This window comes from Rhizobium redzepovicii, assembly GCF_019793435.1.
In the GTDB taxonomy this organism is placed as follows: domain Bacteria; phylum Pseudomonadota; class Alphaproteobacteria; order Rhizobiales; family Rhizobiaceae; genus Rhizobium; species Rhizobium redzepovicii.
Genome location: NZ_JAILYH010000011.1, coordinates 115344 through 172713 on the forward strand (window position 1 = coordinate 115344; position 57370 = coordinate 172713).

General features: G+C 62.2%; 50 protein-coding genes and 1 other RNA gene (2 of these 51 only partly in view). 14 read left to right on the forward strand and 37 right to left on the reverse strand.

From position 1 onward, the window contains the following. The 7 genes from K6N12_RS18865 to aqpZ form a co-directional block, all read right to left on the reverse strand. Positions 1-629 carry the 5' portion of an outer membrane protein assembly factor BamD gene (locus K6N12_RS18865; RefSeq protein ID WP_172643284.1) on the reverse strand. Its footprint begins 241 nt before the window's first position, so the window shows 629 of its 870 coding nt (coding positions 1-629); it begins with the start codon at positions 627-629; its stop codon lies beyond the left edge, outside the window. A gap of 244 nt (positions 630-873) precedes the next feature. After that, the gene (lpxC, locus tag K6N12_RS18870; RefSeq protein ID WP_097628252.1) at positions 874-1830 is read right to left on the reverse strand and encodes a UDP-3-O-acyl-N-acetylglucosamine deacetylase; all 957 of its coding nucleotides are present in this window, start codon (positions 1828-1830) and stop codon (positions 874-876) included. 261 nt (positions 1831-2091) lie between these two features. Further along, positions 2092-3807 carry a cell division protein FtsZ gene (gene ftsZ, locus K6N12_RS18875; protein WP_097628251.1) on the reverse strand — a complete coding sequence of 572 codons (1716 nt, stop codon included), beginning with the start codon at positions 3805-3807 and terminating at the stop codon, positions 2092-2094. A gap of 55 nt (positions 3808-3862) precedes the next feature. After that, a complete protein-coding gene (gene ftsA, locus K6N12_RS18880; RefSeq protein WP_003565034.1) occupies positions 3863-5194 on the reverse strand; it encodes a cell division protein FtsA in 1332 nt (443 codons plus the stop codon). Beyond that, positions 5191-6123, reverse strand: a complete 933-nt coding sequence (locus K6N12_RS18885) for a cell division protein FtsQ/DivIB (RefSeq protein WP_097628250.1) — start codon at positions 6121-6123, stop codon at positions 5191-5193. Before K6N12_RS18885 ends, ftsA begins: the two co-directional genes overlap by 4 nt. After that, a complete protein-coding gene (locus tag K6N12_RS18890; RefSeq protein ID WP_097628249.1) occupies positions 6111-7037 on the reverse strand; it encodes a D-alanine--D-alanine ligase in 927 nt (308 codons plus the stop codon). Before K6N12_RS18890 ends, K6N12_RS18885 begins: the two co-directional genes overlap by 13 nt. Positions 7038-7333: 296 nt before the next feature. Next, positions 7334-8020, reverse strand: coding sequence for an aquaporin Z (gene aqpZ / locus K6N12_RS18895; protein ID WP_097628248.1), 687 nt, complete (start codon positions 8018-8020; stop codon positions 7334-7336). A gap of 206 nt (positions 8021-8226) precedes the next feature. Here aqpZ and K6N12_RS18900 point away from each other — a divergent pair, with 206 nt between their 5' ends. After that, positions 8227-9156 carry a UDP-glucose 4-epimerase family protein gene (locus K6N12_RS18900; protein WP_097628247.1) on the forward strand — a complete coding sequence of 310 codons (930 nt, stop codon included), beginning with the start codon at positions 8227-8229 and terminating at the stop codon, positions 9154-9156. A gap of 4 nt (positions 9157-9160) precedes the next feature. On the opposite strand, the gene murB is transcribed toward K6N12_RS18900, so the two are convergent. The 18 genes from murB to K6N12_RS18990 form a co-directional block, all read right to left on the reverse strand. After that, the gene (gene murB, locus K6N12_RS18905) at positions 9161-10135 is read right to left on the reverse strand and encodes a UDP-N-acetylmuramate dehydrogenase (protein ID WP_097628246.1); all 975 of its coding nucleotides are present in this window, start codon (positions 10133-10135) and stop codon (positions 9161-9163) included. Continuing rightward, positions 10132-11547, reverse strand: coding sequence for a UDP-N-acetylmuramate--L-alanine ligase (murC, locus tag K6N12_RS18910; protein WP_003593362.1), 1416 nt, complete (start codon positions 11545-11547; stop codon positions 10132-10134). Before murC ends, murB begins: the two co-directional genes overlap by 4 nt. Next, on the reverse strand, positions 11544-12668 hold the full coding sequence (murG, locus tag K6N12_RS18915; RefSeq protein ID WP_097628245.1) for an undecaprenyldiphospho-muramoylpentapeptide beta-N-acetylglucosaminyltransferase: 1125 nt from the start codon (positions 12666-12668) through the stop codon (positions 11544-11546). Before murG ends, murC begins: the two co-directional genes overlap by 4 nt. Positions 12669-12674: 6 nt before the next feature. After that, a complete protein-coding gene (gene ftsW, locus K6N12_RS18920; RefSeq protein WP_003565051.1) occupies positions 12675-13829 on the reverse strand; it encodes a putative lipid II flippase FtsW in 1155 nt (384 codons plus the stop codon). A 1-nt stretch (position 13830) separates the two neighbouring features. Beyond that, positions 13831-15243: a UDP-N-acetylmuramoyl-L-alanine--D-glutamate ligase gene (murD, locus tag K6N12_RS18925; RefSeq protein WP_097628244.1), complete on the reverse strand. Its 1413-nt coding sequence runs from the start codon at positions 15241-15243 to the stop codon at positions 13831-13833. Between the two features lie 7 nt (positions 15244-15250). Continuing rightward, positions 15251-16351 (reverse strand): phospho-N-acetylmuramoyl-pentapeptide-transferase, encoded by a 1101-nt coding sequence (gene mraY / locus K6N12_RS18930; protein WP_003593357.1) that lies wholly within the window; start codon positions 16349-16351, stop codon positions 15251-15253. Positions 16352-16373: 22 nt separating this feature from the next. Beyond that, the gene (locus K6N12_RS18935) at positions 16374-17807 is read right to left on the reverse strand and encodes a UDP-N-acetylmuramoylalanyl-D-glutamyl-2,6-diaminopimelate--D-alanyl-D-alanine ligase (protein WP_097628243.1); all 1434 of its coding nucleotides are present in this window, start codon (positions 17805-17807) and stop codon (positions 16374-16376) included. Then, the gene (locus K6N12_RS18940) at positions 17804-19324 is read right to left on the reverse strand and encodes a UDP-N-acetylmuramoyl-L-alanyl-D-glutamate--2,6-diaminopimelate ligase (protein WP_097628242.1); all 1521 of its coding nucleotides are present in this window, start codon (positions 19322-19324) and stop codon (positions 17804-17806) included. Before K6N12_RS18940 ends, K6N12_RS18935 begins: the two co-directional genes overlap by 4 nt. Before the next feature lie 6 nt (positions 19325-19330). Continuing rightward, positions 19331-21091 carry a peptidoglycan D,D-transpeptidase FtsI family protein gene (locus K6N12_RS18945; RefSeq protein WP_003593354.1) on the reverse strand — a complete coding sequence of 587 codons (1761 nt, stop codon included), beginning with the start codon at positions 21089-21091 and terminating at the stop codon, positions 19331-19333. Continuing rightward, on the reverse strand, positions 21091-21573 hold the full coding sequence (gene ftsL, locus K6N12_RS18950; RefSeq protein WP_097628241.1) for a cell division protein FtsL: 483 nt from the start codon (positions 21571-21573) through the stop codon (positions 21091-21093). The genes K6N12_RS18945 and ftsL overlap by 1 nt, the downstream gene beginning before the upstream one ends. 1 nt (position 21574) lies before the next feature. After that, on the reverse strand, positions 21575-22600 hold the full coding sequence (rsmH, locus tag K6N12_RS18955; RefSeq protein ID WP_097628240.1) for a 16S rRNA (cytosine(1402)-N(4))-methyltransferase RsmH: 1026 nt from the start codon (positions 22598-22600) through the stop codon (positions 21575-21577). 17 nt (positions 22601-22617) lie between these two features. Continuing rightward, positions 22618-23055: a division/cell wall cluster transcriptional repressor MraZ gene (gene mraZ, locus K6N12_RS18960; RefSeq protein ID WP_024320776.1), complete on the reverse strand. Its 438-nt coding sequence runs from the start codon at positions 23053-23055 to the stop codon at positions 22618-22620. Positions 23056-23482: 427 nt separating this feature from the next. Beyond that, positions 23483-23880: RNase P RNA component class A (rnpB, locus tag K6N12_RS18965), an RNA gene on the reverse strand. A 53-nt stretch (positions 23881-23933) separates the two neighbouring features. Further along, positions 23934-25109, reverse strand: a complete 1176-nt coding sequence (locus K6N12_RS18970) for an NAD(P)/FAD-dependent oxidoreductase (protein ID WP_097628239.1) — start codon at positions 25107-25109, stop codon at positions 23934-23936. Positions 25110-25120: 11 nt separating this feature from the next. Then, positions 25121-26308, reverse strand: coding sequence for an NAD(P)/FAD-dependent oxidoreductase (locus K6N12_RS18975; protein WP_097628238.1), 1188 nt, complete (start codon positions 26306-26308; stop codon positions 25121-25123). Positions 26309-26464: 156 nt separating this feature from the next. Beyond that, the gene (locus K6N12_RS18980; protein ID WP_097628237.1) at positions 26465-26992 is read right to left on the reverse strand and encodes a lytic transglycosylase domain-containing protein; all 528 of its coding nucleotides are present in this window, start codon (positions 26990-26992) and stop codon (positions 26465-26467) included. Between the two features lie 261 nt (positions 26993-27253). Further along, positions 27254-28015, reverse strand: a complete 762-nt coding sequence (locus tag K6N12_RS18985) for an N-acetylmuramoyl-L-alanine amidase (protein ID WP_097628236.1) — start codon at positions 28013-28015, stop codon at positions 27254-27256. Continuing rightward, positions 28012-28719 carry a J domain-containing protein gene (locus K6N12_RS18990; RefSeq protein ID WP_097628235.1) on the reverse strand — a complete coding sequence of 236 codons (708 nt, stop codon included), beginning with the start codon at positions 28717-28719 and terminating at the stop codon, positions 28012-28014. The genes K6N12_RS18985 and K6N12_RS18990 overlap by 4 nt, the downstream gene beginning before the upstream one ends. A gap of 459 nt (positions 28720-29178) precedes the next feature. Here K6N12_RS18990 and K6N12_RS18995 point away from each other — a divergent pair, with 459 nt between their 5' ends. From K6N12_RS18995 to K6N12_RS19005, 3 genes are all read left to right on the forward strand, one after another. Continuing rightward, positions 29179-30390 carry a pyrophosphate--fructose-6-phosphate 1-phosphotransferase gene (locus K6N12_RS18995; protein ID WP_131711341.1) on the forward strand — a complete coding sequence of 404 codons (1212 nt, stop codon included), beginning with the start codon at positions 29179-29181 and terminating at the stop codon, positions 30388-30390. 57 nt (positions 30391-30447) lie between these two features. Continuing rightward, on the forward strand, positions 30448-31083 hold the full coding sequence (locus K6N12_RS19000; RefSeq protein ID WP_003593341.1) for a LysE family translocator: 636 nt from the start codon (positions 30448-30450) through the stop codon (positions 31081-31083). A gap of 115 nt (positions 31084-31198) precedes the next feature. After that, the gene (locus K6N12_RS19005) at positions 31199-32131 is read left to right on the forward strand and encodes a lytic transglycosylase domain-containing protein (RefSeq protein WP_097628234.1); all 933 of its coding nucleotides are present in this window, start codon (positions 31199-31201) and stop codon (positions 32129-32131) included. 26 nt (positions 32132-32157) lie between these two features. Here the strand turns inward: K6N12_RS19005 and K6N12_RS19010 are convergent, their stop codons facing one another. Beyond that, positions 32158-33582, reverse strand: coding sequence for a serine hydrolase domain-containing protein (locus K6N12_RS19010; RefSeq protein ID WP_097628233.1), 1425 nt, complete (start codon positions 33580-33582; stop codon positions 32158-32160). A gap of 191 nt (positions 33583-33773) precedes the next feature. Here K6N12_RS19010 and K6N12_RS19015 point away from each other — a divergent pair, with 191 nt between their 5' ends. The 5 genes from K6N12_RS19015 (at position 33774) to K6N12_RS19035 (ending at position 38958) form a co-directional block, all read left to right on the forward strand. After that, complete coding sequence (locus K6N12_RS19015) at positions 33774-35018, forward strand: BtaA family protein (RefSeq protein ID WP_097628232.1); 1245 nt, start codon at positions 33774-33776, stop codon at positions 35016-35018. Beyond that, positions 35015-35689, forward strand: a complete 675-nt coding sequence (locus tag K6N12_RS19020; protein WP_097628231.1) for a class I SAM-dependent methyltransferase — start codon at positions 35015-35017, stop codon at positions 35687-35689. The genes K6N12_RS19015 and K6N12_RS19020 overlap by 4 nt, the downstream gene beginning before the upstream one ends. 125 nt (positions 35690-35814) lie before the next feature. Next, a complete protein-coding gene (locus K6N12_RS19025; protein WP_097628230.1) occupies positions 35815-36612 on the forward strand; it encodes a glycoside hydrolase family 25 protein in 798 nt (265 codons plus the stop codon). An 81-nt stretch (positions 36613-36693) separates the two neighbouring features. After that, positions 36694-37920 (forward strand): lytic murein transglycosylase, encoded by a 1227-nt coding sequence (locus tag K6N12_RS19030; RefSeq protein WP_097628229.1) that lies wholly within the window; start codon positions 36694-36696, stop codon positions 37918-37920. A gap of 132 nt (positions 37921-38052) precedes the next feature. Beyond that, entirely contained in the window at positions 38053-38958 is a 906-nt protein-coding gene (locus K6N12_RS19035) for a DMT family transporter (RefSeq protein WP_097628228.1), read from the forward strand. Between the two features lie 457 nt (positions 38959-39415). On the opposite strand, the gene metF is transcribed toward K6N12_RS19035, so the two are convergent. From metF to K6N12_RS19055, 4 genes are all read right to left on the reverse strand, one after another. After that, entirely contained in the window at positions 39416-40318 is a 903-nt protein-coding gene (metF, locus tag K6N12_RS19040; RefSeq protein WP_097628227.1) for a methylenetetrahydrofolate reductase [NAD(P)H], read from the reverse strand. A 1-nt stretch (position 40319) separates the two neighbouring features. Next, on the reverse strand, positions 40320-41345 hold the full coding sequence (locus K6N12_RS19045) for an ArsR/SmtB family transcription factor (protein WP_097628226.1): 1026 nt from the start codon (positions 41343-41345) through the stop codon (positions 40320-40322). A gap of 162 nt (positions 41346-41507) precedes the next feature. Next, on the reverse strand, positions 41508-43157 hold the full coding sequence (ettA, locus tag K6N12_RS19050) for an energy-dependent translational throttle protein EttA (protein WP_097628225.1): 1650 nt from the start codon (positions 43155-43157) through the stop codon (positions 41508-41510). 98 nt (positions 43158-43255) lie between these two features. Continuing rightward, a complete protein-coding gene (locus tag K6N12_RS19055; RefSeq protein ID WP_097628224.1) occupies positions 43256-43996 on the reverse strand; it encodes a ribonuclease T2 family protein in 741 nt (246 codons plus the stop codon). A gap of 159 nt (positions 43997-44155) precedes the next feature. Here K6N12_RS19055 and K6N12_RS19060 point away from each other — a divergent pair, with 159 nt between their 5' ends. The 4 genes from K6N12_RS19060 to K6N12_RS19075 are packed head-to-tail and all read left to right on the forward strand — an operon-like array spanning position 44156 to position 48965. Further along, positions 44156-45100 carry an alpha/beta fold hydrolase gene (locus K6N12_RS19060; RefSeq protein ID WP_222148939.1) on the forward strand — a complete coding sequence of 315 codons (945 nt, stop codon included), beginning with the start codon at positions 44156-44158 and terminating at the stop codon, positions 45098-45100. A 17-nt stretch (positions 45101-45117) separates the two neighbouring features. After that, positions 45118-46074: a DMT family transporter gene (locus tag K6N12_RS19065; RefSeq protein ID WP_097628222.1), complete on the forward strand. Its 957-nt coding sequence runs from the start codon at positions 45118-45120 to the stop codon at positions 46072-46074. 16 nt (positions 46075-46090) lie between these two features. Continuing rightward, on the forward strand, positions 46091-47290 hold the full coding sequence (gene caiB, locus K6N12_RS19070) for a succinate--glutarate CoA-transferase (protein ID WP_097628221.1): 1200 nt from the start codon (positions 46091-46093) through the stop codon (positions 47288-47290). Between the two features lie 16 nt (positions 47291-47306). Beyond that, positions 47307-48965 (forward strand): thiamine pyrophosphate-binding protein, encoded by a 1659-nt coding sequence (locus tag K6N12_RS19075; RefSeq protein WP_097628220.1) that lies wholly within the window; start codon positions 47307-47309, stop codon positions 48963-48965. 50 nt (positions 48966-49015) lie between these two features. Here the strand turns inward: K6N12_RS19075 and K6N12_RS19080 are convergent, their stop codons facing one another. From K6N12_RS19080 to K6N12_RS19090, 3 genes are all read right to left on the reverse strand, one after another. Then, positions 49016-49360: a RidA family protein gene (locus K6N12_RS19080; RefSeq protein ID WP_097628219.1), complete on the reverse strand. Its 345-nt coding sequence runs from the start codon at positions 49358-49360 to the stop codon at positions 49016-49018. 78 nt (positions 49361-49438) lie between these two features. Beyond that, positions 49439-49777, reverse strand: a complete 339-nt coding sequence (locus K6N12_RS19085) for a protein tyrosine phosphatase family protein (protein ID WP_097628218.1) — start codon at positions 49775-49777, stop codon at positions 49439-49441. Between the two features lie 71 nt (positions 49778-49848). Continuing rightward, complete coding sequence (locus K6N12_RS19090) at positions 49849-50688, reverse strand: DUF4432 family protein (protein ID WP_097628217.1); 840 nt, start codon at positions 50686-50688, stop codon at positions 49849-49851. A 255-nt stretch (positions 50689-50943) separates the two neighbouring features. Between K6N12_RS19090 and K6N12_RS19095 the strand changes: the two genes are divergently transcribed. Continuing rightward, the gene (locus K6N12_RS19095) at positions 50944-52335 is read left to right on the forward strand and encodes a L,D-transpeptidase (RefSeq protein ID WP_097628216.1); all 1392 of its coding nucleotides are present in this window, start codon (positions 50944-50946) and stop codon (positions 52333-52335) included. Between the two features lie 73 nt (positions 52336-52408). Here K6N12_RS19095 and K6N12_RS19100 read toward each other — a convergent pair whose 3' ends face one another. The 4 genes from K6N12_RS19100 to K6N12_RS19115 form a co-directional block, all read right to left on the reverse strand. Next, complete coding sequence (locus K6N12_RS19100) at positions 52409-53107, reverse strand: ParA family protein (RefSeq protein WP_097628215.1); 699 nt, start codon at positions 53105-53107, stop codon at positions 52409-52411. Between the two features lie 229 nt (positions 53108-53336). Further along, positions 53337-54488 carry an iron-containing alcohol dehydrogenase gene (locus tag K6N12_RS19105; RefSeq protein ID WP_097628214.1) on the reverse strand — a complete coding sequence of 384 codons (1152 nt, stop codon included), beginning with the start codon at positions 54486-54488 and terminating at the stop codon, positions 53337-53339. Continuing rightward, positions 54485-55870: an aldehyde dehydrogenase family protein gene (locus K6N12_RS19110; RefSeq protein ID WP_097628213.1), complete on the reverse strand. Its 1386-nt coding sequence runs from the start codon at positions 55868-55870 to the stop codon at positions 54485-54487. Before K6N12_RS19110 ends, K6N12_RS19105 begins: the two co-directional genes overlap by 4 nt. A 203-nt stretch (positions 55871-56073) precedes the next feature. Further along, positions 56074-57370 carry the 3' portion of a glutamine synthetase family protein gene (locus tag K6N12_RS19115; RefSeq protein WP_097628212.1) on the reverse strand. It continues 68 nt past the right edge of the window, so the window shows 1297 of its 1365 coding nt (coding positions 69-1365); its start codon lies off the right edge, out of view; it ends in the stop codon at positions 56074-56076.

Below are 57370 nucleotides of genomic sequence, written 5' to 3' on the forward strand. Positions count from 1 at the left end.
ACGACGATGCGGAAGCGCGAGATCGCGGCGAGATATTCCTTCCGCTCCATGTAGTAGCGGCCGATCTGCATTTCCTTGCCGGCGAGCTGGTCCCGCGCAAAGCGGATCTTGGCCTGGGCGTCGTCGACATATTCGGAGTTCGGATAATTGTCGATGACGGCCTGCATCGCTTCGATCGTCTTGGCCGAGGCGCGCTGATCCTGGGTCACGTCGACGATCTGCTTGGAATAGGTGAGACCGATGAGATACTGCACATAGGCCGCATCCTGTGATTTCGGATATTGCGACATGTAGCGGTTGCCGGATGTAAGCGCATCGTCCAGGCGGCCCTGGCGGTATTTGACGAAAGTGCTCATGACAAGCGCCTTGCGCGCCCATTCGGAGAACGGGTTCTCGCGGTCGATGGCGTCGAACTTGCGCGCCGCTTCCGCCATGTTGCCGGCCTTCATGTTGGCAAGGCCCTGTGTGTAGAGCACATCCGGCGGATCGGTTTCGAGGCCGAGCTTGGTGATGTCGATATCGGGATCCGACTGGCAGCCGGATATCGAGGCGCCCGCGCTGAGCACCAGAAGCGATGCGAACAAAGCACGCGCTGTCTTCATCATACCGTCAGATCCTGCATAACCCATTCGAAAGAACCCCACTGCCGCCGCTCGCTCCACGGCAGCCACGCCTCGCTGGCGTTTCTAGCCATAAATGTGCATCAAGAGCAACGCAATGATAAGGCATTAACGCATTTTTGTGGCAGCAGCCGGGGAATGCCCGGCTTTTCCTCTTCTTCCCCGACCTGTGGCAGTAAAGCATCTGACCCGGCGGACATAAAAAAACCGCCTCCGGGAAAGAGGCGGCCTGGTCTTGAGAATATGCTGGAGGTCATGCCGACCAGGGAGCGAATCCGGAAGCGCTGACCGCGATCAGTTCGCGGGCGGCGACACGCTGGCGCGGCGTCGACGTCTCCACAACCTCATAGGCGGAGGGATCGGCGAGCAGCGCCTTCAGCGCATTGGCATTCATCTTATGGCCACCGCGGTAGGACCGGTAGCAGCCGATGAACGGCGCGCCGGCAAGCGATAGATCACCGACGGCATCAAGCGTCTTGTGGCGGACGAATTCGTCCTTGGCGTAACGCAGCCCTTCGACGTTGATGACGGTATTGTCGTCCGAGATGACGACGGAATTTTCGAGCGAGGAGCCGAGCGCGTGGCCCGAAGCCCAGAGACGCTCGACATCGCGCATGAAGCCGAAGGTGCGGGCGCGGGAAAGCTCGGCCTTGAAGACGGCCGCGGTCATGTCGCCGGCCCACTTCTGCCGGCCGATCAGCGGGCAGTCGAAATCGATCTCGACCTCGAAGCGCGTGCCGTCATAGGGACGGAATTCGCTCCAGGAGCCGCCATGCTCGATTCGCACCGGCTTGGTAATGCGGATATAGCGGCGCTTGACGCCAAGCGAGACCAGGCCGACCTGCTCGATCGCCTCGACGAAGGGCAGCGAACTGCCGTCCATGATCGGCATTTCGGAGCCCTGCACCTCGATCACCACATTGTCGAGGCCGAGCGCATAGATCGCCGCCATCACATGCTCGATCGTCGCGACCGAATGGGCGGGCGAGAAGCCGAGTACGGTGCAGAGGTCGGTATTGCCGACCTGCGAGGAGACGGCCTTGAGTTCGGTGATATCGCCATTGGCATGCATGCGCTGGAAAATGACGCCGGTATCCGATTCGGCCGGGTTCAGCGTGATCGAGACATTAGCACCCGAATGGACCCCGATGCCCGAAAGCGTCACGGGACGCGATACCGTCGTTTGAAAACCCAGCAAGCCAATTGCCATAAATTCTGCCTTTATTCTTCCGCACCGGCAGTCTGCCCAATCGGCGCGGTCATCGTTCATTCTGTACAACGAGCCTGTCAAAAGGACTCGTGGGGCAGTTTCCTTGCACCATACTTACGTGCCCCGGCGCTCCAATCCAAATCACTGTTTCTTTCGCTTTGTAACGAAGTCACACGATTGAAATCGCTAGCGAATCACGGACTGAAAAACAGCAATGCCCGGGACCTTGATCCCGGGCATGAACGGTGCAGAGTTAGCCGCTCAATTCGACTGGCGACGCAGGAATGCCGGGATTTCCAGCTGGTCGTCTTCCTGCATCATCCGCGCCTGCGGAACCGCCCTGCCCTGATCATCGAGATTGCCGCGACGCGGTGCGTAGAGGCTTGCTTCAGGCGACAGCGGACGGCGCTGCTGCGAAGCGGCCGGCGGTGCGGCGGTCATGTCGGCGGCCACGGCTTCGTCGTCGCGACGGCCGAGCGAATTGGTGATTCGCTTGAGCAGGCCCATCGGACCGCGCTCTTCCGCTGCATGCGCGGAAGCCGGCTGCGTGCGGTGGTCGAGTTCGGCCTGGACGACCGGCGGGAAATCCTCGACCTTCGGCATGCGCATCGGTTCGGGCGCCTGGCGGATGATCGGCTCCTGCCGGACCGGCTGCTGCTGGACGGGCTGGCTCACGATCGGCTGGCTCATGACGGGCGCTGGAGCCTGCTGCTGCACCTGGGGACGCGTGACGGGAGCTTCCGGAGCAGGCGCGAAAATCTTGCTCTGCGGACGGAAGGTTTCCTGCTGTACCACTGGCTGCTGTACCGGGGCGCTGGCACGCGGGGCCGGGAATTCGAGTTCGCGTTCCATCTCGGCTTCGCGGATGGTCTGCGCGATCGGATCCACCACCTTCGGTGCCTGCATCACGGGGGCAGGCTGAACTGCGGCCGCTGCCGGAGCAACAGCCGCGGAGGGACGGATAGCAGGCCTTGCGACCGGCTGAACGTTGCGCTCGGCGGCTTCGCTGATCGCCCGATCGATGCCGGTTGCGACGACCGAGACGCGGATGATGCCCTCAAGCGATTCGTCGAAGGTGGCGCCGAGAATGATGTTGGCGTCGGGATCGACTTCCTCGCGGATGCGGGTCGCGGCTTCGTCGACTTCGAAGAGGGTGAGGTCGCGACCGCCGGTAATGGAGATCAGCAGGCCCTGGGCGCCCTTCATCGAGGTTTCGTCGAGCAGCGGGTTGGCGATCGCGGCCTCGGCGGCCTGCAGCGCGCGGCCGGAGCCGGAAGCTTCGCCGGTACCCATCATCGCGCGGCCCATTTCGCGCATGACCGAGCGGACGTCGGCGAAGTCGAGGTTGATGAGACCTTCCTTCACCATCAGGTCGGTGATGCAGGCAACGCCCGAATAGAGAACCTGGTCGGCCATCGCGAAAGCGTCGGCGAAGGTGGTCTTGTCGTTGGCAATGCGGAAGAGGTTCTGGTTCGGAATGACGATCAGCGTGTCGACAGACTTCTGCAGTTCCTGGATGCCCATCTCCGCCAGGCGCATGCGGCGCCCGCCTTCGAAATGGAACGGCTTGGTGACGACGCCGACCGTCAGGATGCCCTTGTTGCGGGCGGCCTGGGCGACGACGGGCGCTGCGCCCGTGCCGGTGCCGCCGCCCATGCCGGCGGTGACGAAGCACATATGCGTGCCGTTCAGGTGATCGATGATCTCGTCGATGCACTCTTCGGCGGCCGCGCGGCCGACTTCCGGCTGCGAACCGGCGCCGAGGCCTTCAGTGACGTTGGCGCCGAGCTGGATGACCCGCTCCGCCTTCGTCATCGTCAGCGCCTGGGCATCCGTGTTGGCGACGACGAAGTCGACGCCCTGGAGACCGGCGGTGATCATGTTGTTGACGGCGTTGCCGCCACCGCCGCCAACGCCGAATACGGTGATGCGCGGCTTCAGCTCTGTGATGTCAGGCTTTTGCAGCTTGATGGTCATGGTACCTGTTCCTTCTCTCTCTGGCCGCATCGCCACGCCGGCCAATCACTCAATTTCAGAAGCTTTCCTTCAGCCACTGGCCCATCCGGGCTATGCGGCTGTTATTTCCACCAAGCGACATGAGCAGACCGCTCTGTGACGCATGTGTCTCCATGTCCGCGACCTGCGGATAGATCATCAGGCCGACGGCCGTCGAAAAAGCCGGGCCCTTTGCCGCCGTCGGCAGTCCCGAGACGCCCATCGGGCGGCCGATGCGGACGTTGCGGGCAAGAATGCGCCGCGCCACATCGGCAAGGCCGGTCAGCTGGCTCGCGCCGCCGGTCAGGACGACGCGCTTGCCGACGATCGGGCTGAAGCCGGAGCGCTGGATGCGGTCGCGGATCAGTTCCATCGTTTCTTCGATTCGGGCCGAAACGATGCGCGAAACCAGCGCCCGCGGCACCTGCGACGGCTGGTCGCGATCATCCTCGCCGATCGGCGGAATCGAGATCAGCTCGCGCTCGTCGGAGGAATTCGAAAGGGCCGTGGCATGCACGACCTTCAGCCGCTCCGCATCCTCGATACGGGTCGAAAGGCCTCGCGCGAGATCGGTGGTCACGTGATGGCCGCCGAGGCCGACGGCATCCGTATGAACGAGCTTGCCTTCGGCAAAGACCGAGATCGTCGTCGTGCCGCCACCCATGTCGATCGCAGCGCAGCCGAGCTCGACTTCGTCATCGACGAGAGCCGCCAGGCCGGATGCATAGGGCGTCGCGACGATGCCCTCGACCGACAGATGCGCGCGGTTGACGCTGAGCTCGAGGTTCTTCAGCGCCGAGCGCTCTGCGGTGACCACATGCATATCGACGCCAAGCGCATCGCCATACATTGCCAGCGGATCGCGAATACCGCGCTCGCCGTCGAGCGAAAAGCCGGTTGCTAGCGAATGCAGCACCGAACGATCCTGGCGCAGCGACTGCTGGCAGGCGGCCGACAGTACCTTCTTCAGATCGTTGAGTTCGACTTCCTGGCCGCCGAGATCGATCGTGGCCGTGTAAATGTCACTGCCGAGGCGGCCGGCCGTCAAATTGACGATCAGGCTCTCGACAGTCAGCCCGGCCATGCGCTCCGCCGCGTCGACGGCGAGGCGAATGACGCCTTCCAGCGCGTCGAGATCAGCGATGACGCCGGTCTTGATGCCGCGGGAACGCTGGTGCCCGATGCCGATGATCTCGATATTGTGCGTGCGGCCCGGCAGGATCTGGCTTTCCTCGCGCGGCGTCAGCCGGCCGATCATGCAGACGACCTTGGTCGAGCCGATGTCGAGCACCGAAACGACATGCGACCGCTTCGACGAAAGCGGCTTCAGGCGCGGCAATCCGAAATGGGATGAACCGAACAAGCTCATATATTCTGCCCCGCCTTCTTCAATTCCTTGGTGCGCTCTGTCACAGCCGTCTGACGGCGGACTGCCGCCTCCGGCGTCAGCTGGATTGCGGTTCTATCGGACAGCCTGAGATCGACCGCGGCAATGTCCCGCTCCAGGAGCTGATGCTCCTTGTCGAACTTCGAAAGCGTCGCCAGCGCCTGGTCGATACCGTCTTCCGGCAGCTTGACGACGACGCCGTTATCCATGTGCAGATCCCAGCGACGGCCTGATATCCAGACATAGGCCTTCACGCGGGCCTTGACGTCGGGCCACTTCGAGAAGGCGTCGTCGAGCGACGCCGCCGCCGTCTCCGCATCGCGGCCGACGACGAGCGGCAGCGACGAAAACTTGTTGTCGCGCAGCGGCGCAATGACGCTGCCGTTCTTTTCGATCAGCGAAAGCTCCTGCCCGTGCTGCCAGATCGCATAGGCCTGACGCTCCTTGAGCTTCACCTCGATCGTCTTCGGATAGATCTTGCGAACCTCGACACTTTCGACCCACGGAAGATGCGCGATCTTCCGGCGGGCGGCATCGACGTCGAGGGCGACCAGCGAGGTCGTGCCGTCGAGGCCGATCAGTTGCAGGATCTCGATTTCGGACGTCTCCGAATTGCCGGAAACCTTCACGTCCTCGATCGCAAAACCCGCCGCCGTCGTCGTCGCCTGCGCAACGGCTTCGGTGTGGCCGCCGAGCGACATGCCGTAAAGCCCGGTCGCAGCCAGGAAAGCCAGCGCCGAGATCGTGCCGGTATGGGCCGGGATGTAGATGCGGCCGCTGCCGAGGCTGATCAGGAAACGGGTAACGCGGCGCAGCGGACGCGGCAGGACGAATCGCTCTTCGGCTTCCATGACCGGAAGCACGGCATGATGGCTGGGGCGCCCTATCCTCTTTACTGTCAACGCAAACAAGACGCGTCCTCCACCATCCACCGGAGAAACTCACCAAAGGAATAACCGGCATGACCGGCCATTTCGGGCACAAGCGAGGTTGGAGTCATGCCTGGCTGGGTATTGACTTCCAGCCAGATGATTTCGCCGTCTTCGGAGAAACGATCGTCGTAACGAAAGTCGGACCGACTGACGCCGCGACAACCGATTGCCTGATGCGCCCTTAGGGCCAATCTTTGTATTTTTTGGTAAATATTCGGTGAAATTTTTGCCGGGATGACGTGTTTTGAACCGCCGGCTGCGTACTTGGAATCGTAATCATAGAAATTGTGTCCCTGCGGCACCACCTCGGTGACGCCGAGCGCAGTCTCGCCCATGACGCCGCAGGTGAGTTCGCGGCCATAGACATAGCGCTCGACAAGCACATCCTCGCCGTAGCGCCACTCGGTGGAGCTGACGACTTGCGGCGGATGCGCCTGATCTTCCGTGACGATGACGACGCCGAAGCTCGACCCTTCCCGCACCGGCTTCACCACATAGGGCGGCTTCATCGGATGCGTCGAGGGAAAGGCGAAACGGTTGATCACCTGCGATTCGGCGACCGGAATGCCGGCAGCGGCGGCAACAAGCTTCGCCTTGTCCTTGTCCATTGCCAGCGCCGAGGCAAGCACGCCCGAATGCGTATAGGGGATCTCGAGATATTCGAGGATGCCCTGAATGGTGCCGTCCTCGCCGAAGGGGCCATGCAGCGCATTGAAGACCACATCGGGTTTCAACGCGGCAAGCTTTTCGGAAACGTCGCGCGCCACATCGATGCGTGTCACTTCGAAGCCTTCCGATTCGAGGGCTTCTGCGCAAGCCTTTCCCGAGGAAAGGCTGACAGGCCGTTCCGAGGAAAATCCGCCCATCAGGACAGCGACATGCTTGCGACTCATCAACACCCCCAAAAAATAACTTTCATTCTCGAAATCGACGCTTGCGCGAAGCTGTCTGCGCCGTTTCGGGCCTTTGTCCGACCTGCATGCATTAGAGCATCATTATGGTTAATGAAGTGTTTACTTTCGTTAACTTCTTCTTCCCAGGCGCAGCATTTGTCCGTGCCGCGCACTTCATTTTTCGAAGCTTCACGTCTTCGAAGTTTCAGGGTGGACATCTCAGCCGATCTGTCAAAACGGAAAAGCCCGCATGGAAAAACCACGCGGGCTCAACGGGATAGCCTCCTGCCTTGTGGTCAGTCGGCGTCGTCGAGAAACTTCCACACGAGCCCCCCGAGCACCCCGCCCGCAAGCGGTGCAATCCAGAACAGCCAGAGCTGCTGCAATGCCCAGCCGCCGACGAAAAGCGCCTGGCCGGTGGAACGCGCCGGGTTGACCGAGGTATTTGTCACCGGGATAGACACGAGATGGATCAGCGTTAGCGCGAGGCCGATCGCAAGTGGCGCGAAGCCTGCAGGCACGCGGCTGCTGGTCGATCCCAGGATGATGATCAGGAAGAACATGGTCAGCAGCACTTCGATCAGCAGTGCCGAAAGCAGCGAATAACCGCCCGGCGAATGATCGCCATAGCCGTTGGCGGCAAAGCCGCCAAGTTCGAAACCCGCCTTGCCGCTGGCAATGAGATAAAGCAGTGCGGCCGCAGCAACAGCGCCAACAACCTGGACGACGATATAGGGAAGCAGGCGTGCCGCGGGAAACCGCCCGGCGACCGTCAGGCCGAGGGAGACGGCGGGGTTGAAATGACCGCCCGAAATACCGCCCACGGCATAGGCCATGGTGAGCACGGTCAGGCCGAATGCAAAGGCCACCCCGACAAAACCGATGCCCAATTCGGGATAGGCCGCGGCAAGGACGGCGCTGCCGCATCCACCAAAGACAAGCCAGAACGTGCCGAGAAACTCCGCAACAAGACTCTTTCGCATGCGCACCTCCTAAATCTCAACCAGAGAGTTTATAGGGAATCTGCTACAATTCGAGTCCGGTCAAGCTGGTGAGAAATGCTGCGGCAAGCTTCGCGCAAGGATCGAGAAACTGTGCATCCGAGGAAAACAGCCAGCGCGGCTTTTTTATTGATGCGGTCGGCACTTCCGGCTAACCCGAGCACTCAAGGTCAAGCGGGGAACAGATCATGCGATGCCTCATCACCGGCGCGGCCGGCTTTGTCGGCGGGCCTCTCGTCGAAAGACTGCATGGCGAGCGGCTGTGGGAGCTTCAGGTGACGACGCGCTCCGCAGCCGCCGGCTTTCCGGCAGAGGTGCGGCATTTCCCCATCGAAATATCCAGCGAAACAGACTGGACGGCCGCTCTCGACGGTGTTGACGTCGTCGTCCATCTCGCCGCCCGGGTGCACATCATGAATGACCGCGCGGCCGATCCTCTGACGGAATTCCGCCGGATCAACACCGCCGCCACGCTCAATCTCGCCGAGCAGGCCGCACACGCCGGGGTAAAAAGGTTCGTTTTCATCAGCAGCATCAAAGTCAATGGTGAAGAAAACGACCGGCCCTTCCGCCACGACGATACGCCGATGCCGCTTGATCCCTATGGCGTTTCGAAGTTGGAAAGCGAAATCGGCCTGCATGAAATCTCAGCCCGAACAGACATGGAAGTCGTCGTCATTCGCCCGCCCCTCGTCTATGGGCCTGGCGCCAGGGGCAACTTCGCCCTGCTCGTCGGACTTGTCCGGAAGAAGATACCGCTCCCCTTCGCATCGCTGAAGAACCACCGGACACTGGTTGCGCTTCCAAATCTCGTCGACCTGATCGTCACGGCCATGACGCATCGGGATGCGACCGGCCAGACCTTTCTCGCCGGTGATGGAGAAGATCTCTCCACACCCGGGCTCATCGAAGGCATTGCCGCGGGCTTGGGCGTCAAACCGATGCTGCTTCCCTTCCCTCCCGCCTTGCTGCAGTTGGGTGCGAAATTGACGGGAAAAGACGCGGTCTACCAGCGTCTTTGCGGTTCCCTGCAGGTCGACATATCCCACGCCCGCGACGTGCTCGGCTGGTCGCCCATCGTCACGCCGCGCGAAGGTTTGAAGCTCGCCGTGCAGTAAAAAGCTATTCGCTGGTGACACCGTGGAACGGGCGCACTTCGCGGCCGGGCATGAAGACGCCGAGGCGCTTGATTTCCCATTCGAGCTTGATGCCCTCTTTCTCGAAGACCTCGCGGCGCACCTGTTCGCCGAGATATTCGAGATCGTAGCCGGTCGCCTGCCCCATGTTGATCATGAAGTTGCAGTGAAGCGACGACATCTGCGCTCCGCCGATGACGAGACCGCGGCAGCCTGCCTCGTCGATCAGTTTCCAGGCCGAATGGCCGGCAGGGTTCTTGAAGGTCGAGCCGCCGGTCTTTTCGCGCACCGGCTGCACCGTCTCGCGATGATTGCGCACGGCGTCCATCTCGGCGCGGATCTGGGCGCGCTCCTCCGGATAGCCCTCGAACAGCACGGAGGTGAAGATCAGCTCGCTGGATGCGGTCGAATGACGATAGGAATAGCCCATCTCGGCATTGGACAGCACGTGCCTGTTGCCCTTGCGGTCGACCGCGTTGACCTCGATTAGCCGCTCGCGCGTCTCCACGCCATTGGCCCCGGCATTCATGCGCGCTGCGCCGCCGATGCTGCCCGGAATACCGTAGAAGAAATGAAAGCCGCCGATGCCGTTATCCATCGCCATCGCCGCCACATGCTTATCGGGGCAGATGCTGCCGGCCAGAATGCGGTTTTCGCCGGCAAGCTCGACAAAGCCGAAGCCCTTGGCGGACAGGCGCAGCACGACGCCGGGAATGCCGCCGTCGCGCACCAGGATGTTGGAGCCGACGCCGATCACGGTCAGCGGCACCTCTTCCGGCAAGATTTTCAGGAAGGCGACGAGATCGTCGATATCATGCGGCTGGAACATCAGCTCGGCGAGGCCGCCTGCCCTGAACCAAGTGACGCGGTCCATGGGGGCATCCGGCGTGATGCGACCGCGGATATCCTTTACACCGTCTCCGAGAGACGCGAGAAGCTTTTCCCCATTCACCTGTTTCATACGGACTTTCCCGATAGGCCTTCCAGTTGCTTGGGCAGCGCCGCCGCCCAGGATGTGATGCTCCCAGCCCCCAACAGAACCACGAAATCGCCAGGCTTTGCAACCTCCGCAACCATCTGCGGCAGAAGCTCTGCCGAAGTGAGAAAGCGAGCGTCGCGATGGCCGCCGGATTTTATCCGCGAGACCAGCGACACGGAATCGATCCCCGCGATCGGATCTTCGCCTGCCGCATAGACCGGCGCCAGGAAAATGCTGTCGGCATCGTTAAAGCAGGCGGCGAATTCCTCGAACAGGCTTGCCAGGCGGCTGTAGCGGTGCGGCTGATGGACCGCGATGATGCGCCCCTTGCAGGCTTCGCGGGCAGCGCGCAGCACCGCCTTGATCTCGACCGGATGGTGACCGTAATCGTCGAAGATCTGCACCCCGTTCCATTCGCCGGTCAGCGTGAAACGGCGCTTGACGCCGCCGAAGGAGGCTAGCCCCTTGGCGATATCGGCGCTCGATATGCCGAGCCGGTTGGCTACGGCGATAGCCGCCGTGGCGTTGGAAATATTATGCCGCCCGGGCATCGGCATGACCAGCCCCTTGAGCTCGATCACCTGGCCGGTGCGGCGGCGGCGGATTTCGACGTCGAAGATCGAGCGTGTGCCGTCGATGCGCACATTCTTGAAGCGTACGTCGGCCTGCGGGTTCTCGCCATAGGTGATGATCTTGCGATCCTCGATGCGGCCGACCAGCGACTGCACCTCGGGATGGTCGAGGCACATAACGCCGAAGCCGTAAAACGGCACGTTCTCGACGAACTGCCGGAAGGCGGCGCGCACGGCGTCGAAATTGCCGTAATGGTCGAGATGCTCCGGGTCGATATTGGTGATGACGGCGACATCCGCAGGAAGTTTCAGAAACGTGCCGTCGGATTCGTCGGCCTCGACCACCATCCACTCGCCCTCGCCCATGCGGGCATTGGTGCCGTAGGCATTGATGATGCCGCCGTTGATGACGGTCGGATCGAGCCCGCCGGCTTCGAGCAGGGTGGCGACCAGCGAAGTGGTCGTCGTCTTGCCATGCGTGCCGCCGATGGCGATCGCATTGCGGAAGCGCATCAGCTCGGCAAGCATTTCGGCGCGGCGCACCACCGGCAGCAGCTTTTCGCGGGCGGCGATCAATTCCGGATTGCTCTTTTTTATCGCCGTCGAGACGACGACGACTTCGGCATCACCCAGGTTCTCAGCCCGATGGCCGACGAACACCTCGATGCCCTTGTCGCGCAGGCGCTGGACATTGGCGCTATCGGCCTGGTCGGATCCCTGCACCTTGTGGCCGAGATTGTGCAGCACCTCGGCAATGCCGCTCATGCCGATGCCGCCGATGCCGATGAAATGAACGAGACCGATCGCCTTCGGCAGTTTCATGCGCGTGTCCTCTTCAATTCCGCAATTGTCCGTCCGGCGGCAATAGCCTCAACCATGTCGGCAAGCAAGTTCGCGGCATCGGGTTTTCCGGCGAGTTTCGCCGCCGCTGCCATGTGCGAAAGCTTTTCCGGATCGTTCATCACAGCCGTCAGGATCGCCGCGATCTTCTCCGGCGAAAGCTCGGATTGGGCGATCACCTTCGCTCCGCCGGTCGCAGCCAGCGCTGCCGCATTCGCCGCCTGGTCATGATCGAGAGCGTGCGGGTAAGGCACCAGCACCGCCGGCCGACCAATGACGGAGATCTCCGAAACCGTCGAGGCGCCCGAGCGGCAGATGACAAGATGGGCCTTCGCCAGCCTCTCCGCCATGTCGGTGAAGAAAGGCGCGATATCGGCCCCCATCTCCAGCTTGGCGACGCAGCCGCCGACCATCTCCATATCCTCGGGACGCACCTGCTGGGTGATGCGCAGTCGCAGACGCAGCGCGTCGTCAAGCAGGCTAATCGCCGTCGGCAGCGCCTTGGAGAAATATTGCGCGCCCTGGCTGCCGCCGAAGACGACAAGATTGAAGGCTTCGCCGGGATGCGAGGGCGTATAAGGCACCTCGGCGGCAGCGATGATTGCCGGGCGGACCGGATTGCCTGTCGTTACGGTCTTGTCCGGGAAGGCGCCGCCCCCCTCCGGCAGGAAACCGCCGGCAATCCCCTGTACGCGGGTCGCCAAGGCCTTGTTGGCACGGCCCATCACGGCATTCTGCTCGTGGATCATCGCCGGCACGCCAAGCCTTGTCGCGGCAAGCAGCGGCGGCACTGTCGGATAGCCGCCGAAACCGACGACGATGACGGGCTTCAGCCGCTGGATCAGCTTCTTTGCGGCCCGCATGCCGCTCCAGAGCGTCCACAGCGAACGGGCGACGGCGACCGGGTTCTTCGAGCCGATCGTCGCCGACGGCACGACATGGATCTCTTCGGCCGGGAACTTGCCGGCATACCGCTCGGCCCGGCTGTCGGTGACGAGATGCACCGAGTAGCCGCGCTCTTTCAGCTTGAAGGCCAGCGCCTCCGCCGGGAACACATGGCCGCCGGTTCCCCCGGCGGCAAGCAGCACGATGCCTTTGCTCATGGCCTTTTACTCCGCCGGCATGCCGTGCGGGACGCGGAAAAGGCTCCGGTCCTGCGCACGTTTTTCCGGTCGATGACGCGTCAGCGCCAGAATGAAGCCGGCGGTGACGCAGATCGCCACCATCGACGAGCCGCCGTAGGAAATCAGCGGCAGCGTCATGCCCTTTGCCGGCAGCAACTCGAGGTTGACGCCGATATTGATGATCGACTGGATGCCCATCTGCAGCACCAGGCCGGCAACGGCGAAGCGGTTGAAGTCGTTGCGCTCGCGATAGGCATGCGATAGGCCGCGCAACACCAGCACGGTAAAGAGCGCCACCAGCGCCATGCAGAAGACGATGCCGAACTCCTCGGCCGCGACCGAGAAGATGAAGTCGGTATGTGCATCCGGGATGATGCGCTTGACGATACCCTCACCCGGCCCCTGGCCGAACCAGCTGCCGCGGATGATCGCCTCGCGCGCCGTGTCGATCTGGAACGTGTCGCCCTCGCCGGTCATGAACTTGTCTATTCGCAACGCGACGTGCGGGAAGACGTAATAGGCGCTGAGCAGGCCGCCGGCGCCGCCGATGCCGAGCAGCATGATCCAGATCCATGGCATGCCGGCCATGAAGAACATCCCGCCCCAGACGGCCGTAGTCAGGATGGTCTGTCCGAGGTCAGGCTGCGCGACGAGCAGGGCGGCGACGATGGCAAACAGAATGATGGCGAAGAGATTACCGGGAATCTCCGGCTGGCGCGCATGTTCGGCAAACAGCCAGGCGCAAACCACGACGAAGGCGGGCTTCATGAATTCCGACGGCTGGATCGAAAGGCCGGCGATCCAGATCCAGCGCCTGCCGCCCTTAACCTCCTGTCCGACGAACAGCACCAGCACCATCATGGCGAGCGAGATGATCAGCAGCAGGATCGCCGTTCGCCGCACTTGCCGGGGCGTCAGGAACGACAGTCCGAGCATGACGGAAATCGAAGGGATCATGAAGGCCGCATGGCGCTTGACGAAGTGGAAGGGCTCGAGCCCGATGCGCTCGGCAACCGCGGGAGACGCTGCAAACGACAGCATGAAACCGATGCCCATCAGGAAGATGAACATCGCCAGGAAGAAGCGGTCGATGGTCCAGAACCAATCGGCCAAAGGCCCACGTTCCGCGCGGCTTACCATGTCATTTCTCTCCTGTTGCCGAACCGATCAGCATCGCAATCCCGTCAAGCGCTGCCACGTGTCCGACGAAGGCTTCACCCCTGACTTCGAAATTCTTATACTGATCGAAGCTTGCGCAAGCCGGGGATAACATGACGGCCGAAGCGGCGGCCTCGTCGCGCTCGGCATCGGCTGCCGCATGCACGACCGCGCGCTCCAGCGTGCCTGAAATCTCGTAAGGCACGGCCTCGCCGAGTGTCGCTGCGAATTCCGCCGCCGCTTCGCCGATCAGATATGCCTTGGCGATGCGCGGAAAATAGGGAGCGAGCGTGGTGATGCCGCCTGATTTCGGCAGGCCGCCGGCGATCCAGTAGATGCGATCATAGCTCGAAAGCGCCGGTGCCGCAGCATCGGCATTGGTCGCCTTGGAATCATTGACGAAGACGACGCGGCCACGCTGCCCCACCGGCTGCATGCGATGCTTGAGGCCAGGGAACGAGGCAAGGCCGGCACGGATGTCGTCGGCGGAAATACCGACGGCAAGGCAGGCGGCCACAGCTGCGGCGGCGTTCTGCGCATTATGGCTGCCGCGCAGCGTCTGGATACCGTCGAGATCGGCGAAGGGCAGCATGGCGCCGCCGGCGGCCTGAATGAGCCTGGTGCCCTCGGCATAAATGCCTGATGCCACCACGCTGCGGCGCGAAATGCGCACCACCTTGACACCCGCCCGCTCGACGCGGTCGGCAATCAGCGCCGAATGGCTGTCGTCGACGCCGACGACCGCCACATCGCTGCCGGCGACCAGCCGTTCCTTGACATCGGCGTAATGCTGCATCGTGCCGTGACGGTCGAGATGATCGGGCGTCAGGTTGAGCAGGATGCCGGCTGACGGGTTGAGCGTCGGTGCCAGGTCGATCTGGTAGGAGGAGCATTCGACGACGTAATAGCGTCCGGCCTTCGGCGGATCGAGCGTCAGAACCGCCGTACCGATATTGCCGCCGAGCTGCGTATCATAGCCGGCGCTTTTCAGAATATGGGCGATCAGCGCCGTCGTCGTCGACTTGCCGTTGGTGCCTGTGATGGCGATGAACGGGCAATCCGGCGCATGGGCGCGGCGCTCGCGCACGAAGAGTTCGACATCGCCGACGATATCGACGCCGGCGGCGCGCGCAAGATCGACGGTCCAGTGCGGCTTCGGATGGGTGAGCGGCACGCCTGGTGATAGCACGAACAGCGCCTGCTGGCTCCAGTCGATGGTATGCAGATCCTCAGTCCGGATGCCCTCGGCGGAAGCCTTGGCGACGCTGTCGGGATTGTCGTCCCAGGCGGTCACCTCGGCGCCGCCCGAAACCAGCGCCCGGGCGGTGGCAAGGCCCGAGCCGCCGAGCCCGAAGAGCGCGACCTTCCTGTCCTTGAGCGTCGTGACCGGGATCATGGCCGCCTCACCGCAACTTCAGCGTCGAGAGGCCGAGCATGGCAAGGCCGACGGCGATGATCCAGAAGCGGATCACCACCTGGCTTTCGGTCCAGCCCTTCTTCTCGAAGTGATGATGGATCGGCGCCATCAGGAAGACGCGCCGGCCGGTCATCTTGAAGAAGCCCACCTGGATGATGACCGAAAGCGTCTCCATGACGAAGAGGCCGCCGATGATCGCCATGACGATCTCGTGTTTGGTGGCGACGGCAACAGTGCCGATCGTGCCGCCGAGCGCCAGCGACCCGGTATCGCCCATGAAGATGGCGGCCGGCGGCGCGTTGAACCACAGAAAGCCCAGCCCGGCGCCGATGACGGCGCCGAGAACGACGGCAAGCTCGCCGGTGCCGGGCACGAAATTGATCTGCAGGTAGTTCGCAAACACCACATTGCCGGCGAGATAGGCGATGACGCCGAAGGAGGCGGCGGCGATCATGACGGGCACGATAGCTAGCCCGTCAAGGCCGTCGGTCAGATTGACGGCATTGCCGGCGCCGACGATGACGAAGCCGCCGAAGACGACGAACATGATGCCGATATTGATCATGAAGTCCTTGAAGAAAGGAAAGGCGATCGACGAACCGAAGGTCGAGCCGGCAACGCCCGAGGCAAGGGCGGTGCGCATCATGAAATAGACGGCGATGCCGGCGATGACAAATTCGATGCCCAGGCGCGCCTTGCCGGAAAAGCCCATATGGCTCTGCTTCGTCACCTTGAGATAATCGTCATAGAAGCCGATCGCGCCGAAACCGAGCGTCACCAGCAAGGTGGCGACGACATAGACGTTGGAAAGATCGGCCCAGAGCAGCGAGGCGCCGACGATGCCGGCAAGGATCATAAGCCCGCCCATGGTCGGTGTGCCGGCCTTTTTGAAATGGGTCTGCGGCCCGTCGGCGCGGATCGGCTGGCCCTTACCCTGCCGGATGCGCAGCGAATTGATGATGGTCGGCCCGAACAGGAAGACGATCAGGGCTGAGGTGAACAGAGCAGCGCCTGTACGGAAGGTAATATATCTGAACAGGTTCAGAAACTTGAAATATTCCGACAGTTCGACAAGCCAGATCAGCATTCAGGGCCCCTTGTTTACCCGATCAAAGTTCGCGTTGCGTGTCGGAAAATGGCGGGAACTTGTCAAGGAGCGCGGCGACGATCTTGCCGAAACCGATGCTCAGAGACGATTTCACCATCAACACGTCGCCTGGCGCGACCGAGTTCAACACATAATCCGTCAATTCGGCGGTGTTCTCGCGATATTCGACATGGACGCTTTCCGGCAGCGATTCCTTGAGCGCGGCCATCTCTGCGCCGGCGAGCCAGACATGTTCGATACCGGCTGCAAGCAGCGGCACGGCCAGATCGGTATGGACCTTCTGCGCATACTCGCCCATTTCAAGCATGTCGCCCAGCACGGCGATACGGCGTCCGCGGCTGGTCGGCTCGGAGGCCGCCAGCAGTGCGATCGCCGCGCGCATCGAAGCCGGATTGGCATTGTAGCTTTCGTCGATCAGCGTGAAGCTGCCGCTGCCGATCGAAAGCCGGTGGCGCTTGCCCCTGCCCTTTTCCGGCTTCAGCGTCGCAATCGCTGCGATCGCCCTTTCCATGTCGGCACCGACGATCCTGACGACCCCGAGCGCGGCGAGCGCGTTCTCGGCGATATGGCGGCCGGGCGCGCCGATCGCGACCTCCAGCGTCTCGCCGCCGATCGTCAGCCACAGCGTCGAATTCTCATCCGCGCCGTTGAATTCCGCCAACCGGAATTCGGCCTTGGCATGCTGGCCGAAGGAATGGATATGCTCGATACCGAGCGACTGAGCCGTGCGGTCGAGGAAATTGAACTGGTCGTTGTCGCGGTTGAGCACCACATGGCCGCCTGGCTCGACCCCCTCGAAGATCTCCGCTTTGGCGGCAGCGATCTCTTTGATGTTCTTGAAATTGCCGAGATGGGCCGGTGCGATCGTCGTGATGATGGCGACATCGGGACGGATCATCTCGACCAGCGGCCGGATCTCGCCGGGATGGTTCATCCCGACTTCGAAGACACCGTAATCCGTATCGTCAGGCATGCGCGCCAGCGTCAGCGGTACGCCCCAATGATTGTTGAAGGAGGCGACGGAGGCATGCACCTTGCCGGAGGGCGACAGCACATGCCGCAGCATTTCCTTGGTGGTCGTCTTTCCCACGGAGCCCGTCACCGCGATGATCCGGGCCTTGGAGCGCTCGCGCGAGGCAAGGCCGAGCCGGCCGAGTGCCGCAAGCACATCCTCCACGACGATCATTGGCACCGTCAGGCGGCCCATGGCCGGAAGCCTCGCCTCACTGACGACGAGAAGGGAGGCGCCGTTCGCCACCGCCATCGACGCGTAGTCGTGACCGTCGACACGGTCGCCCTTGATCGCGAAGAAGGCTTCGCCCGGGCTGATCGAGCGGCTGTCGATGGAAATGCCGGTGATGCCTTCGGGCAGAGTGCCGAAGGGCCGCCCCGCCATTGCTGCGATCATGTCTTCGGTCGTCCAGAGCCAGCTCAAGATTGCAGTTCCTCCAAGGCCTTGCGCACCTCCGCATGATCGGAGAACGGCAGGGTGACGCTACCGATCGTCTGCCCTTCCTCATGCCCCTTGCCGGCGACGATCAGTGTATCGCCGGATCGCAACATACCAACAGCCTCGCGGATTGCCGTGGCGCGATCGGCAATTTCCGAGGCGCCGGATGCTGCCGCCATGATCTCCGCCCGGATCGCGGCCGGCTCCTCCGAGCGCGGATTGTCGTCGGTGACGATGACGACGTCGGCAAGTCGGCAGGCGATTTCACCCATGATCGGCCGTTTGCCGCGATCGCGGTCGCCGCCGCAGCCGAAGACGACGACGACGCGGCCGGTGGTGAAGGGCCGGACCGAGCCCAGCACGTTTTCCAGCGCATCCGGCTTATGGGCATAGTCGACATAGGCGAGCGCGCCGTCTTTCGTATGGCCGACGAGTTCGAGACGGCCGGACGCGCCGACGAGCTTCTCGAGCGCGGCCATCGCAACTTTCGGCTCGACGCCGGTCGACATGGCAAGACCTGCCGCGACCAGCGCGTTGGCCACCTGGAAATCGCCGGCCAGCGGAATATCCACCTCGAAGATCTCGCCGCCGATATGGATCTCGGCGGTCTGCTTGTGGCGGAAGTGCTCGACACGTTTCAAGGTGAGGTAGACGCCCTTGCGCCCGACGGTGCGCACATCGTGACCGGCAGCGGCAGCGGCCTTGATCGCCTGCGCCGACCATGGATCGTCGGCGAAGATCACCGCCGGCGCGCCCTTCGGCAGCAGCGTATCGAAAAGCCGCATCTTGGCGGCCATATAGGCCTCGACCGTGGGATGATAATCCATGTGGTCGCGGCCGAGATTGGTGAAGGCAGCGGCGGCAAGCTTGACGCCGTCGAGCCGGCTCTGGTCGAGGCCGTGGCTGGAAGCCTCCATCGCCGCATGCGTGACACCTTCGCCGGCAAGTTCGGCCAGTAGTTTGTGCAGCGACACCGGATCGGGCGTCGTCAGCGAACCATATTCGTTGCGCGTCGGCGAGACGACGCCTGTTGTGCCGATCATCGCCGCCGCATGCCCCGCATGCGCCCAGATCTGCCGGGTAAAAGAAGCCACAGAGGTCTTGCCCGCCGTGCCGGTGACGGCGACCATGGTCTCCGGCTGCCTGCCGAAGAAGCGCGAGGCGGCGATCGAAAGGAAACGGCGCGGCTCCTTGACCGCAAGCACCGGGATGGAAGCCTCGACGGCCTGGGAAGCAATCGCGACGGCGGCACCCCGGCCGGCGGCATCGGCGATGAAGCCCGCGCCGTCCGCCTTGCTGCCGGCGACAGCGACAAAAGCATTGCCCGGCGCCACATGGCGGCTATCCGAAGACAGGCCCGAAATATCAAGCAAGCCTGCCGGGCCTTCGAGCTGTGCTTCAATTTCCGGAAACTGATCTCCGGCCAGGTCTCGCAATTTCATCGAATGCACTTTTCTCTCTTGAAGCCGGTCCACCCCTCGCGAATCGGCGTCGATATTCATTCACACTCAATAAGACACCAGCAAGGCCGATCCGCCCTCCCCGAATTTCGGCTCGATGCCGAGAATGGGGGCCGCGCGGCTGATGATCTCGCGGGCGATCGGGCCAGCGGTACCGGCAGAGATCGTTCCGCCGTATTGCTTTTCGCCGGTTTTCGGCTCGTCGCAGAAGGTGATCACCGCATATTTGGGATCGTTGATCGGGAATGCGGCAATGAAGGAGTTGAAGTTCAAGGTCGCGGAATAGCGGCCGTTCACCACTTTATCGGCCGTGCCGGTCTTGCTGCCGACGGCAAAACCTGGCACGCGGGCGACGCGGCCCGATCCCTTGTATCCGTTGAAATCGAGAAGATAGCGGATCTCGTCGCTGGTCGTCTTCTTGATCACCTGCGTGGCGATTTCATCGGCCTGTTCGCGGCTGCGCGGCAGGAATGTCGGCTCGATCAGCTTGCCGCCATTGACGAGAGCGGCCGCCGCCACCCCTGTCTGCAGCGCCGTCGTCGAGACGCCGTGGCCGAAGGAAATCGTGATCGAATTGATCTTCTTCCAGACCCGCGGCTGGCTCGGCATCTTCACCTCAGGCAGCTCGGTCTGCATCTTGGTCAAGAGGCCGAACTTGGTCAGATAGTCCTTCTGCGCGTCGATGCCGACGATGTCGATGACGCGCGCCGTGCCGATATTCGACGAATACTGGAAAATCTCGGGCACGGTCAGCCAGCGGCGCTGCCCATGGAAATCGTGGATCGTGAAGCCGCCGATATAGATCGACTTGCTGGCATCGAACGTGTCGGTCATCTTCACCTTGCCGGTGTCGAGCGCCATCGCCAGCGAAAAGGTCTTGAAGGTCGATCCCATTTCGAAGGTGCCGTTGGTCATCCTGTTGAGCCAACCCTCCTTGGCTCCTTCCTGCGGATCGTTCGGATCGAAATCCGGCGCCGAGGCCATGGCCAGCACTTCCCCGGTATGCACGTCGATGACGGCAGCACCCGCCCCCTTGGACTGGAAGTTGTTGACGGCGTTGACGACCGCGTCCCGAACGATGTTCTGCACGCGCAGGTCGATCGACAGCCGCACCGGCTCGAGCGGCTGGTCGCTGGTCATGCCGACCGAGGCGAGGTCGGCGAGCCCCTGGTCGTCGATATATTTCTCCATCCCGGCGACACCGCGGTTGTCGATGTTGACGTAACCGAGGATATGCGCGGCGGTCGAGCCGCCCGGATAGAAGCGGCGCTTTTCCGGCCGGAAGCCGATACCGGGAATGCCGAGCGCCAGGATCTGGCTCTGCTGCTTCGGCGTCAGCTGCCGGCGCAGCCAGGCGAAATGCGACGTTTTGACCGAGAGCTTCTTATAGGTATCCCGGACGTCGAGCTCCGGCAGAACAGTCGCAAGCTTCTCGACCGCCTCGTCGGCATCGACGATCTTGTTGGGTTCGGCAAACAGCGAGACGGTGCGGATGTCGGTCGCCAGCACTTCGCCGTTGCGGTCGAGAATGTCGGGGCGCGAAGCCATCAGCCGATCGGGCGGCAGGATGCTGGAGACGACCTCCTGATCCTTCATCGCATATTCGACGAGACGGCCGCCGATGACGACATAGACACCCATGAAGCCGAGGATCAGCAGACCGACGCGGCTTTTTGCCTGCCCTGACTTCTTCTTGCGGGATCCCTCGATCGCCAGGCCGGCAGGAGAAGGACCGCCGAAACGATTGTAGACTCCAGCGGAGAAATGCGCCTGGCTCTTCAAGACCATGATGCGAGAAAGAAACGACATTATTCCACCGACCCCGTTTCGATCTCGTCTGCTTCATCCTCCTCCGCGGCGCGCGGCGCGGGTTTTGGAACGGGCTGCGCCTTCGTCGTGACCGTCGCGCCTTTGGCGCCGGCCAGGGCTGCACCTTTCGCGCCGGCCTCGGTCGCGCTCTTGGCGCCAGCCTTGGCCTCGGTCACGTCGGGCACGGGAACCTCGGATTTCAGCATCGGCAATTCCTTAGCATGCACCAGCGCCGTCGATTGCGTCGGCTGCAACTGCAACTCGTCATCATAGGCCTTGACCAGCCGCTCCAGCCGGTTCGGCTGCGATTGCAGCGCCCAGTCAGCCTTGAGAAGGTCGATCGTGTCCTCCTCGAGCTTGATCTCGGCTTCGAGGCGATGAACCTCCTCGAACTTCAATTCAGCGCGATGCTTGATCGTATAGGTGACGGCGGCGGTGGCCGTCATAACGCCGATGAGCACGAGATCGAACGTTTTCAGCATATCAACCTCCAAGCTTTCCGAGACTGGCGAGATTGGGAAACCCGAAGAGCGACATATCCGCAGCTTCAGCGGCGGCCTCCGTCCTCAGGCCGGCGCGCAGCTTGGCGGAGCGGGCGCGCGGATTGATCTCCGCCTCCACCTCGCTTGCCGAAACCATCGGCTTGCCGATCGCCGCGAAAGTTGCCGCCCGCTCATGCGCGACCGGCAGATGCCGCGACCCCGACGCCTTGCCGGCGCGGTCGGAGAAGAATTTCTTGACGATCCGGTCTTCGAGCGAATGAAAGGTGACGACGACGAGCCGGCCGCCCGGCTTCAGCGCTGCTTCCGCCGCAAACAGCGCCTGCGCGAGTTCGCCGAGCTCGTCATTGACGAAGATGCGCAAGGCCTGGAAGACACGCGTTGCCGGATGGATTTTGTCCTTCATCTTGCGGGGCGTGACCAGCTCGATGAGACCGGCAAGATCGCGTGTCGTCTCGAACGGCTTTTCCTCGCGGCGCTTCTCGATCGCATGCGCGATGCGCGGCGCCTGGCTTTCCTCGCCGAGGAAATGGAAGATGCGGATCAGATCGGCGACCTTGGCGCGGTTGACGACATCGGCCGCCGAAACGCCCGCGGCCGACATACGCATGTCGAGCGGCCCGTTCTTCTGGAAGGAGAAACCACGCTCGGCCTCATCGATCTGCATGGAGGAAACGCCGATATCGAGGACGACGCCATCGAGCCCGCCTTGCGGCGCATGATCGGCAAGATGCGAGAATTGCGAATGAACGAGCTTGAGACGGCCGCCATGGGCAGCAACCATTGCCTGGCCGGATGCAATCGCCGTCGGATCGCGGTCGAGCGCGATCACCTCGGCGCCGGCCGCAAGAATGGCGGCGCTGTAGCCGCCCGCACCGAATGTACCGTCGAGGATGAGCTTGCCGGGCGCGGGCGCCAACGCCGAAAGCACCTCATCAAGAAGAACAGGAATGTGACGAACCGGTCCGCCACCGGCATCAGTTGAACCTCCGCCAGGATTCGCCACCATTCCGTTCCCTCGTTCTTTCAGGAACGCTTGCCCGCCAGCTTGCGCTCCCCTCGTGCCTGCGCCTGCGCAGCCACAAAAGCCTGCGGCTGCCAAAGCTGAAAATGATCCGCCCGACCGACGAAGGTCACCTCGTCCGAGATGCCGGTAAAGCCGCGAATGAAATCCGTGACCATCAGCCGCCCCTCGGCGTCGAGCTTCATGAAGACCCCGCCTCCATGAATGAGAAGCGACATCTCGTTGGCATCCGGCGAAAACGGATCCTCCGCAGCAATCTGCCGTTCGAATCTTTCGAGAAGATCCGGACCGCCGACGCTGATCGCCGGAAACACAAAGTCCTGGAAGCAATAGAGCTCCTGAACATTGCGCTGCGCCAGCACGGACCGGAACGCCGAGGGCACGGAAACCCTGCCCTTGGCATCGATCCTGTTGGTCGCATTCGAAAGGAAGCGGCTCATCACACGAAACATCCGTTCCCGCAGGGATCCGGACCAAAAGACGCCCGAAACTCCCGATATCAGGCACAGCTTCGCAAGCCGGATGAGCAAAAACCCCTCCGACGCTTCCGGAGAGGAAGACGTCTTTGCTTTGCGATGAATGGGCAGGTGATTGCCCTGGTGCAGTGCGCATTTGGGATAGCATGGGACCATATGGGCGTCAATGGGATACGCCCATTTTGCAACAGACGCATGATCAAAAATTTATAAGCTGTTAAGTTTAACAAAGAGTTAGGATCGCCCTGTCGCGATGGTCGCGCAGCGGTGCTTTTGCAAAAAGAATTTTCAACAGGCGGACTGCATGAGCTTCCACTTGAAAACTTTCGATTTCAGCGGCTTACCGGGAAGTGATTCCTGAAATCAGGGCTTGATCGCGCCACAAAAGTTAATCGCCAGTTGGCCTGTAAGCCGGGTTCTGTATGGCTCCGGCGTGAACCGGAACGTGGCAGCCATTCCTCTGGGACAGCGTTCGCACGCTGCCTCGCGCAACCCACCCGGATGACTGGCCTGGAAACCGGCCGGAAGGCCTTTCGGCCTGCCGCGTCATCCCTATTCGGTCTTGCTCCCGGTGGGGTTTACCGTGCCATTTCCGTTGCCGGAGATGCGGTGGGCTCTTACCCCACCCTTTCACCCTTACCTGTCATGACAGGCGGTTTGCTTTCTGTGGCACTTTCCCTGAGGTCGCCCTCGCCGGACGTTATCCGGCACCGTGTTTCCGTGGAGCCCGGACTTTCCTCACCCTACCGCCTTTCGGCATTGATAGAGCGCGGCTGCCCAGCCAACTGGCAGGGGTCCCATAAACGAGAGAGATGGCAATTGCCACCGAAATCAAAATTTATTTAGCGAAATTCCGGTGTGAAATCCGTGGAGTAGCCATGTTCGCTGATTCTGCCTGACAAAAGCAGGTCAGCCCCAAGCCGGCCGATTTCGTCCGAACTCTTGGCCGAGGTGCCGGCGCAGCCCGTCAGCACCGCGATTTCAGGCGATGAGGTGTAGCCGATCATCGGGTAGCCGCTCTCCGTCTGCGAGACGACGCAGGCCGCCGTCGAAATCGAGAGCGGCGCCAAGTCGGGCACGAGACCTTCGACGATGCGTTCGTGATAGGCGCGCACGGTCTCGCGCCCCTCGGTTTTGAACCAGGCGCGCATCGCGACCTCGTCACCGAGCGCCAGATCGTCGGGATCGCCGCCGATCTTCAGGTAGAATTTGCCGTCGGGATAACGGATCGGCGGCAGCAGATAGATATGCGTGCCGGGCACATCGAGAATGAGCGACGGCATGGCCGCAAGGCGCACCGCATCGGTCTCGCTCACCTCGAAAAGCGTTACCGTCCGACCATAAACCGTCATGGCAACCGGCTTCGGCAACAGATTCTCTGCAATGGAAAATCCGCCCGCCGCCAGCAATACCTTCTCACCGCAATAGCTCCGGCCGCCGGCAGTCTCGACGACAGCCGATCCGCCCACGCTGCGGATCGAGACGACATGGTCGCGAATGACGGCAGCACCTGCCTTTTCCGCCAGCAGCGACTGTGCCTTGACCAGGCGGCGCGGGCTGATGTGGCCGGCCCCCCTTGCCTCGAAGACGCCGGCAGCGGCACTGGGAAAGGCGAAAAACGGAAAGGCGGCCCTCAGCCCAGCCTCATCGAGAAAGCGGGTCTCGACGCCGAGCGAAACGGCCGCCTGCCGGGTCCTCTCGAGATAATCGCTTCCATCAGGCGCGACGACCACGCAGCCGACCTCGCGATAGAAGTCGATGCCGCTGTCGCGGGAAATCTCGCGGTAACGGCCGATCGCGCGGTTGGCGAGCAGCGCCCAGTTGCGATCGGGATCGATGGTGCGGGTGATGCGCCCCTCGTCGTAATGGCTGGCGAAGACGCCCTGATGCGCCTTGCGATCATCAGGCTCGTCCGGGCCGATCACTCCCACGCCATCCACCTGGCGCGCCAGATGCCGCGCCGCCGCAGATCCCATCAGCCCGCGGCCGACGACGATATATTTGAAATCGACTGCCATGATGCTCCCTTTCAGGCAAAGACCGGCGTCAGCTCGCCGCCGAAATCACTGTCGCGGAGCGCACCTTCGGTCAGAAGCACGGCGCCCAGCCGTCCGAGTTCGTCGGAGGATTTGGCTGCGACGAAATTGCCGCCGGTGAGCACCGCGATGCGTGGCGACTGCGTAAATCCAGCATAAGGATAACCGGTCGGCGTGAAATTCGCCACGCAAGGCCCCGAGGTGACCGGGCAGCCGGCAAGCGCCGGCATCAACGTGAGGGCGATGCTTGCGAGATGCTCGCGTTCAGCTACGCTGCCATCCGAACGGAACCACGCGCCGACATTCTCCAGCTCTCTGAAAGACAGCATCTCGGTGTCGCCACCGAGTTTCAGGTAGGTCTTGCCGTCGGGATAACGCACCGGCGGCAGGATATAGATGTGGTCCTCCTCCCGGTCACCGAGCACGATCGTCGACGGCATGTCGCCGAAGATCGCCATCTCGTTCTCACTGATCTCGTAGAAGGCGACCGTGCGCGCCATGACCCTGGTATCGACGGGACGCGGCAGCAAGGCATTGAAATTGCTGAAACCGCCGGCAGCGACCAGCACGCGCTCGGCACTGTAGGTTCTGCCACCGGCCATCACCTCGACATGGGAACCGGCGTCGCGCACGGATGTCGCGGTTGCTTCGATCAGCGAGACACCGCCCTGTTCGGCAAGCCTCGCCTGCGCCCGCACCAACGCCCGCGGGTTGATGTGCCCGGCGCGCTTGCGCTCGAAATATCCGGTGAAATCAGGATCGACGGCAAGATAGGAAAAACGTTGGCGAAGGTCCGACGGCGCGAGGGTCTCGATATCGCTGCCGAGTGTCCGGCTGACGGTGAGCGCCCGGTTGATATAGTCCTGCTCGTCCTTTGGCGGCGGACCGGCAAAGAGGCAACCGACTTCGGAATAGAAGGAAATGCCGCTCCTTGCCTCGATCTCGCGGTAGCGGTCGAGCGCACGGGCGGCGAAACTTCCCCAGGTCAGATTGCCGTCGAACGTGCGGGTGATGCGCGCTTCGTCGTAATGGCTGGCGAATATCCCGTGATGGGCCTTGCGTTGCTCCGGCTCGCGCGGGCCGATCAGCGCAATGCCGTCGGCCATCGAGGCGAGATGCCGTGCGGCAGCCGCCCCCATCATGCCGCGCCCGATGATGATAAACCTGAAATCGACTGCCATATCTAACCTCGTGTCGAGGTGGCCTAACCTCATCGCGAGGTGGCCTAATCTCATCTCGAGGTAGCCCACCTCGTTTCAGGTGGGGATATCACGGCAAGCATCCTGATTCATATCGCAAATGCCGGAAAAATTCTCGGCCGACGCGTCCGGCGAAGCTCAGTCGAGCATCGCCAGGACCTTGCCGCAATAGGTCTTAGACACCGGGTTCATGCGCGTGGCGGCATGGCCGGCATTGTATTTCAGGATCGTGTTGCAGGTCTGCCCGCCGCCGAGCTGATGGGCGGCCGCCAGGTATTTCATCCCGTATTTGATGTTGGTCTCCGGATCGAACAGGCCCTTCTTCGTGCCGGAATAGCCCATCATCCGCGCCGTCGCCGGCTTGATCTGCATCAGGCCGATTTCGCCGGCGCTGCCGCGTGCCTTCGGATTGAAGTTGCTCTCGACACGCACGACGGCCTGGGCAAGCGCGACCGGCACGTCGTACTCAGCAGCATATTTATTGATCAGCGCGGCATAGGGAACGCTGGCGGAAAAATCGGGCATGGCATAGCCGCTCTGGCGATCGACGGTTTTCAGCGGGATGGTTTCAGCCCTGGCACCCCAGTCATCACCAGCCAAGGCAAAACTATATCCCGCCAGCAGCATGCCAACGCATGCCGCAGCACCAACAATCATATTCTTCATGTAGTCTATTCACTCCGACCCATAGAATTGCAGGACTGCGCGCCTCGCCGTCATCCGGTCATACGCGATCAAGGACTGATCGTGTTCCGCAGCAATTCTTATCGTTTCATTTGGCGCTCGTGGTTACACTTGAAAAAGCCGTGAGCGCTGTTCAGCGGGCGTTCTTAGACCATCGCAATGAGGAGATAATAGGGAAATGATGTGGCGAGGCGGTTTTCTCGCCAGCCGCAGAAATATCGGCCGGAAATCGGCCTCTTCCGCTCAGGAAAAACGCGGCAGCGCCGACAGCAGCCGGTGCAGCGTGTCGATCGTCGAGAAATCGGCGATGCCGTCCACCCGTTCAGGCCGGAAATGGCGCTGGAAAGCTTCCACGTCTCCCGCCGTCTTCTCGGAAAATTGTCCTGTGATTTCAGTGCCATAGCCATATAGAGACAGCATCGACTGCAGCGCTTCGACAGGCTGGCCGGCATCACCCTGCTGGAAGAAGCGCCCGCCGGTGATCGTTGCCGGCTCGACCCAGTGACCGACGCCCGCCCTGTGGAGCTCGCCCCATGGGAATTTCTCACCCGGATCGACCTTGCGGATCGGGGCGACATCGGAGTGCCCAAGGACCCGCTCCGGCGCGATTGACCAACGTTCGACACAGTCACGACACAATTCGATCACCGCGGCGATCTGCTCTTTCGGGTAATCGGGAAGTCCGCCGGGGTGGCCGGCATTGGCGATCTCGATGCCGATCGACAGCGAATTGATATCCGTCTCGCCGTGCCAGCTGCTCTTTCCCGCGTGCCAGGCCCGCCGCACCTCCGGCACTAGCTGCACCACCTCGCCGTTCTCATGCACGAAATAATGGCTGGAGACCTGGCTCTCGGCGCGACAGAGCCAGTCGAGCGCGCCATCCGCCGTCGGCATGCCGGTATAGTGCAGCAGGATCATGTCCGGACGGCGCCCGTCCGCGCGCTCGCCGTGGTTCGGCGAAGGCTGCACGCGGGCGCTCCCGCAGTCGGCCTCGAAAGAGGTCATGCGGCGCGGCGTTCCTTCTCGATCGCCGCATAGGCCGCATTCAGCGCCGCCATGCGCTCATTGGCGATGACATGGAACTCCTTCGGCACGCCGCGCGAGATCAGCCGGTCGGGATGATGTTCGCTGACGAGACCGTGATAGCGGCGGCGGATGGTCGGGAAATCGTCCGAGGGCAACACACCGAGCACCTTGTAGGGATCGCCGCCTGTGGAGACGTGGCGGGCGGCGATCTGCTCGAAGCGCATCTCGCTCATCTGAAAGATCTCGCCGATATGGCTGAGGAAATTCAGTTCCTTCTCATGGATCAGCCCATCGGCCTTGGCGATATGGAAGAGACCGTCGAGCACGTCTTCCAGCACGGTGCAATTGGCCGCGCAGGTAACGCAAAGCGTCGAGAGCCGTTCGGCATAGGCTTCGTAGCCGGCCACGTCCTGGCGTGCGAGGTTGTAAAGCCTGGCGACGTTCTTTGCCTGGTCCTGCGGGAATTCGAAGATTTCGCGGAAGGCTTCGACCTCCTTCTCGCTGACGATGCCGTCGGCCTTGGCCATCTTGGCCGACAGCGCGATGATCGCCACGGAGAAAGCCACCTTGCGCCGGGTCTCGGGATCACCTTCAAAAACCGTTCGGATAGCCTCGACCACCGCCGACAGCGCATTGCCCGCGGTATTGCCAATGGCATTCAACAGTTTTTCCCAGAAGGACATCGAAATCTCTCGCACGCTTGTCAACTTATATGCAGATAGCTTGACCAAAGAATCGTAGCCTTTGCAAGGCGACTATTGGTCGTAGGGCCGAACACAGTTTTCACGATTTGGTAATTGTCGCACCGCAGCAAAGGTTCCTCCTGCGCTCGGCACCTCCGCTTCGCGGCGCGCCGCGCCGGCAATTTCCACAAGAGTTCTCCGCAGTCAGAACCGGCTTGAAACGATTATATCAACTCTTCCGGCCGCAACGCGGCAGAAAGGCGCTTTTTCGTAAATTCTTTACTTTACAGGCTCCCTTCCCTGCCGCATCCATGCGCTCATGCATGTCGCCCGGAGGTGTGCAGCGGATCCGGGATAACGACATCCATGAAAACAATGCGCTAAGGCGCGTCGCTTGAATCGAATTCGAGGCGACGCCTGTAGCTGAAGCCGCCGCACCGAAACGCCATAGGAGGGATCATGGCCAAGCAGAAAGTTGCAATGCTGACCGCCGGAGGCCTGGCGCCCTGTCTTTCCTCCGCCGTCGGCGGACTGATCGAACGCTACAGCGACATCGCCCCCGACCTCGATCTCGTCGCCTACAAGTCCGGCTACCAGGGCGTATTGCTCGGCGACAGCATCGAGATCACCCGCGAGATGCGCGAAAAGGCGCCGCTGCTACATCGTTATGGCGGCTCGCCGATCGGCAACAGCCGCGTCAAGCTCACCAATGCCGCCGACTGTGTCAAGCGCGGTCTGGTCAAGGAAGGGGACAACCCGCTGCGGGTTGCCGCCGAACGCCTCGCCAATGACGGCATCACCATCCTCCACACGATCGGCGGCGACGACACCAACACCACCGCCGCCGACCTTGCCGCCTATCTCGCCGCCAACGGTTACAACCTCACCGTCGTCGGCCTGCCGAAGACCGTCGACAACGACGTCGTGCCGATCCGCCAGTCGCTCGGCGCCTGGACGGCCGCCGAAGTCGGCGCACATTTCTTCGACAATGTCGGCAACGAACAGACGGCCGCCCCCCGCACCCTCGTCATCCACGAGGTCATGGGCCGCCATTGCGGCTGGCTGACCGCCGCGACCGCCCGCGCCTATCTCCAGCGCACCAGCCGCAACCAATATGTCGACGGCCTGATGATGGACGCGCATCTGAAGAGTATCGACGCCGTCTACCTGCCTGAAATGGCCTTCGACCTCGACGCTGAGGCCGCCCGCCTGAAGGAGAGCATGGACCGCAACGGCCACGCCACGGTCTTCGTCTCCGAAGGCGCCTGCCTCGACGCCATCGTCGCGGAGCGCGAAGCCGCCGGCGAGACGGTCAAGCGCGACGCCTTCGGCCATGTGAAAATCGATACGATCAATGTCGGCGCTTGGTTCCAGAAGCAGTTCGCCAGCCTTTTGAACGCCGAACGTTCGCTCGTGCAGAAATCGGGCTACTTCGCCCGCTCGGCGCCGGCCAACAGCGACGACCTCCGGCTGATCCAGAGCATGGTCGATCTTGCAGTCGAGAGTGCGCTCAACAGAGTCTCCGGCGTCACCGGCCACGATGAAGCGCAAAACGGTAAATTGCGCACTATAGAATTCCCGCGCATCAAGGGCGGCAAGGCTTTTGACCTGTCGACGGCATGGTTTGCCGAAGTCATGGACAATATAGGCCAGAAATACAAAGAAGCGTGATTGACGGATGGTTAATATGATGTCTTTGCTTGTTCCTGAGGAATAGGAGGAGACACCATGTCACTTGAAGCTTGGCTCGCTTTTGCGGCCGCATCCGCCATCATGCTGGCCATACCGGGACCGACGATACTGCTCGTCGTTTCCTATGCGCTCGGTCATGGACGCAGGACGGCGTTTGCGACGGTGAGCGGTGTGGCGCTTGGTGACTTCACCGCGATGACGGCGTCTCTCTTCGGTCTCGGCGCCGTCCTCGCCGCCTCCGCCACCCTCTTCACCGTCCTGAAGTGGATCGGCGGCGCCTACCTGATCTGGCTGGGAATCAAGCTCTGGCGGGCCCCGGTCATCGGCGAACCGGTTGCCGACAACGACAATCTGCCGGAAGAGAAATCGCTCAAGATCTTCCTCCACGCCTATGTCGTCACCGCCCTCAATCCGAAGAGCATTATCTTCTTCGTCGCCTTCGTGCCGCAGTTCCTCAATCCGGCCCTGCCCTTCGTCGGCCAGATGGCGATCATGGAAGCAACCTTCCTCGTGCTGGCGATCCTCAACGCTTCCGCTTATGCGTTTCTCGCCCATACCGCGCGCGGACTGATTCGCAAGGCGAGCGTCCAGCGCGCCGTAAACCGCACAGGCGGCACTCTGCTGATCGCTGCAGGCGCCGTAACCGCCGGGTATCGCCGTATTGCAGCTTAGAAATAATCCGTGGTTGCCGGAATGCCACGAATAGGTTAATGGGGTCGTCGGATTTAAGCTTTTTAGTAACTTTTATAACGCTGCCGGGGCGGCGCGATTTCACGAAAGTGACGGAATGGTAGCGATCGGATTGTCCGGGCTGAAACGCAGTCTTGTCGTTTCTACGGTGCTCTGCTGTGGCGTGATGACCGGCTGCGCGAGTGTCGAATACACCTCCCAGGCCGAACTGACAGCTGCGCAGACCGTGGTGCCGATGCCGAAGCCCGGTGAAGACGCCACGCTTGCCGCAATCCCGACGGCCGAAGGCACGGCCGCTCAGGCGGTCGCCGGTGCCACCCTTTCCCCGGCATCCCCTGCCCTGACCGCAACGGCGATGCCGACCGTGACCGCCTCCCAGCGTGCCGATCTCACCATGGAGCCGGCAGCCTACGCGCAGATCCCGCTGACACCCGAGATGACGGCGATCCAGTCCGTGGTACCGACGCCGCGTCCGGGAGCGCCGGCACAGCCGGCAACGCAGCTTGCTTTTGCCGCGACACCGCAGAACGGCGCGCTTGCGGCACTTGCCGCAGTCGACACGACGCCGCGCGCCAGCATGGACTACGGTTTCGATGAATCCGGGCCGATCGATCCGCCGACGGCGCCGCCGATGTTCAGCGACGACGACAAGGACGATGCGCCGACCGTCGAAAAGAGCTTCGTCACCAAGCTCATTCAGAAATATTCGAAACTCTACGAAATTCCCGAGACGCTGCTCCACCGCATAGTCCATCGCGAGAGCCGCTACAATCCGAAGGCCTACAACAAGCGCGGCTATTTCGGCCTCATGCAGATCAAGTACAACACTGCCAAATCAATGGGTTATGACGGCGCCCCGGGCGGTCTCTTCGATGCCGAGACCAACATCAAATATGCCGCGAAATATCTGCGCGGCGCCTGGCTCGTCTCCGACAGCAAGGAAGACGATGCCGTGCGTCTCTATGCGCGCGGTTATTATTACGATGCCAAGCGCAAGGGCATGAACGACGTCGCGCAGGGCAATTACTGACAACTACCCCAGAAAGACGGCTCGGCCTATGGCCGCGGCTGGACCTGCCGCTCTGATCCGGCCTGCAGTTGCGGCATGCCCAATTGCGGCGACGCCGCCAGGACTGCCTTGAGAAGCGTTTGCGGCTGATAACCGAGCCAGCCCGGAGTCAGGCCAAGCCGGACGACGACCAGATTGGCGGACGGCACGATCGCCATGCTTTGCCCGTCATGCCCCGTCAGCCAGAACGTGTCCTCCGGCAGCCCGAATACAGCACTCGAGCCGCCGGGCGCGAGCCACGCCTGGCCTTGCGTATACCGGCCGTTCGATGCTGCCGTCGGCGTGCGCATGGCGCCGACGAACCCCTCCGGCAACAGCCGCCGGCCATTCCAGACGCCATCCTGCAGCAGGAACTGTCCGAAACGCGCCCAGTCATGCGCAGTCGCATAGAGATAGGAGCTTCCGGCAAAGGTGCCGCGCGCGTCGAGCTCGAAGACGGCGCTGGTCATGCCGAGCGGGGAGAAGAGCGCATCATGCGGATAGGAAAAGGCTGCCTGCGCATTGCCGACCCTGTCCATCCAGATGCGTGACAAGAGCGCCGCCGTGCCGCTCGAATAGCGGAACCGCTGCCCGGGTGCTGCCTCCATCGGCGCATTGGCCGGCAGCGAGACCATGTCTGGATCGAGATAGAGCATGCGCGTCACATCGGCAACGCTGCCGTAATCCTCATTGAAGGCAAGCCCGCTCTCCATGCCGAGCAGGTCGGAAACCTTGATCCTCGCACGCTGATCGTCCTTCCACTGTGCCATCAAGTGATCGTCGTCGAACGAGACCTTGCCGTCGAGCATCAGCCGGCCGAGGATGGCCGCGTTCACCGTCTTCGTCATCGACCAGCCGATCAGTGGCGTCTTCGACGAAAATCCGGGACCATAGGCTTCGGCGACGATACGGCCGCCGCGCACCACCACGATCGCCCGCATGGCCGGACCGGCAAATCGGGCATCGGCCAGCACCGCGGCGATCTTCGCGTCCGGCTGATTGCCAGTGCCCTCGCCTTGCGGCCACACCGCGTCATTCGCCTGCATCTTGGCCGGCGGATCGAACGGCACCGCGTTAATCGCCGCCTCGAAATTGCCGTCCGGCACGCTGGTGCATCCGAGAGCGCCGCGATAGAGCGCATAACTCGATGCGAACAGCCCCATGAAGCGCGCCGTCACCCGGCCGCTGTCACGCTCGACACCGACGCGAACCAGCCTCAGCAGCGGATTTCCCGGCGCCTGGACGTCGTCATGCAACACATCGTCGGCATCCCGGCTGGCGACGAAGACATTGGAGCAGACGATCTTGGCGGCGTAGCCGTCCCCGACGCGCAAGAGCTCCGGCGGCCAGGCGAAGAGCCAGCCGGTTCCGGCAGCGATGATGAGAGCCACAAGGAGAGCAAGCGCCTTCAGGACACGCAGCACAAATCGCATGGCATTCCTCCATGCCGGGAGAGAAGCAGGAATCGCGCCTGTCGGAAAGGGGCCGGTGCGAAGTAGGCGCACCATTCCGATCACTCTTCATTGATGCCGGAGCCTTCCGAGAACGGTGCCCCACAGCCCACGTCATCAAACTGTAGCAGTGGCGCGCTACACGCCCTGAACGCTAAAAAGGTGACAGACTCATGTCAGAATTTGCACCGGATGCCGGCTTCCGCAAGAACCGGAAACTCAAGGACGCCCTTCTCCGCCACAAGGCTTTTTCGAAGGAAGGTTTTTCCGAGCGTCTCTTCGGCCTCCTCTTCTCCGGCCTCGTTTATCCGCAGATCTGGGAGGATCCGGATCTCGACATGCAGGCGATGGAGCTGAAGCCCAACCATCGCATCGTCACCATCGGCTCCGGCGGCTGCAACATGCTCGCCTATCTCTCCAAAGCGCCGGCATCGATCGACGTCGTCGACCTCAACCCGCACCATATCGCGCTGAACCGCCTGAAGCTCGCCGCCTTCAAGCATCTGCCGGATCATGCCGATCTCGTCCGTTTCCTGGCCATGCCGAACGAGAAGTCGAACAGCCGCGCCTACGACCGGCATCTTGCCGTCAAGCTTGACGAGGCGACCCGCAGCTATTGGAACGGCCGCAAGTTCGGCCGCCGCCGCGTCACCGTCTTCGACCGCAACATCTACGAAACCGGTCTGCTCGGCCGCTTCATCGGCGCGGCCCATCTTCTTGCCCGCCTGCATGGCGTCAAGCTGCGCGAGATGACCAAGACCCGCTCGATCCGCGAGCAGCGCCAGTTCTTCGAAGAGCAGATCGCGCCGCTGTTCGAAAAGCCGGTGGTGCGCTGGATCACCGGCCGCAAGAGCTCGCTCTTCGGCCTTGGCATCCCGCCGCAGCAATATGACGAGCTCGCAAGCCTGGCCGCCGACCATTCGATCGCACCGGTGCTGAAGCACCGCCTGGAAAAGCTCGCCTGTCATTTCCCGATGCGCGACAATTATTTCGCCTGGCAGGCCTTCGGCCGCCGCTACGGCACTGAAGAGGAAGGCCCGCTGCCGACCTATCTGAAGCCGGAGCACTATGAAGTGATCCGCGCCAATGTCGACCGCGTCAACGTCCACCATGCAAGCTTCACCGAGCTTCTGGCCCGCGAGCCGGCCGCCTCGCGCGACCGCTACATCCTGCTCGACGCGCAGGATTGGATGACGGACGAGCAGTTGAACGACGTCTGGCGGGAAATCACCCGCACGGCGCGTGAAGGCGCCCGCGTGATCTTCCGCACCGCCGCCGAAAAGAGCATCATCGAAGGCCGCCTGTCTCCTTCGATCCGCGACCAGTGGGACTACTTCGAGGAGAAGTCGCGCGAGCTGACGGCCCTTGATCGTTCGGCGATCTACGGCGGCTTCCACATTTACGGGAAGAAGGCGTGAGCAAGGTCGGCACCGAGACGGCAGGAAAGAGCGGCGAACATGCCAGCCTGATGGATGGCATGTACCGCTACCAGCGCCATATCTACGATCTGACGCGCAAATATTACCTTCTCGGCCGCGACAGCACGATCCGCAATCTCGATGTACCCGAGGGCGGCACCCTACTCGAAGTCGGTTGCGGCACCGGCCGCAACATGGCCTTCGCCCACAGGCATTTCCCGACAGCCAAGCTGTTCGGCCTCGACATTTCCCAGGAAATGCTGATTTCGGCGCGCAAGACCTTCGCCACCAAGGCGACGATCCCGGAATTCCGCGTTGCCGATGCCACGGCCTTCACCCCGCGCGAATTCGGCGTCAGCGGCTTCGACCGCATCCTGATCTCCTATGCCCTGTCGATGATCCCGGACTGGGAGCGCGCCGTCGATGCGTCGATTGCCGCACTCAACCCCGGCGGTCAGTTGCACATCGTCGATTTCGGCCAGCAGGAAGGCCTGCCCGGCTGGTTCCGCCGCATGCTGCAGTCATGGCTCGCAAAATTCCACGTCACCCCGCGCTCCGATCTGCGGGAGCTCCTGGAAGCGCAAGCCCATGAAAACAACGCGAGATTGTTGTTCGACACCGTCGGCGGCGGTTACGCCTGGCGGGCGGCCATTATCAGCAACCGCTCATAATTCGCTTGAAACTAACCGATTTTTTACGTTGATATGGTGAAAAGAGGGTTATCCTCTGCCGACTCGTCTTTTTCGAAGGTCAGGCTGTGGGGCAAAGAGATCATTCGGTTCACGACGGGATGCCCATGCGCCGGCTTTTGTTTTGCGTTCTGCCTCTGGCCATTCTCCTGGCAGGCTGCTCCTCTTCTGGCCACGACTATCTCGAAACAGCATCGATCAAGCCGAAGACGCGATTCAAGGACACCGATCCGCAGGATTTCGGCCCGAAACATCCGCGGCAGAACCAGGTCCACGGCATCGATATCTCCAAATGGCAGGGCGATATCGACTGGGCGACGGTCAAAAATTCCGGTGTCGCCTTCGCTTTCATCAAGGCGACGGAAGGCAAGGACAGGGTCGATCCGCGCTTCGACGAATACTGGCGCGAGGCGCGCGCCGCCGGCATCCCGCACGCGCCCTACCATTTCTATTATTTCTGCTCCTCGGCCGATCAGCAGGCCGACTGGTTCATCCGCAACGTGCCGAAGGAGGCGATGCGCCTGCCGCCGGTGCTCGACGTCGAATGGAACGCCGAATCGAAGACCTGCCGCTACCGTCCCGACCCGGAAACGGTGCGCGCCGAAATGCAGCGTTTCATGGACCGGCTGGAGGCCTATTACGGCAAACGCCCGATCATCTACACCTCGGTCGATTTCCACCGCGACAATCTCGCCGGTTACTTCCAGGATTATCATTTCTGGGTGCGTTCGGTGGCAAAACACCCCGAAGTGACCTATTCCGACCGCCGCTGGGCCTTCTGGCAATATACCTCGACCGGCGTCATTCCGGGCATCAGCGGTCCCACGGATATCAATGTCTTTGCCGGCAGTGCAAAGAACTGGAACAATTGGGTCGCTGCCGTTTCCAAGGATAGAAATTCTTAGTAACGTCTTTCAATGTTTCTTGCTTCCGTCACATTCCTCTGGGAAAGCGACGGACATCCATTTGATATAAGGACCGCATCCATGCACCGCTCGCTCGCAAGCCGCTCTGCACTCGCCCTCCTGTTTGCCCTCGCCCTTGCGGGCGGCGCAGCCGCCCAGCAGGCACCTGCGGCGGATCCAGCCGCTCCGGCAGCACCCTGCGGCGGCGATCTGTCCGCCTTCCTTGAAGGCGTCAAGAAGGATGCAGTTGCCGCCGGCGCAAGCCCGGCAGCCGCCGACTCCGCTCTTGCCGACGCCGAGATCGACCCCAAGGTTCTGAGCCGGGATCGGGCCCAGGGCGTCTTCAAGCAGACCTTCCTTGAATTCTCCCAGCGCACCGTCAGCCAGGCTCGCCTCGACATCGGCCGCCAGAAGATGAAGCAATATGCCGACGTCTTTGCCCGCGCCGAACAGGAATTCGGCGTTCCCGCTGGCGTCATCACCGCTTTCTGGGCGATGGAAACCGATTTCGGCGCCGTCCAGGGTGATTTCAACACCCGCAACGCCCTGGTGACGCTGTCGCATGACTGCCGCCGCCCGGAGCTCTTCCGCCCACAGCTGATCGCCCTCATCGAGATGGTCCAGCACGGCGATCTCGACCCCGCCACCAATACCGGCGCCTGGGCCGGCGAGATCGGCCAGGTGCAGATGCTGCCGCGCGACATCATCGCCTACGGCATGGACGGCGACGGCGACGGTCATGTCCGCCTGAAGCAGAGCGGCCCGGACGCCATCCTGACGGCGGCTAAGTTCATCCAGCATCTCGGCTTCGAGCGCGGCCAGCCCTGGCTGCAGGAAGTCACCCTGCCCGATAACCTGCCCTGGGAGAAATCCGGCCTCGGCGGCACGATGACGGCAGGCGAATGGTTCGCGCTCGGCGTCAAGCCGCGCGACGGCAACACCGCCTTCGGCAACCTCGAAGGCGATCTGGTGCTGCCGCAGGGCCGCATGGGACCGGCCTTCATCGCCTACCCGAATTTCAAGATCTATCTCGAATGGAACAAGTCGTTCATCTACACGACCTCGGCCGCGTATTTCGGGACCCGGCTTTCCGGCGCCCCGACCTATCTCAAGGGCGTGCCGGAACAGGGCCTCGCCAACGACCAGATGAAGACGCTGCAGACCAAATTGCAGTCGCTCGGGCATGATGTCGGCGAGATCGACGGCATCCTCGGCTCCGGCACGCGTGTCGCGATCCAGAAAGAGCAGCAGCGCCTCGGCATGCCGGCCGACGGCTGGGCAACGCCTGCCCTCCTCAACGCTCTCTGATCGCCGCCTGCACCTCACCGCCACCCGCGTCGCAAGAAACGGGTGGCGCGGTCCGCCGTCTGCGCTAAGCATGAGCCCTGACAGCCGGTGCCGGTTTTTAGCAACCGAGCGGCTTACGGTGGAGGAACCGGTATGGACAGCAGAATGAATGCCTGGACCTGGGGCCTGCTGCTCCTGCTCGGCCTGATCTGGGGAGGCTCCTTCTTCTTTGCCCGCATTGCCGTTCAGCATGTGCCGCCGCTGACCCTTGTCTTCCTTCGGCTGCTGCTCGCCGCGCTGGCGCTTCACGTCTATATCGCCGGCCGCTTCGACGTCTATTCGATCCTCAAGGCGCGCTGGCGCGAATTCCTGATCCTTGGGCTCATCAACAATGCTCTGCCGCATGCGTTGATCTTTTTCGGCCAGACCCGCATCGGCGCCGGTCTTGCCGCGATCCTGAACGCGACGACGCCGATCTGGACCGTGCTGATTGCCAACTACTTCACCTCGGACGAGAAGCTGTCCTCGGCAAAGATCGCCGGCTGCCTCGTCGGCCTCGCCGGAACGATCGTGCTGATCGGCCCCGGCCTGGCGGCCGGCGGCGAAGCGCCGCTCTGGGCTCTGCTGCTTCCCGTGCTCGCCGCCGTCTCCTATGGCTTTGCCGCCACCTACGGCAAGCGGTTCAAGGATGTTCCCGCACCGGTCACCGCGGCCGGCCAGTTGACGGCATCCTCGCTGATAACTCTGCCGCTGTCGCTGCTGGCCGATCGTCCCTGGACGCTCCCGATGCCGCCGGTCGATATTCTCGTCGCCGTGCTGGCGCTGGCGCTGGTATCGACCGCCTTCGCCTATATCCTCTATTTCCGGATCATGGCGGCGGCAGGTGCCACCAACGCCTCGCTCGTCACCTTGCTTGTGCCGCCGAGCGCCATCCTTCTCGGTGTGCTTTTCCTCGGCGAAAGGCTCACACCCGGCGAATTCGCCGGCATGGCGCTGATCGGTTTCGGCCTCGTCATTCTCGACGGCCGCGCCTATCGCCGGATGGTGAAGACCACCTGATCCAGGTTGCGAATTCCGCGTGTTTTCAACCGCTTGCCTCTTCGCCATGTTTTCGGCGCATAGGTAAACCGGCAATCGCCGGATTTAACGGCACGTTAAAATCTGTGAACAAAAATTTATCGAATATAATCGATTAGTTTCAACGGCTTGCCGCTAGCCTCGCCGACTTGTCCACCGCGCCCTTCGGCAGCGCAGCATAGAATCCGCTTCCCAACCGACATATTTCCGACATATTATCGGCCGGTTAACGCGAGGAGACAGACATGGGACTCACGCAATCCTTGAATGTTCTGTTGGTCAGTGCAGCGTTTGCTTTCGTTCTGTCCATGCTCTTCATCTGAGCTGGCCGATGAAAGTGGAATGACTGGTAGTACCTGAACTCCCCTGATCAATCCGCTAATGAAAAAGCGCATGTCCCGCCCGACATGCGCTTTTTCACCTTTTCAAACCCTTTAGATCAGGCCGCAGCGCCCGCGCTTTTTGCCGGCCGGCGGCAAAAGCCGAGATTGTCGAGCACAGCGGAAACCAGCGGCGCGCGGTTCATCGTGTAGAGATGGAACTCATGGATGCCGCGCCGGACGAGATCCTCGATCTGTTCGGCGGCGATATCGGCGGCGACCTTTGCCCGCTCCTCGGGCTTGTCGTCGAAGCCGGCGAAGCGTTCATCGAGGAAGGCCGGGATGATCGTGCCGCAGGCGCCGGCGAAACGCTTCAGCTGCGTCAGGTTCTGGATCGGCATGATACCGGGCACAACGGGGATCGAGACCCCGGCAGCGCGCACCTTCTCCAGGTAGCGCTCGAAATTGTCGTTGTCGAAGAAGAACTGTGTCAGCGCCCGGTCGGCGCCGTTATCGGCCTTGCGCTTCAGCATGTCGATATCGGCGGCCGTGTCACGGCTTTCCGGGTGTTTTTCCGGATAGGCGGAGACCGAAATCTCGAAATCGCCGACCGACTTAAGGCCAGCCACCAGCTCGGCCGCATTGGCATAGCCGCCGGGATGCGGCTGGTAGGGGGCGCCGGCGCCGCCGGGCGCATCGCCGCGCAGCGCCACGAAATGCGTGACGCCGACCTTGCGGAACGTCTCGATCATCTGGTGCGTCTCTTCCTTCGTCGCGCCGACGCAGGTCAGGTGCGAAGCGGTGGCGAGCGGCGTCTGCGACAGGAAACGCGTGACGGCGGTCAGTGTCGGCGCCTTGGTGGTCCCGCCGGCGCCATAGGTAACCGAGACGAAATCCGGGTCCCAGTCCTGCAGTTTGCTGACCGTATCCCAGAGCTGACCTTCCATCTCCTCCGATTTCGGCGGGAAGAATTCGAAGGAGATCCCGATGTTGCGGCCGCGTGCCTCGTTATTCAAAGCCATGTCATACTCTCCCGGCAAATGTAGGTTCGGCGCCTTCGCTTAGTTGCGAAGCCATCAAGCGCCTCGGATCGCGCGCGAGCCAGACGGTGACCGTCAACCCCTGCCCGCTTTGCTGACCCGGATGAAGGTCCACGACCTGCTCGACGTCGAGCCCGGCCCTGTGCAGCCAGTCGGATATCGCCTGGTGCGAAAAGCCGAGACGGACATGCGCATGCTCGTCGCGGAGATATTCGAGCGTGTGCGGCGCAAGGTCGATGACCACGAGCCGGCCACCCGGCCGGAGCATGCGCGCCGCTTCCGCGATCGCAATTTCCGGCTGGTCGAAGAAATGCAGCACCTGGTGGATCGTCACCAGATCGAAATCCTGGCCCTCGAACGGCAGGTTCAAGATATCGGCATGGCGCACGGTGGCCTTGGTGATGCGGGACTTATCGAGATTGGCGCGCGCCACGCTCAGCATGTCGCGGCTGGCATCGACGCCGATCGCCCGCCGGTAGAGCCCCGACAGCAGTTCGAGGATGCGGCCGGTGCCGGTGCCGAGATCGAGCAGCGAATCGATCGGCTGACTGCCGAGCAGCCGGATGACGGCGGCGTCGACCTCTTCATCGGCGGCATGCAGGCGGCGAAGCTCGTCCCACTCAGCGGCGTTGCGGCTGAAATAGGCCTGCGCCCGCTCGGCGCGCTGGCGCTTGACCTGCGACAGCCTTTCGCCGTCGCGAAGCACGGTCGGATCGTTCTCGGAGACATGCTTCAGTAATGCCCGCACCAGCATCGCCGCCTTGCCCTCCTGCTTGAGGCGGAAATAGGCCCAGGCGCCTTCCTGGTAGCGTTCGATCAGTTCGGCCTCGCCAAGCAGCTTCAGGTGGCGGGAGATGCGGGGCTGGGATTGGCCGAGAATTTCGGTAAGATCGGTTACCGTCAGGTCGCCGCTGTCGAGAAGCGCCAGAAGACGCAGGCGCGTGGGCTCGCCGGCCGCCTTCATGACGTCCACCAGCGCATCCAGTCCAAGCTTCAAGGGTTCGCTCATCTTCAGTCCAATCAAGATATAAAGATATCTTTATGTGATTTGGACGATGGTGACAAGCGGCATTTCGCGCTTGAGCGAAATTGCCTGCTCAAATTGCGACAGGCCAGACGTGAAAAAGCCCCGGTAGAAACCAGGGCTTCGTGACTGCAAAAACGGCTGCAATCAGCGCGTCAGGCGCTTATGGGCCTGGCTGCCCGGATTGAGGGCATCGGGACCAAGACGACGCACCTTGTCCTGCTCATAATCCTCGAAATTGCCTTCGAACCATTCGACATGGCCTTCGCCTTCGAAAGCCAGGATGTGCGTCGCCAGGCGGTCGAGGAACATGCGATCGTGGCTGATGATGATGGCGCATCCGGCAAACGCCTCAAGCGCGCTTTCGAGCGCACCCAGGGTTTCCGTATCGAGGTCGTTGGTCGGTTCGTCGAGCAGCAGCACGTTGCCGCCGGCCTTGAGCATTTTGGCAAGGTGAACGCGGTTGCGCTGGCCGCCCGAGAGATTGCCGACCTTCTGCTGCTGATCGCCACCCTTGAAGTTGAAGGCGCCGCAATAGGCTCTGGAGTTCATATCGAACTTGCCGAGCTTGATGACCTCGGCGCCGCCAGAGATTTCCTCCCAGACGGTCTTGCTGCCGTCGAGTGCGTCGCGGCTCTGGTCGACATAACCAAGATGGACGGTCTCACCGATGCGGATCGATCCCGCATCCGGCCTTTCCTGGCCGGTGATCATACGGAACAGCGTCGTCTTGCCGGCGCCGTTCGGGCCGATAATGCCGACGATGCCGCCCGGCGGCAGCTTGATCGACAGGTCGTTGATCAGCGTGCGGCCCTCGAAGCCCTTGGTGATGCCTTCCATCTCGATGACCACCTGTCCCAAGCGCTCGCTGACCGGGATGATGATCTGCGCATCGCCGGGACGCTGCTTTTCGGCCGCCTCCACCAGCTGTTCATAGGACTTGATACGCGCCTTGGACTTGGCCTGACGAGCCTTCGGGCTGGAGGCGATCCATTCCTGTTCGCGGCTGATCGCCTTCTGGCGGCCGGCCTCTTCCCGGTTTTCCTGCTGCATGCGCTTGGCCTTGGCGAGCAGGTAGGCCGAGTAATTGCCTTCGTAGGGAATGCCGCGGCCGCGGTCGAGTTCGAGGATCCAGCCGGTGACGTTGTCCAGGAAGTAGCGATCGTGGGTGATCATCATCACGGCGCCCGGATAGTCGCGCAGATGCTTTTCGAGCCAGGCGATCGTCTCGGCGTCCAGGTGGTTGGTCGGTTCGTCGAGTAGCAGCAGGTCCGGCTGCGACAGCAGCAGCCGGCAGAGCGCGATACGGCGGCGCTCGCCGCCGGACAGGCTGGTGACATCGGCGTCGCGCGGCGGGCAGCGCAAGGCTTCCATCGCCATCTCGACCTGGCTTTCCAGATCCCAGAGGTTCTGGCTGTCGATGATGTCTTGAAGCTTGGCTCCCTCTTCCGCCGTCTCGTCGGAATAGTTCATCATCAGTTCATTGTAGCGTTCGAGCACGGCCGTCTTCGAGGCAACGCCTTCCATGACGTTTTCGAACACCGTCTTGTTGGGATCGATATGCGGCTCCTGCTCGAGGTAGCCGACCGTCGCTCCTTCGGCGAGCCAGGCTTCGCCGGTATATTCCTTGTCCTGGCCGGCGATGATGCGCAGCACAGTGGATTTACCGGCGCCGTTTGGCCCGAGAATACCGATCTTGGCATCCGGGTAGAAGGAAAGGTGGATGTTCTCCAAGATCTTCTTGTTGCCATAGGCCTTGTTGAGGCCGGACATATGATAGATGAACTGACGTGCCATGCTGCGCTGCTCCGGGCGGGAAACTTCGATTGTGCCGCTATGTAGGCGAAACAGCGCCTTCGGGCAACGCCGAAACCCGGTTTACGCAGGATTTCCGGTCAGAAGCCCGCTGCGTCGACGACGCCCTCGTCGCAGCCGAACGTCGTTTTTCCCGCGCCCTGGATCAGATCGCCAAGCCCGGTGCTCTTCGCCGACGCCGCCCCGGCGGCTTCCGAAAGCCCGATGGTCAACCCGCTGATCATCTTGACATTGCCGGCCCGACGGCAGCTCATCTTGACGCGTTCGCCGGCACCCGGCCCGAAGCTCTTGTCGAAAGCCGCCTTGATCGCCTCAGCCTTGACCGGCTTGCCGATATTAGCGGCGAAGAGATCGCGCACGGCCGAGGTGTTGAGCGCGCCGACGAGGTGCACGCCGACGCCGAAATAATCCTCGGCGCTCATTTTCGTGCAGGTGCCGTGCTTTACCCATTCATGCCGTTCCAGGCCGGATTGTGTGCCGGGCATCGCCTTTGCCAGCGCCGCCTGCGTCTCGGCCGACAGCGTAACCGCCGGCAGCGTGTCCCACTTGCCGTCCTTGTCGGCCGCTTTCTGCTCGGCGCTCACGTCGCAATAATCCTGCCGCATCGGCCAGAGCCCGTGCAGCGAAAAATTCGTCGCATCGGCGCGCTCGACGGTCTGGCTTGCGCATTCGGCCTTCTTCTGGTTCGTCTGGCAAAAGGCCGGCTGCCAGCTCGCCGAAAGAATAAAACGGGTGCGCCCACTAGCCTCCTGCGCCACGGCGGCGCCAGCAAGAACCATCGATACGGCGAACGTCAAGGTACGCAACTGCATGCTGCTCATTTCAACCCCCAAAAAAGAACAATACAGGAACAAATAAGCACGAAGATCGAAGACCCGCAACCCTGAATCGCAGCAGGAACGCAATTTGTTATCGGATAAACCCGGAACCGATGTTGCTTTTGGGCGGTGATCTGGTCTGTTGCCGCAAGGAGGATCCCGATGTTTTCTGAAACACAAAGGCTCGCTTCGACGGGGGCGTCGCTCGCCTATCACCATGATGAGGCCGTCGGCCCGGCACGCGGCATCCTGTTGATATCGCACGGTCTCGCCGAACATTCGAAACGCTATCGCGCCTTTGCCGAGGCGATGGCGGCGCGCGGCTATCATGTTTATGCCCATGATCATCGCGGCCACGGCGAGACAACGGCGCCCGACGCGCCGGTCGGCCGCTTCGCCCGGCGAGGCGGCGTCGACAGGGTGATCGGCGACGTCCTTGCCATGCGCGCTCACGCGGCCATGCGCCATCCCGGCCTGCCGGTAATCCTCTTCGGCCATTCGATGGGGGGCCTGATCGCCCTTAATGCCGCCGTCACGGCGCCGGCCGATTTTAACGCCGTCGCCGTCTGGAATTCGAATTTCGCCGTCGGCCTTGCCGGCCGCGCCGCCCAGGCGATCCTGCTTGCCGAACGCATGCTGAAGGGCTCCGACGTGCCGAGCGGCCTGTTGCCGAAGCTCACCTTCACCGCCTGGGGGAAATCGATTGCGGGCCGCCGCACCGAGTTCGACTGGCTGTCGCGCCTTCCCGGTGAAGTCGACAAATATGTCGCCGATCCGCTCTGCGGCTTCGACGCCTCGGTCTCGCTCTGGCTCGATCTCTTCGAAATGACGTTTCGCGCCCCGCAGAAGCTCCATCTGGATCGGCTGCTGCGCGACCTGCCGATCCATCTGGTAGGCGGCGGAGAAGACCCGGCGACCGAGCGCGGAAAAGCCGTGCTCTGGCTGTCAAACCATTTGAAAGCCTGCGGCTTCTCTCGTATCAGCACTGAGATATATCAGGACATGCGGCACGAAACGCTGAACGAGATCGGCGCGGATGCTGCAACCGCCGCCTTTGCGGACTGGTGCGACGAGGCCCTCGCCAGATTCCAAACGGCAAGATCCTGAGCCAGAGAGATTCCGTCATGAGCAGCACCTCCGCCCGCCCCGTTTCCTCAGCCTCCGAGGTGACGACAGGGCTCGCGCTGATGTTTCTTTCGGTGATGTTTTCGCCGCTGATCGATATTTTCGCCAAGCTTGCCGTCGTCACCATCCCCTCCGCCGAGGTTACCGCCGGCCGCTTCGTCGTGCAGGCGCTCTGCATGCTGCCGATCGTCATATGGCGGCGCAGCTTTGCCGATTTCTCCTGGCGCCAGAGCCTGTTCCATGCCATCCGCGGCTTGATCATCACCGTCTCGATGATCTCTTTCGTCACCACGCTGAAATACATGGCGGTTGCCGACGCGATTGCGATCTTCTTCGTCGAGCCGATCATGGTGACCATCCTCGGCGGCATCTTCCTGAAGGAGACGATCGGCTGGCGGCGCTATACCGCCTGTGGCGCCGGCTTCTTCGGGGCGATGCTGATCATCCAGCCGAGTTTCCAGGAAGTCGGCTATATCGCCCTCCTGCCCGTCCTCAGTGCGCTTTGCATCGCGATCTTCGTGCTGATGACCCGCGTCCTCTCGCACCGGGAAGATCCCTGGGCGATGCAGTTCCAGATGGGCATCTGGGGCCTCATCTTCTGCGCCGTCCTGCTTTTTATCGGCGATGGAAGCGGCTCTGATCTCTTCGATCCCGTCGTGCCCGAAGGCAGCGCCTGGTTCTACGTCGCCGGTGTCGGCGCCATGGCCGCAATTGCGGGCATCTTCGGCGTCTATGCCTATCGCGCCGCACCCGCCTCGACGCTGGCGCCGCTGCAATATTTTGAAATCGTCTCAGCGACGATCTTCGCCTGGCTGGTTTTCGGCGACTTCCCGGACGCGGTCAAATGGCTCGGCATCGCCATCATCATGGCATCGGGCTTGTACATCCTCTGGCGCGAGCGCCGCTTTGCTTCAAGGCCTGTATCCGATACATCTGAGGCGACGCTGGCGCCGTAAAGACCGACGAGGGAATATGACGCAGACCACGAAAAAGCCGCCGCTTGCAGGCATCCGGGTGATCGAGCTTGCCCGCGTGCTGGCCGGCCCCTGGGCCGGCCAGATGCTTGCCGATCTCGGCGCCGACGTCATCAAGGTAGAAAACCCCGACGGCGGCGACGATACCCGCCAATGGGGGCCGCCCTTCGTCGAAGGCGCGGACGGCGAAAATCTCTCGGCCGCCTACTACCACGCCACCAATCGCGGCAAACGCTCCGTCACCGCCGATCTGAAGAGCGCCGAAGGTCAGGATTTCGTCCGCCGCCTGGTTGCGTCAGCCGATGTGGTGATCGAGAACTTCAAGCTCGGCGGTCTCGTCAAATACGGGCTCGATTACGACAGCCTGCGCAAGGTCAACCCGAAGCTCGTTTATTGCTCGATCACCGGCTTCGGCCAGACCGGCCCCTATGCCAGCCTCGCCGGCTATGATTACATCGTCCAGGGCATGTCCGGCTTCATGTCGATCACCGGCGAGCCGGACGGCCAGCCGATGAAGGCCGGCGTTGCCATCGCCGATCTCTTCACCGGCATCTATGCCGTCTCGGCGATCGAGGCCGCCCTCATCCACGCGCTCAAGTCGGGCGAAGGCCAGCTCGTCGACATGGCCCTGCTCGACGTGCAATCGGCCGTTCTCGCCAATCAGAACATGAACTACTTGGTTTCCGGGGCCGCCCCCACCCGCCTCGGCAATGCCCATCCGAATATCTCGCCCTATGAGGTCGTGCCAGCGGCGGACGGTTTTCTCATTCTTGCCATCGGCAATGACGGCCAGTTCCGCCGCCTCTGCGCCATCCTCGGCCTGGATGCCATCGCCGGCGACGGGCGTTACGCCACCAACAAGGCCCGCGTCGCCAATCGCGGCGAAGTCCGCCGTCTCGTCTCCACCGAGACACTAAAATGGCGCAAGGCGGATTTGTTGAAGGCCTGCGAGGAGAATGGAGTTCCCGCCGGCCCGATCAACACGATCGAGGAAATGTTTGCCGATCCGCAGGTAGAAGCCCGCGGCCTGCGCATCGATCTTGCCGATCGCGCCGGTACCGTCATCCCCGGAGTCAGGACGCCGGTAGTGCTGTCGGAAACGCCGCTGCACTATAGCAGGCCGAGCCCGCGTCTCGGCGAACACACCGAAGAGATTCTGGCGGAACTCGCCGAGCGCGAGAGGAAGGCATCGTCATGAAGAAGGCAGCATTGTCATGAAGAAGACTGGCGGGGAACTAATCGTCGAGGCGCTGAAGGCGAACGGCGTCAAGCGTCTGTCCTGCGTGCCCGGCGAGAGCTTCCTTGCCGTTCTCGATGCGCTACGCGACAGCGACATCGATGTGATCGTCTGCCGCCAGGAAGGCGGCGCGGCGATGATGGCCGATTGCTGGGGCCGGCTGACCGGCGAACCCGGCATCTGCATGGTCACCCGCGGCCCCGGCGCCACCAACGCGTCTGCCGGTCTGCATATATCAAAGCAGGATTCGATCCCGATGATCCTCTTCATCGGCCAGGTGCAGCGTGAAGCACGCGAGCGTGAGGCTTTCCAGGAGGTCGAATTCCGCCGCGCCTTCACCGAATTCGCCAAATGGGTGGGCGAGATCGACGATGCCGCCCGCATTCCCGAGTTCGTCACCCGCGCCTTTGCGATCGCAACCTCCGGCCGCCCCGGCCCCGTGGTGCTGACGCTGCCGGAGGATATGCTGCGCGACGAAGTCGAAGCGCCCCGCGCCAAGCGTTATGTCAGCGTCGAGGCCCATCCCGGCCGCCGCCAGATCGACGATCTCTATCTGAGACTGCTCAAAGCCGAGCGGCCGATGGTGATCCTCGGCGGCACGCGCTGGGATGCCGATGCCGTCGCCGATTTTGCAATCTTCGCCGAACGGTTCCAATTGCCGGTCGGCTGTTCCTTCCGCCGGCAGATGCTGTTCGATCATCTCCACCCCTCCTATGCCGGCGATGTCGGCATAGGCATCAATCCGGCGCTGGCAAAGGAGATCAAGGAGAGCGACCTGCTGATCCTGCTCGGCGCCCGCATGTCGGAAATGCCGTCTTCGTCCTATACGCTGATCGATATCCCCTACCCCCAGCAATCGCTGATTCACGTCTATCCCGATGCGTCCGAACTGGGCCGCATCTACCGCCCGGATCTCCCCATCTGCGCCGCACCTGCCGATTTCGTCGCGGCCCTTGCCGATCTGGAAGCGCCGGCCGAGCCGCATTGGGCGGAGCGCACGCAGCGCATGCACCAGGCCTATCTCACCTGGTCGAAACCGCCGGCGACAGGTCCGGGCGCCGTCCATATGGGGCCGATCATGGAGTGGCTGGAAGCCAATACCGGGCCGGAGACGATCTTCACCAACGGCGCCGGCAACTACGCCACGTGGCTGCACCGCTTCCATCGTTTCCGCCGCTTCAACACCCAGGCCGCGCCCACCTCAGGCTCGATGGGTTACGGCCTGCCCGCCGCCGTCGCCGCCAAGCGGCTCTTTCCAGAGCGCGAGGTCATCTGCTTTGCCGGCGACGGCTGTTTCCTGATGCACGGCCAGGAGTTCGCCACTGCCATCCGCTACGGCCTGCCGATCATATCGGTCGTGGTCAACAACGGCATCTACGGCACGATCCGCATGCATCAGGAGCGCGAATATCCCGGCCGCGTCAGCAGCACCGACCTGACCAACCCCGACTTCGCAGCCCTTGCCCGCGCCTATGGCGGCCATGGCGAAAGGGTGGAAAGCACCGAGCAATTCGCCGCGGCCTTCGAGCGGGCGCGCGAAAGCGGCAAGCCGGCAATCATCGAAGTTAAACTCGATCCCGAGGCGATCACGCCGACACGCACGCTCTCGGAAATTGCGCAAACAAAAAGCCGGTAAGTCCGTGAGCTCACGCACCTACCGGCCTTGATGCAGTGCTGCGGCGACGATCAGTCGATCGCGGCCGTGACGATGAACTCGACCTTGTATTTCGGCGCTGCGAGCTTGGCTTCGCTGGTGGCGCGGGCCGGCGGATTGGCCGGATCGATCCAGGCTTCCCAGGCGGCGTTCATCTCGGCGAAATAGGCAATGTCGGAGAGATAGACGATCGTCTGCAGGATCTTCGACTTGTTGCTGCCTGATGCAGTCAGCAGGCGGTCGACTTCGGCAAGCGAGGACTTGCACTGATCGGTGACGCTTTCGCCCTCGCCGACCTGGCCTGCGAGATAAACCGTGTTGCCGTGAATGACGGCGCCGCTCATGCGTGCGCCGACGTCGATACGCTTAATGCTCATCATAGTCTCCTGAGTGAATGGGAAGGTGGCGGCGGCGCTGCGGTGCAGCGCCGGAAAATCGGCAGCCGGAATGGGGGCCTAGCTGCGGATATGGTGGGTCTTCTGGTAGATCGCCGTCGAGCGGGCGCCGGAGCGGCAATAGCCGAGCATCGGTCGCGGGAACTCGTCGAGCGCGTCGACCATGCCCTGGACCGCTTCCTCGGTCACGCCCATCGGCCCGACGGGCACATGGGTGATCTCCAGACCGAGTTCCTTGGCACGTGCCTCGATAACGGAAAACGACGTCTGATCGGGGCTCTCATGGTCGGGGCGGTGGCAGACGATCGATTTGAACCCAAGCGCCTTGATATCGTCGAGGTCCTCGGGCGTGATCTGACCCGAAACCGAATATTCATCGTCGATCTGGCGAATATCCATCGTCCTGTCTCCTCAAAAATGGTGGGCTGAAGGTCTACGACGCAGCTTGGCAAGCGTCAACAACACTTCGCTCACAGGAAGGCAAAGCTCAGCCCATAGCTGCGGCTATCGCCGGGCGCCAGCATGTGGAACTCGCCGGCTGCCTCAAGCTCGTCACGCAATACCCAGCGATGCGAGACCGGCTCGATGCCGATGATATGGGCCGGCGCCTTCTGGTTTCGCCACACCTGCAGATAAGGCAGCGTGTCGGCGCGGAAACGCACGCGAAGCGTCCTGCCGCCGATCGCGGCGATGGGCCCTAGGCGAACTTCGGCAAAGCCCTGCTCCGTTGCCGGCGCCGGCACGCAGAAGATGCCGCCCGGCTCCTCGCCGAATGTCCAGGGGAAACCGCCATTCTCCAGCATCCCGCCCTCGATCCGCGTGCCCTCGTCCAGCCATTTACCGCCGGTGTTCATGTGATACATCAGGAAGGTCGGCACCGTCCGATCGCTGGTGTTGATGACCCGGTCCTCGAGCCGGACCTCACCGGTCGCCCCATCGATCCGCCACAGCCGCTCGATGCGCTGCGGCAGTCCTTCGACGGTGGTGATGTCGATATCGGCCCGGCATTCGGCATTGCCGTTCTCCAGTTTCGTCCACAGCACCTTGGCCGCATGGCCGGAGGCCGATCCGTGCAGCGGATAGACCTTGCCCTCGGCGCTACCGGCGATCGGCTGGCGGTGGCGGATATGGTCCGGCCCGCAGGTGAACAGGAAGCCTTCGAGCGAGTGATCGATTCGGGGATCGCCGTCGTCGGGAATGGCGCGCTTCGGCGCGATGTCGACGCCTTCGACGATGCATCCGCCGATATCCAGCACCGATGCTTCATCGAGCATCAGGCGCGGCCCGCTTGCAGCGGCAAATTCGATCATTGCAGTCTCCTCAGGGGCTTATCGGCCGAGTAGCGTTAGATTTTGCGCCGTCTTTCGTCAATCGAACCCTTTTCCTCTCTTGCGCTTTTGCCGCAACCATGGATTTTGCGGAACTGACGCGGAGACGCAAACGTTTATGAGTAAAAGGAAATCTTAGTGATTTTCATATTTTGTTCAGCACGGTTTCATAAATTCCACACTAGCGTCAAAATTCGCAGGTGTGTGTCGGCCTAGTCACTGTTCGAGGTGTGAGACGTGAATCGTTTTTTAAAGTCGGCATTTTCGCTTGCGGCCGTGCTGGCAGCCATTGCCGTTGCAGCACCGGAGGCCGGCGCGCAGCAGTTCCGTGACCGCCGCCAGAGCGATGTCGTACTCGTCACCCCGAGCGGCGAAATCCTCGACTATGTCCCGCGCGGCTATATCTACGCCCGCGACCGCAGCGGCAACCGCGTGCTGATCGACGACTACGGCAATGTCGTCGCCACCGAGATGCGCGCCCGCGGCTACTATCCGCCGCGGCCCGGCCCGCGCGACGTCTATGCCGACCAGAACGGCAACGATCCCTATTACGCCGACGATGGCGACGCACGTTACTCCGAGCGCGGTGCGGTCACCGGCGGCATCCCGCGCGATGCGGCGATCGAACGCCAGCCGCTCGGCGAACAGCCCTATCCCCAGGACAACAGCATCGGCAATCCGCAGTCCGGCGACGATTATGCCTCGATCGATCCCGACCAGCAGATTCCGCCCGCCGACGCGCCCAAGGCCGCGCCGGACGAACCCGTCATCACGCTGAAGAATAAGTCGAAGCCGGAGATCGTCGCGCTGCAGGTCTTCCTCGACCGCGCCGGCATCTCGCCCGGTGTCATCGACGGCCATATGGGCTCGAACGTCACCAAATCGGTCTATGCCTATGACCAGATGACCGGCTCCAAACTCGACCCGAACGACACCGACGCCATTCTGGAAGAGTTGCGCATGAACGGCGGCCTGCCGGTCGTCAGCTACACGATCACGCCGGCCGATGCCGCCGGCCCCTATGTCGCAGAGATCCCGGAAGACTATTCGCATAAGGCGCTGCTGCCGTCGCTTGCCTATACATCGACCACCGAAATGCTGGCCGAGCGCTTCCACATGGACGAGGCCTTCCTCAAGGAGATGAACCCCGGCGCTGATTTCAGCGTCGCCGGCACCGTCATCAAGGTCGTCAATCCGGGTGAGCCGAAGAGCGGCGAAGTTGCCCGTATCATCGCCGACAAGGGCCGCAAGCAGGTCTTTGCCTATGATAGCGCCGGCAATCTCATTGCCGCCTATCCAGCATCGATCGGCTCCACCGACACACCCTCCCCGTCGGGCATCGTGACGGTCGAGCGCGTCGCCTTCAATCCCGGTTACACCTATAATCCGAAGATCAATTTCCAGCAGGGCGCCAACGACAAGATCCTCAACATTCCGCCCGGCCCGAACGGCCCGGTCGGTACCGTCTGGATGGCGCTCTCCAAGCCGACCTACGGCATCCACGGCACGCCCGAGCCTTCCAAGATCGGCCGCACCCAGAGCCACGGCTGCATTCGCCTGACCAATTGGGACGCAACCGAGCTTGCCAAGATGGTCAAGCCGGGAGTGACGGTCGAATTCGTCGATTGAAGCCAGCGTGATAACGACACGGAAAAGGCCGCCGGATCGCTCCGGCGGCCTTTTCGGTTTATACGGGGGATGTTCAGGCCGCCGTTGCCATACGGAGCGACACCGTCAGCCGGGCGGGCAGCTTGCTCATGATCTCCTCGGCAAAACAGGTGGCGTTTTCACGCGCCTTGTCGAGATTGCTGACGCGGGCGGGATCGAGCGTGTGCAACGTGCCGCCACAGTCGAAGATGTCTCGGAAGGCGGAGCGTTCGATGATCGCCGTGTCCAGCACCGGCACATGCCGCTCGCTGAGCAGCGATTTGACGAGTTGCAGCGCCCGGGTCGTGACCATCGAGTTGACGCGGGTCAGCACCACTGAATGACCGATCTTGATACCCGCCTTTTCGTCCAGATACTGCAGCAGTTCGAGCACCTGCGCGCCGCCGCGCGCATCCATCGCACAGCCCTGGATCGGGATCAGCACATGGTCGGAAAGACCGACGGCGGTGGCAAGCAGCGGATTGCGCGCACCCGGCAGGTCGACGATGAAATAGTCGGTATTGTGCTTGTTCTCACTGATATGCAGCGGCAGCGAGGCGGTGGTGACGAAATCGATCACCGAAATATTGGGCACATGACCAGATATCTCGTGCCAGCGCGAAATCCAGTGCTGCGGATCGGCGTCGAGAATGGTGACGCGAAAACCCTTGCGGGCAAGCTCGGTGGCGAGCAGGAGAACAGCGGTCGTCTTGCCGGCGCCGCCCTTGGTATTTGCGAATGTGATGACAGGCATGTTCAGTCCTCGGAAGGAAATGGTGCGAGCCGGAATCGCTCTTTTACGCACCATCGGAGCATCGTGCGGTTAATCCATCCTTTCTAATCATGGTTAACAAATTCCAAACACGCGCGCCGAAATTGCAGCCGGTATTTTTCACATCCCTAAAATTGGGGATGTCGCTAGAATGAAAAAAGCCCGGAAAGCAAGGCTTTCCGGGCCGGTCTGCAGGTCCGATCTTATGATCTCAGAAGCAATCGCTGAAAAGCGCCTTGGTATTCTCGAGCGTCATGGCAACCGGGTTGCCGCCCGCGCTCGGATCTTCGATCGCCATGGCCGACAATTCGTCGATGCGGTCGGCAGCGATTCCCATCGCCGTCAGCGTCTCCGGCACGCCGAGGTCGGACCGGAGCTTCAATACATAGTCGTAGAAGCCGTCGAAACCGCCCGAAATACCGAGATAGGCGGCGGCGCGGCTGATCTTTTCCTCGATCGCCGTGCGGTTGAAGCGCAGCACCGCCGGCATGACAACTGCGTTGGTCATGCCGTGATGGGTGTTGTAGACGGCGCCGATCGGGTGCGACAGCGCGTGAATGGCGCCGAGCCCCTTCTGGAAGGCGACAGCACCCATGGCGGCAGCGGACATCATGTTGGCGCGTGCTTCAAGATCGGTGCCTTCCCGATAGGCGCGCGGCAGGAATTCCTTGACGAGCCGCATGCCTTCGAGCGCGATGCCGGCCGACATCGGGTGATAGAAAGGCGAGGAATAGGCCTCCAGGCAATGGGCAAAGGCATCCATGCCGGTGCCGGCCGTGATGATCTTCGGCATGCCGACGGTCAGTTCCGGATCGGAGATGACGACACCAGGCAAGAACTTCGGATGGAAGATGATCTTCTTCACATGCGTTTGCGAATTGGTGATGACGCTGGCGCGGCCGACTTCCGAGCCGGTACCCGCTGTCGTCGGCACGGCGACGATCGGGGCAATGCCTTCGAGGCTTGCCCGCGTCCACCAGTCGCCGATATCCTCGAAATCCCAGACAGGCCGGGTCTGACCTGCCATGAAGGCGACGCACTTGCCGAGATCGAGGCCCGAGCCGCCGCCGAAGGCGACGACGCCGTCATGGCCGCCATCCTTGAAAGCCTCGACGCCGGCCTCGAGGTTCTTCTCGTTCGGGTTCGGATCGACGTCGGCAAAGATCGCCCGGCCAAGGCCTGCATCTTCGAGAATGTCGAGCGCGTTCTTGGTGATCGCCATCGAGGCGAGGCCGCGGTCGGTGACCAGCAGCGGCTTTTTGATGCCGAGGCTCTTGCAGGCGTCTGCCAGTTCCTTGATCCGGCCCCGGCCGAGCTTGACCGATGTCGGATAGCTCCAGTTTGCGGTGATGTTGCTGCTCATACTGTGACTTTCTTCAGGTGGAAGGATTTCGGGCGCGTCAGATTCTGGAAGCCGATGATCGACAGCGAGCCGCCGCGGCCCGTCTCCTTGACGCCGGTCCAGCAGAGCGCCGGGTCGAGATAATCGGCGCGGTTCATGAAAACGGTGCCGGTTTCGATCTCGCGGCCGAGCCGCCCTGCCCGTTCGGCATCCTTGGTCCAGAGCGAGGCCGTTAGCCCGTACTGGCTGTCGTTCATCAAGGCGAGCGCCTCTTCGTCGCTCTTCACCTTCATGATGCCGACCGCCGGACCGAAGGTCTCCTCGCGCATGAAGGCCATGGAATGGTCGACATCGACGAGAACCTGCGGTGCGAGATAAGCGCCGCCGTCGTCCTGAGGGAAAAGCTTGGGATCGACAAGCGCCTTGGCGCCCTTGGAGACCGCATCGGCAATCTGCTCGCGCACCACCTTGGCGAAGCGCTTGTTCGCCATTGGTCCGAGCGAAGTCTCGGGATCGAGCGGATTGCCGAGCTTGTAATTCGACACCCAGGCGACCGACTTTTCGACGAAGGCGTCGTAGAGGGATTCGTGCACATAGATGCGCTCGATGCCGCAGCAGCACTGGCCGGAATTGTAGGTCGCGCCGTCCATCAGCGTATCGACGGCCGCCTCAAGATCGGCGTCTTCCATGACGTAACCCGGATCCTTGCCGCCGAGTTCGAGGCCGAGGCCGGTGAAGGTGCCGGCGGCGGCCCGCTCCATCGAGCGCCCGCCTTCGACCGATCCGGTAAAGTTGACGAAATTGAAGCTGCCGGCAGCAATCAGCGCCGAGGTCGTCTGATGATCGAGGAAGACATTCTGGAACACGTCCTCGGGAATGCCCGCCTCCACGAAGGCCTGCACCAGCCGCTCGCCGACGAGCAGCGTCTGCGAGGCATGTTTCAGAACGACGGTATTGCCCGCCATCAGCGCCGGCGCAATCGTGTTGATTGCGGTCATATAGGGATAGTTCCAGGGTGCCACGACGAAGACGACGCCATGCGCTTCGCGCTCGATGCGGCGTTCAAAACGATCGCTCTCCTCGATGACAACAGGCGCCAGCGCATCGGCAGCGATCGAGGCGACATAGTTGGAGCGCTCGTTGAAACCCTTGTATTCGCCGCCATACTTGACCGGCCGGCCCATCTGCCAGGCAAGCTCCGGCACGACGACGTCGGACATCTCGTTCAGCCGCGCAGCACCCTTCAGCACCAGTTGCACGCGCTCTTCGAGCGGCCGTTTCGCCCAGGCCTTCTGCGCCTTGCGGGCCCGCGCCACAACATCCTTGGCGGCATCGAGAGAAAGTGCGGCGCGTTCGGCATAGACCGACCCGTCAACCGGTGAAATGCATTGGATCATCGTCATGATCGATTTCCGTCCTCGTATTGATCAAAATTTCGGCGAGGGCATGAGCCCCTCATCCGCCTGCCGGCACCTTCGCCCCGTAAGCGGGGCGAAGGGGGATAGCCGCAGCGTCTCCGTCCCATCTACCTCTCGTATGGCAAGTCCCCTCTCCCCGTAAAACGGGGAGAGGGTTAGGGTGAGGGGCAAACAACCCGCAATCCCTACTAGGCTCTTTCGAAACCGCGCGCCACTTCCCAATCGGTGATGCGGCGGTCGTATTCTTCCTGCTCCCATTCGGCAGCACGGGTATAGTGGTCGATCACATCATCGCCGAAGGCTTTGCGCAGCATTGCCGATTCCGTCATTGCGGTCGTGGCGGCGCGGAGCGTGCGCGGGATTTCTCGAATATCCTTGCCGCCATAGGCGTCGCCGACGAAAGGAGCCTCGAGCTCGAGCCTGTTCTCGATCCCGTCGATACCGGCCGCAAGCAGCGCGGCAAAGGCGAGATAGGGATTGAGATCGGAGCCGCCGACGCGGCACTCGATGCGGATACCCTTGGTCTCTTCGCCGCAGAGGCGATAGCCGGCGGTGCGGTTGTCCTTGCTCCAGATCGCCTTGGTCGGTGCGAAAGTGCCGGCCATGAAGCGCTTGTAGGAATTGATGTAGGGCGCCAGGAAATAGGTGATCTCGCTCGCATGCGCGAGAAGCCCTGCAACATAATTATGCATCAGCGGCGACATGCCGTATTTGCCGGTATGGTCGAAGAACAGCGGCTTTTCCTCAAGGCTCCAGAGCGACTGATGGATATGCGAGGAACTGCCGGCGGCATTGTAATTCCACTTGGCCAGGAAGGTGATCGCCTTGCCTTTCGACCAGGCGATCTCCTTGCAGCCATTCTTGATGATCGCGTGCCGGTCGGCCATGGCGAGCGCATCGGCATAACGCACGTTGATCTCCTCCTGGCCGGCCGAGGCCTCGCCCTTGGAGTTCTCGACCGGAATGCCGGCGCCCTGCAGCCCGGTGCGGATCGCCCGCATCACCTCTTCCTCCTTGGTAGTCTGGAAGATGTGGTAGTCCTCGTTATAGGCGCTGGCGAGCTTGAGGTTGCGGTAGCCAGCCGTATGCGCCGACTCGTAGCTCTGGTCGAACAGGAAGAATTCGAGCTCGGAGGCCATGTAAGCCTTCATGCCCATATCTTCGAGGCGCTTCACCTGCTTCTTCAGGATTGCACGCGGCGAATGGGCGACCTCTTCATGGGTGTGATGGTCGAGCATGTCGCAGAGCACCAGCGCCGTGCCCTCGAGCCAGGGAATGCGGCGCAGCGTCGCCAGATCCGGCTTCATCGTATAGTCGCCGTAACCCTTTTCCCAGCTGGTCGCCTTATAGCCGGAAACCGTCTCCATCTCCATGTCGGTGGCGATCAGATAGTTGCAGCTATGGGTTTCCTTCCAGGCGCTCTCGACGAAATATTCCGCCTGAAAGCGCTTGCCCATCAGACGGCCCTGCATGTCCACCTGGCAC

Excerpts from the sequence above, each read along its gene's own strand:
- mraY (WP_003593357.1), bottom strand. The coding sequence starts at position 16,351 with ATGCTGATCTGGCTTGTCGAACTGTCGGAATATTTCAAGTTTCTGAAC.
- K6N12_RS19005 (WP_097628234.1), top strand. The coding sequence starts at position 31,199 with ATGGTAGCGATCGGATTGTCCGGGCTGAAACGCAGTCTTGTCGTTTCT.
- K6N12_RS18975 (WP_097628238.1), bottom strand. The coding sequence starts at position 26,308 with ATGGCAGTCGATTTCAGGTTTATCATCATCGGGCGCGGCATGATGGGG.
- K6N12_RS19105 (WP_097628214.1), bottom strand. The coding sequence starts at position 54,488 with ATGAGCAGCAACATCACCGCAAACTGGAGCTATCCGACATCGGTCAAG.
- K6N12_RS19000 (WP_003593341.1), top strand. The coding sequence starts at position 30,448 with ATGTCACTTGAAGCTTGGCTCGCTTTTGCGGCCGCATCCGCCATCATG.
- murG (WP_097628245.1), bottom strand. The coding sequence starts at position 12,668 with ATGAGCAAAGGCATCGTGCTGCTTGCCGCCGGGGGAACCGGCGGCCAT.
- K6N12_RS18945 (WP_003593354.1), bottom strand. The coding sequence starts at position 21,091 with ATGTCGTTTCTTTCTCGCATCATGGTCTTGAAGAGCCAGGCGCATTTC.
- K6N12_RS19100 (WP_097628215.1), bottom strand. The coding sequence starts at position 53,107 with ATGCCTGTCATCACATTCGCAAATACCAAGGGCGGCGCCGGCAAGACG.
- ftsW (WP_003565051.1), bottom strand. The coding sequence starts at position 13,829 with ATGGTAAGCCGCGCGGAACGTGGGCCTTTGGCCGATTGGTTCTGGACC.
- K6N12_RS19025 (WP_097628230.1), top strand. The coding sequence starts at position 35,815 with ATGCGCCGGCTTTTGTTTTGCGTTCTGCCTCTGGCCATTCTCCTGGCA.
- ftsZ (WP_097628251.1), bottom strand. The coding sequence starts at position 3,807 with ATGACCATCAAGCTGCAAAAGCCTGACATCACAGAGCTGAAGCCGCGC.
- K6N12_RS19065 (WP_097628222.1), top strand. The coding sequence starts at position 45,118 with ATGAGCAGCACCTCCGCCCGCCCCGTTTCCTCAGCCTCCGAGGTGACG.
- K6N12_RS18890 (WP_097628249.1), bottom strand. The coding sequence starts at position 7,037 with ATGAGTCGCAAGCATGTCGCTGTCCTGATGGGCGGATTTTCCTCGGAA.
- murD (WP_097628244.1), bottom strand. The coding sequence starts at position 15,243 with ATGATCCCGGTCACGACGCTCAAGGACAGGAAGGTCGCGCTCTTCGGG.
- metF (WP_097628227.1), bottom strand. The coding sequence starts at position 40,318 with ATGGCTTTGAATAACGAGGCACGCGGCCGCAACATCGGGATCTCCTTC.
- murB (WP_097628246.1), bottom strand. The coding sequence starts at position 10,135 with ATGAAACAGGTGAATGGGGAAAAGCTTCTCGCGTCTCTCGGAGACGGT.
- ftsA (WP_003565034.1), bottom strand. The coding sequence starts at position 5,194 with ATGAGCTTGTTCGGTTCATCCCATTTCGGATTGCCGCGCCTGAAGCCG.
- K6N12_RS19090 (WP_097628217.1), bottom strand. The coding sequence starts at position 50,688 with ATGATCGAATTTGCCGCTGCAAGCGGGCCGCGCCTGATGCTCGATGAA.
- K6N12_RS19060 (WP_222148939.1), top strand. The coding sequence starts at position 44,156 with ATGTTTTCTGAAACACAAAGGCTCGCTTCGACGGGGGCGTCGCTCGCC.
- K6N12_RS19110 (WP_097628213.1), bottom strand. The coding sequence starts at position 55,870 with ATGACGATGATCCAATGCATTTCACCGGTTGACGGGTCGGTCTATGCC.
- mraZ (WP_024320776.1), bottom strand. The coding sequence starts at position 23,055 with ATGAGCCGCTTCCTTTCGAATGCGACCAACAGGATCGATGCCAAGGGC.
- K6N12_RS18990 (WP_097628235.1), bottom strand. The coding sequence starts at position 28,719 with ATGTCCTTCTGGGAAAAACTGTTGAATGCCATTGGCAATACCGCGGGC.
- K6N12_RS19075 (WP_097628220.1), top strand. The coding sequence starts at position 47,307 with ATGAAGAAGACTGGCGGGGAACTAATCGTCGAGGCGCTGAAGGCGAAC.
- aqpZ (WP_097628248.1), bottom strand. The coding sequence starts at position 8,020 with ATGCGAAAGAGTCTTGTTGCGGAGTTTCTCGGCACGTTCTGGCTTGTC.
- K6N12_RS19080 (WP_097628219.1), bottom strand. The coding sequence starts at position 49,360 with ATGAGCATTAAGCGTATCGACGTCGGCGCACGCATGAGCGGCGCCGTC.
- K6N12_RS19085 (WP_097628218.1), bottom strand. The coding sequence starts at position 49,777 with ATGGATATTCGCCAGATCGACGATGAATATTCGGTTTCGGGTCAGATC.
- K6N12_RS18985 (WP_097628236.1), bottom strand. The coding sequence starts at position 28,015 with ATGACCTCTTTCGAGGCCGACTGCGGGAGCGCCCGCGTGCAGCCTTCG.
- K6N12_RS19045 (WP_097628226.1), bottom strand. The coding sequence starts at position 41,345 with ATGAGCGAACCCTTGAAGCTTGGACTGGATGCGCTGGTGGACGTCATG.
- K6N12_RS19010 (WP_097628233.1), bottom strand. The coding sequence starts at position 33,582 with ATGCGATTTGTGCTGCGTGTCCTGAAGGCGCTTGCTCTCCTTGTGGCT.
- K6N12_RS18900 (WP_097628247.1), top strand. The coding sequence starts at position 8,227 with ATGCGATGCCTCATCACCGGCGCGGCCGGCTTTGTCGGCGGGCCTCTC.
- K6N12_RS19055 (WP_097628224.1), bottom strand. The coding sequence starts at position 43,996 with ATGAGCAGCATGCAGTTGCGTACCTTGACGTTCGCCGTATCGATGGTT.
- ftsL (WP_097628241.1), bottom strand. The coding sequence starts at position 21,573 with ATGCTGAAAACGTTCGATCTCGTGCTCATCGGCGTTATGACGGCCACC.
- K6N12_RS18980 (WP_097628237.1), bottom strand. The coding sequence starts at position 26,992 with ATGAAGAATATGATTGTTGGTGCTGCGGCATGCGTTGGCATGCTGCTG.
- caiB (WP_097628221.1), top strand. The coding sequence starts at position 46,091 with ATGACGCAGACCACGAAAAAGCCGCCGCTTGCAGGCATCCGGGTGATC.
- K6N12_RS18940 (WP_097628242.1), bottom strand. The coding sequence starts at position 19,324 with ATGAATATCGACGCCGATTCGCGAGGGGTGGACCGGCTTCAAGAGAGA.
- K6N12_RS19035 (WP_097628228.1), top strand. The coding sequence starts at position 38,053 with ATGGACAGCAGAATGAATGCCTGGACCTGGGGCCTGCTGCTCCTGCTC.
- K6N12_RS18970 (WP_097628239.1), bottom strand. The coding sequence starts at position 25,109 with ATGGCAGTCGATTTCAAATATATCGTCGTCGGCCGCGGGCTGATGGGA.
- rsmH (WP_097628240.1), bottom strand. The coding sequence starts at position 22,600 with ATGGTGGCGAATCCTGGCGGAGGTTCAACTGATGCCGGTGGCGGACCG.
- murC (WP_003593362.1), bottom strand. The coding sequence starts at position 11,547 with ATGAAACTGCCGAAGGCGATCGGTCTCGTTCATTTCATCGGCATCGGC.
- K6N12_RS19030 (WP_097628229.1), top strand. The coding sequence starts at position 36,694 with ATGCACCGCTCGCTCGCAAGCCGCTCTGCACTCGCCCTCCTGTTTGCC.
- ettA (WP_097628225.1), bottom strand. The coding sequence starts at position 43,157 with ATGGCACGTCAGTTCATCTATCATATGTCCGGCCTCAACAAGGCCTAT.
- lpxC (WP_097628252.1), bottom strand. The coding sequence starts at position 1,830 with ATGGCAATTGGCTTGCTGGGTTTTCAAACGACGGTATCGCGTCCCGTG.
- K6N12_RS18995 (WP_131711341.1), top strand. The coding sequence starts at position 29,179 with ATGGCCAAGCAGAAAGTTGCAATGCTGACCGCCGGAGGCCTGGCGCCC.
- K6N12_RS19015 (WP_097628232.1), top strand. The coding sequence starts at position 33,774 with ATGTCAGAATTTGCACCGGATGCCGGCTTCCGCAAGAACCGGAAACTC.